Annotated in this window: 53 protein-coding genes and 1 riboswitch (2 of these 54 running past the window's edge); of the genes, 2 read left to right on the forward strand and 51 right to left on the reverse strand. The window is 42.1% G+C overall.

The window, feature by feature from the left end:
• The 18 genes from BMX79_RS02265 to BMX79_RS02350 all read right to left on the reverse strand — a co-directional run.
• Positions 1 to 946, reverse strand: partial view of a helix-turn-helix domain-containing protein gene (locus BMX79_RS02265; protein ID WP_143059407.1) — the 5' portion only. 104 nt of this gene lie to the left of the window's left edge; the window shows 946 of its 1,050 coding nt (coding positions 1-946); its start codon is at positions 944 to 946; the stop codon falls past the left edge of the window.
• Between the two features lie 229 nt (positions 947 to 1,175).
• Positions 1,176 to 1,784 carry an ECF transporter S component gene (locus BMX79_RS02270; protein ID WP_091478765.1) on the reverse strand — a complete coding sequence of 203 codons (609 nt, stop codon included), beginning with the start codon at positions 1,782 to 1,784 and terminating at the stop codon, positions 1,176 to 1,178.
• Between the two features lie 168 nt (positions 1,785 to 1,952).
• Positions 1,953 to 2,071, reverse strand: a riboswitch (FMN riboswitch).
• Between the two features lie 96 nt (positions 2,072 to 2,167).
• Positions 2,168 to 3,976, reverse strand: coding sequence for a HAMP domain-containing sensor histidine kinase (locus BMX79_RS02275; RefSeq protein WP_091478767.1), 1,809 nt, complete (start codon positions 3,974 to 3,976; stop codon positions 2,168 to 2,170).
• 5 nt (positions 3,977 to 3,981) lie between these two features.
• Positions 3,982 to 4,731 carry a response regulator transcription factor gene (locus BMX79_RS02280; RefSeq protein WP_256212638.1) on the reverse strand — a complete coding sequence of 250 codons (750 nt, stop codon included), beginning with the start codon at positions 4,729 to 4,731 and terminating at the stop codon, positions 3,982 to 3,984.
• A gap of 122 nt (positions 4,732 to 4,853) precedes the next feature.
• On the reverse strand, positions 4,854 to 5,576 hold the full coding sequence (locus BMX79_RS02285; protein ID WP_091478769.1) for a pseudouridine synthase: 723 nt from the start codon (positions 5,574 to 5,576) through the stop codon (positions 4,854 to 4,856).
• A gap of 36 nt (positions 5,577 to 5,612) precedes the next feature.
• The gene (scpB, locus tag BMX79_RS02290; protein ID WP_091478770.1) at positions 5,613 to 6,167 is read right to left on the reverse strand and encodes an SMC-Scp complex subunit ScpB; all 555 of its coding nucleotides are present in this window, start codon (positions 6,165 to 6,167) and stop codon (positions 5,613 to 5,615) included.
• A 16-nt stretch (positions 6,168 to 6,183) separates the two neighbouring features.
• Positions 6,184 to 6,930 carry a segregation/condensation protein A gene (locus tag BMX79_RS02295; RefSeq protein WP_091478772.1) on the reverse strand — a complete coding sequence of 249 codons (747 nt, stop codon included), beginning with the start codon at positions 6,928 to 6,930 and terminating at the stop codon, positions 6,184 to 6,186.
• A 14-nt stretch (positions 6,931 to 6,944) separates the two neighbouring features.
• Positions 6,945 to 7,313, reverse strand: a complete 369-nt coding sequence (locus tag BMX79_RS02300) for a GNAT family N-acetyltransferase (RefSeq protein WP_091478774.1) — start codon at positions 7,311 to 7,313, stop codon at positions 6,945 to 6,947.
• Between the two features lie 11 nt (positions 7,314 to 7,324).
• On the reverse strand, positions 7,325 to 8,662 hold the full coding sequence (gene lysA, locus BMX79_RS02305; RefSeq protein WP_218025341.1) for a diaminopimelate decarboxylase: 1,338 nt from the start codon (positions 8,660 to 8,662) through the stop codon (positions 7,325 to 7,327).
• Positions 8,663 to 8,916: 254 nt separating this feature from the next.
• On the reverse strand, positions 8,917 to 9,738 hold the full coding sequence (locus BMX79_RS02310) for a purine-nucleoside phosphorylase (protein WP_091478775.1): 822 nt from the start codon (positions 9,736 to 9,738) through the stop codon (positions 8,917 to 8,919).
• 36 nt (positions 9,739 to 9,774) lie between these two features.
• Positions 9,775 to 10,944, reverse strand: a complete 1,170-nt coding sequence (deoB, locus tag BMX79_RS02315) for a phosphopentomutase (protein WP_091478777.1) — start codon at positions 10,942 to 10,944, stop codon at positions 9,775 to 9,777.
• A gap of 116 nt (positions 10,945 to 11,060) precedes the next feature.
• Positions 11,061 to 11,957 (reverse strand): site-specific tyrosine recombinase XerD, encoded by an 897-nt coding sequence (gene xerD / locus BMX79_RS02320; protein WP_371862048.1) that lies wholly within the window; start codon positions 11,955 to 11,957, stop codon positions 11,061 to 11,063.
• The gene (gene fur, locus BMX79_RS02325; RefSeq protein WP_091478779.1) at positions 11,950 to 12,429 is read right to left on the reverse strand and encodes a ferric iron uptake transcriptional regulator; all 480 of its coding nucleotides are present in this window, start codon (positions 12,427 to 12,429) and stop codon (positions 11,950 to 11,952) included. Before fur ends, xerD begins: the two co-directional genes overlap by 8 nt.
• 102 nt (positions 12,430 to 12,531) lie before the next feature.
• Positions 12,532 to 13,398, reverse strand: coding sequence for a S1-like domain-containing RNA-binding protein (locus BMX79_RS02330; RefSeq protein ID WP_091478780.1), 867 nt, complete (start codon positions 13,396 to 13,398; stop codon positions 12,532 to 12,534).
• Between the two features lie 152 nt (positions 13,399 to 13,550).
• A complete protein-coding gene (gene pyk, locus BMX79_RS02335; protein WP_091478782.1) occupies positions 13,551 to 15,308 on the reverse strand; it encodes a pyruvate kinase in 1,758 nt (585 codons plus the stop codon).
• A gap of 82 nt (positions 15,309 to 15,390) precedes the next feature.
• Positions 15,391 to 16,353, reverse strand: a complete 963-nt coding sequence (pfkA, locus tag BMX79_RS02340) for a 6-phosphofructokinase (protein ID WP_091478784.1) — start codon at positions 16,351 to 16,353, stop codon at positions 15,391 to 15,393.
• Positions 16,354 to 16,557: 204 nt separating this feature from the next.
• Complete coding sequence (gene dnaE / locus BMX79_RS02345; RefSeq protein ID WP_177165384.1) at positions 16,558 to 19,854, reverse strand: DNA polymerase III subunit alpha; 3,297 nt, start codon at positions 19,852 to 19,854, stop codon at positions 16,558 to 16,560.
• 104 nt (positions 19,855 to 19,958) lie between these two features.
• On the reverse strand, positions 19,959 to 20,300 hold the full coding sequence (locus BMX79_RS02350) for a metal-sulfur cluster assembly factor (RefSeq protein WP_091478788.1): 342 nt from the start codon (positions 20,298 to 20,300) through the stop codon (positions 19,959 to 19,961).
• Positions 20,301 to 20,476: 176 nt separating this feature from the next.
• On the opposite strand from BMX79_RS02350, the gene BMX79_RS02355 reads away from it, so the two are divergent.
• Positions 20,477 to 21,289 carry a Cof-type HAD-IIB family hydrolase gene (locus tag BMX79_RS02355; protein ID WP_091478789.1) on the forward strand — a complete coding sequence of 271 codons (813 nt, stop codon included), beginning with the start codon at positions 20,477 to 20,479 and terminating at the stop codon, positions 21,287 to 21,289.
• Between the two features lie 60 nt (positions 21,290 to 21,349).
• Here BMX79_RS02355 and BMX79_RS02360 read toward each other — a convergent pair whose 3' ends face one another.
• From BMX79_RS02360 to BMX79_RS02420, 13 genes are all read right to left on the reverse strand, one after another.
• On the reverse strand, positions 21,350 to 22,840 hold the full coding sequence (locus BMX79_RS02360) for a phytoene desaturase family protein (protein WP_091478791.1): 1,491 nt from the start codon (positions 22,838 to 22,840) through the stop codon (positions 21,350 to 21,352).
• A gap of 20 nt (positions 22,841 to 22,860) precedes the next feature.
• Entirely contained in the window at positions 22,861 to 23,529 is a 669-nt protein-coding gene (locus BMX79_RS02365) for an ABC transporter ATP-binding protein (RefSeq protein WP_091478792.1), read from the reverse strand.
• 9 nt (positions 23,530 to 23,538) lie between these two features.
• Entirely contained in the window at positions 23,539 to 24,636 is a 1,098-nt protein-coding gene (locus tag BMX79_RS02370; RefSeq protein ID WP_091478794.1) for an ABC transporter permease, read from the reverse strand.
• 200 nt (positions 24,637 to 24,836) lie between these two features.
• The gene (locus BMX79_RS02375; RefSeq protein ID WP_091478795.1) at positions 24,837 to 26,729 is read right to left on the reverse strand and encodes an oligopeptide ABC transporter substrate-binding protein; all 1,893 of its coding nucleotides are present in this window, start codon (positions 26,727 to 26,729) and stop codon (positions 24,837 to 24,839) included.
• 18 nt (positions 26,730 to 26,747) lie between these two features.
• On the reverse strand, positions 26,748 to 27,695 hold the full coding sequence (locus BMX79_RS02380) for an ABC transporter permease (RefSeq protein WP_246117619.1): 948 nt from the start codon (positions 27,693 to 27,695) through the stop codon (positions 26,748 to 26,750).
• 33 nt (positions 27,696 to 27,728) lie between these two features.
• Entirely contained in the window at positions 27,729 to 28,688 is a 960-nt protein-coding gene (locus tag BMX79_RS02385) for an ABC transporter permease (RefSeq protein ID WP_091478797.1), read from the reverse strand.
• Between the two features lie 2 nt (positions 28,689 to 28,690).
• The gene (locus BMX79_RS02390; RefSeq protein WP_091478799.1) at positions 28,691 to 29,689 is read right to left on the reverse strand and encodes an ATP-binding cassette domain-containing protein; all 999 of its coding nucleotides are present in this window, start codon (positions 29,687 to 29,689) and stop codon (positions 28,691 to 28,693) included.
• On the reverse strand, positions 29,686 to 30,690 hold the full coding sequence (locus BMX79_RS02395) for an ABC transporter ATP-binding protein (protein WP_091478800.1): 1,005 nt from the start codon (positions 30,688 to 30,690) through the stop codon (positions 29,686 to 29,688). Before BMX79_RS02395 ends, BMX79_RS02390 begins: the two co-directional genes overlap by 4 nt.
• Before the next feature lie 221 nt (positions 30,691 to 30,911).
• Positions 30,912 to 31,151, reverse strand: coding sequence for an acyl carrier protein (acpP, locus tag BMX79_RS02400; RefSeq protein WP_091478802.1), 240 nt, complete (start codon positions 31,149 to 31,151; stop codon positions 30,912 to 30,914).
• 168 nt (positions 31,152 to 31,319) lie between these two features.
• Positions 31,320 to 32,318 carry a phosphate acyltransferase PlsX gene (gene plsX / locus BMX79_RS02405; RefSeq protein WP_091478804.1) on the reverse strand — a complete coding sequence of 333 codons (999 nt, stop codon included), beginning with the start codon at positions 32,316 to 32,318 and terminating at the stop codon, positions 31,320 to 31,322.
• Positions 32,319 to 32,346: 28 nt separating this feature from the next.
• Positions 32,347 to 34,389 (reverse strand): ATP-dependent DNA helicase RecG, encoded by a 2,043-nt coding sequence (gene recG / locus BMX79_RS02410; RefSeq protein ID WP_091478805.1) that lies wholly within the window; start codon positions 34,387 to 34,389, stop codon positions 32,347 to 32,349.
• A 78-nt stretch (positions 34,390 to 34,467) separates the two neighbouring features.
• Positions 34,468 to 36,126: a DAK2 domain-containing protein gene (fakA, locus tag BMX79_RS02415; protein WP_091478807.1), complete on the reverse strand. Its 1,659-nt coding sequence runs from the start codon at positions 36,124 to 36,126 to the stop codon at positions 34,468 to 34,470.
• Positions 36,127 to 36,171: 45 nt separating this feature from the next.
• The gene (locus BMX79_RS02420) at positions 36,172 to 36,537 is read right to left on the reverse strand and encodes an Asp23/Gls24 family envelope stress response protein (protein ID WP_091478809.1); all 366 of its coding nucleotides are present in this window, start codon (positions 36,535 to 36,537) and stop codon (positions 36,172 to 36,174) included.
• A gap of 362 nt (positions 36,538 to 36,899) precedes the next feature.
• Between BMX79_RS02420 and rpmB the strand changes: the two genes are divergently transcribed.
• Positions 36,900 to 37,088 carry a 50S ribosomal protein L28 gene (gene rpmB / locus BMX79_RS02425; protein ID WP_034299399.1) on the forward strand — a complete coding sequence of 63 codons (189 nt, stop codon included), beginning with the start codon at positions 36,900 to 36,902 and terminating at the stop codon, positions 37,086 to 37,088.
• A 197-nt stretch (positions 37,089 to 37,285) separates the two neighbouring features.
• On the opposite strand, the gene BMX79_RS02430 is transcribed toward rpmB, so the two are convergent.
• The 20 genes from BMX79_RS02430 to BMX79_RS02525 form a co-directional block, all read right to left on the reverse strand.
• A complete protein-coding gene (locus BMX79_RS02430) occupies positions 37,286 to 37,660 on the reverse strand; it encodes a PilZ domain-containing protein (protein WP_170230944.1) in 375 nt (124 codons plus the stop codon).
• A gap of 327 nt (positions 37,661 to 37,987) precedes the next feature.
• On the reverse strand, positions 37,988 to 38,632 hold the full coding sequence (locus tag BMX79_RS02435) for a thiamine diphosphokinase (RefSeq protein WP_091478812.1): 645 nt from the start codon (positions 38,630 to 38,632) through the stop codon (positions 37,988 to 37,990).
• The gene (rpe, locus tag BMX79_RS02440; protein WP_091478813.1) at positions 38,633 to 39,286 is read right to left on the reverse strand and encodes a ribulose-phosphate 3-epimerase; all 654 of its coding nucleotides are present in this window, start codon (positions 39,284 to 39,286) and stop codon (positions 38,633 to 38,635) included.
• A complete protein-coding gene (rsgA, locus tag BMX79_RS02445) occupies positions 39,286 to 40,200 on the reverse strand; it encodes a ribosome small subunit-dependent GTPase A (protein WP_091478815.1) in 915 nt (304 codons plus the stop codon). Before rsgA ends, rpe begins: the two co-directional genes overlap by 1 nt.
• A 14-nt stretch (positions 40,201 to 40,214) precedes the next feature.
• Positions 40,215 to 42,227: a Stk1 family PASTA domain-containing Ser/Thr kinase gene (gene pknB / locus BMX79_RS02450; protein WP_091478816.1), complete on the reverse strand. Its 2,013-nt coding sequence runs from the start codon at positions 42,225 to 42,227 to the stop codon at positions 40,215 to 40,217.
• Positions 42,228 to 42,956, reverse strand: coding sequence for a Stp1/IreP family PP2C-type Ser/Thr phosphatase (locus BMX79_RS02455; RefSeq protein WP_091478818.1), 729 nt, complete (start codon positions 42,954 to 42,956; stop codon positions 42,228 to 42,230).
• A 93-nt stretch (positions 42,957 to 43,049) separates the two neighbouring features.
• A complete protein-coding gene (gene rsmB / locus BMX79_RS02460) occupies positions 43,050 to 44,411 on the reverse strand; it encodes a 16S rRNA (cytosine(967)-C(5))-methyltransferase RsmB (protein WP_091478820.1) in 1,362 nt (453 codons plus the stop codon).
• The gene (gene fmt, locus BMX79_RS02465; protein WP_091478821.1) at positions 44,404 to 45,348 is read right to left on the reverse strand and encodes a methionyl-tRNA formyltransferase; all 945 of its coding nucleotides are present in this window, start codon (positions 45,346 to 45,348) and stop codon (positions 44,404 to 44,406) included. The genes rsmB and fmt overlap by 8 nt, the downstream gene beginning before the upstream one ends.
• Before the next feature lie 19 nt (positions 45,349 to 45,367).
• On the reverse strand, positions 45,368 to 47,782 hold the full coding sequence (gene priA / locus BMX79_RS02470) for a primosomal protein N' (RefSeq protein WP_091478823.1): 2,415 nt from the start codon (positions 47,780 to 47,782) through the stop codon (positions 45,368 to 45,370).
• Between the two features lie 13 nt (positions 47,783 to 47,795).
• Entirely contained in the window at positions 47,796 to 48,995 is a 1,200-nt protein-coding gene (gene coaBC, locus BMX79_RS02475) for a bifunctional phosphopantothenoylcysteine decarboxylase/phosphopantothenate--cysteine ligase CoaBC (protein ID WP_091478825.1), read from the reverse strand.
• Positions 48,996 to 49,146: 151 nt separating this feature from the next.
• Positions 49,147 to 49,359 carry a DNA-directed RNA polymerase subunit omega gene (rpoZ, locus tag BMX79_RS02480; RefSeq protein ID WP_091478826.1) on the reverse strand — a complete coding sequence of 71 codons (213 nt, stop codon included), beginning with the start codon at positions 49,357 to 49,359 and terminating at the stop codon, positions 49,147 to 49,149.
• Positions 49,359 to 49,976, reverse strand: coding sequence for a guanylate kinase (gmk, locus tag BMX79_RS02485; protein ID WP_091478828.1), 618 nt, complete (start codon positions 49,974 to 49,976; stop codon positions 49,359 to 49,361). Before gmk ends, rpoZ begins: the two co-directional genes overlap by 1 nt.
• 83 nt (positions 49,977 to 50,059) lie before the next feature.
• The gene (locus tag BMX79_RS02490) at positions 50,060 to 51,439 is read right to left on the reverse strand and encodes a patatin-like phospholipase family protein (protein ID WP_091478829.1); all 1,380 of its coding nucleotides are present in this window, start codon (positions 51,437 to 51,439) and stop codon (positions 50,060 to 50,062) included.
• Between the two features lie 133 nt (positions 51,440 to 51,572).
• Entirely contained in the window at positions 51,573 to 52,205 is a 633-nt protein-coding gene (locus BMX79_RS02495; protein ID WP_091478831.1) for a V-type ATP synthase subunit D, read from the reverse strand.
• A 5-nt stretch (positions 52,206 to 52,210) separates the two neighbouring features.
• Positions 52,211 to 53,587 (reverse strand): V-type ATP synthase subunit B, encoded by a 1,377-nt coding sequence (locus BMX79_RS02500; protein ID WP_091478833.1) that lies wholly within the window; start codon positions 53,585 to 53,587, stop codon positions 52,211 to 52,213.
• Entirely contained in the window at positions 53,580 to 55,364 is a 1,785-nt protein-coding gene (locus BMX79_RS02505) for a V-type ATP synthase subunit A (RefSeq protein ID WP_091478834.1), read from the reverse strand. Before BMX79_RS02505 ends, BMX79_RS02500 begins: the two co-directional genes overlap by 8 nt.
• A gap of 12 nt (positions 55,365 to 55,376) precedes the next feature.
• Positions 55,377 to 55,688, reverse strand: a complete 312-nt coding sequence (locus BMX79_RS02510; RefSeq protein WP_091478836.1) for a V-type ATP synthase subunit F — start codon at positions 55,686 to 55,688, stop codon at positions 55,377 to 55,379.
• Positions 55,678 to 56,682, reverse strand: a complete 1,005-nt coding sequence (locus BMX79_RS02515; RefSeq protein WP_091478838.1) for a V-type ATPase subunit — start codon at positions 56,680 to 56,682, stop codon at positions 55,678 to 55,680. Before BMX79_RS02515 ends, BMX79_RS02510 begins: the two co-directional genes overlap by 11 nt.
• Before the next feature lie 14 nt (positions 56,683 to 56,696).
• Positions 56,697 to 57,275, reverse strand: a complete 579-nt coding sequence (locus BMX79_RS02520) for a V-type ATP synthase subunit E (protein WP_091478840.1) — start codon at positions 57,273 to 57,275, stop codon at positions 56,697 to 56,699.
• Between the two features lie 109 nt (positions 57,276 to 57,384).
• Positions 57,385 to 57,671, reverse strand: the 3' portion of a protein-coding gene (locus BMX79_RS02525; RefSeq protein ID WP_091264998.1) for a V-type ATP synthase subunit K. 190 nt of this gene lie beyond the right edge of the window; only the last 287 of its 477 coding nucleotides appear in the window; its start codon lies off the right edge, out of view; it ends in the stop codon at positions 57,385 to 57,387.

The following is a 57,671-nucleotide window of genomic DNA, read 5'->3' on the forward strand; positions in this document are numbered from 1 at the left end:
TCAGGAAAAGTTCCCGCAGTTGATTGTAGATGTGCTCTGGGATAAATGATTTATACCCGTCATACTTACTGATCAGTACCGCTTCAAGAACATGTTCTTTAACAGTATTCTCTTTTAACTTACGTACGGAAGCCGTTTTATGAATCGAGTTTCCCTTTGCTAATAAAGTCATACTTCTATAGGCACTATCACTGAGGCCATAATGACAATTTTTGTGTGTACTGTCCCACAAAGATTTTAACAGGACTGATTTCTCAAACGACTGGGATAGTCTGACCATGAGATTCTCCGTAGTAATCAGCACTTCTAAAGGCGTCATCTTGTACTTCTCAGCTGTCTGTCTTTTGGTCATCCCTTCATAGCCATGCCCAATCAGCTGATCTACTATGAACGTACAGTGCGCATCTGGCAATGTCTCTAGGAATGCCCTAATCTCCCTTGCCCACGTCAGAGATAATGATTTATGTGGAAAGCCTTGTTCAGCTAACCATTGCTTTATTCTATTCTGACTGATCCTGTCACTGATGTAAGGCATGTATTCCTTGTTACCATAACTGAACTCAGATAGAATCTGTGTGACAAACATGAACCAGTGCCAGAATTCTTTACGTGTCAGGGCAGCGGACATATCCAGACTGCAATCCATCACAGGATAGTCTGATATAAATGTTTTCTTAGCTTGCTGGCCTTGCATAGTGGTCTGATATCGTCCCTCATTTTCTGTGAGCCAGCCTAAATCGGTCAGTTTCTTCAGCCTGTCATTCCATTCTGAGGTAGTCAGTGACAATGATGAAAGAAAGAGAGTCTGGAGCTGATTCTTTTCCGCAGTAAACAAAGTGGAAGGTGTCCGCTTTCCTTCTGCGATCAGTTCCATCTGTCTGATCGTTACGGCCGTTTCCTGTGAAAACAAGGAATTGATATAGTTCAGCTCAAACATTTGTGTCATACGTCACCCACTGTGTTTTAATTTATTTCTACACCTATACAATACACTATACAGGTGAATAGTTTAAGTTCTTTATTGGGACTGAAGCTTTTTTCAAATCAAATATAACCTGTGAAGGAGACATATAAAAAGCCTGCAGAGACTTGAACAGAGGCAAAACAGGTGTGATCCTGTTATGATCTATACAAATTTCTGCAGACTTCGGTAGGTTTTTTTATCAAGTCTGTTCTTACGGTTGAGACACAGTAACCCGGGTCTGCTTCTTGCGATTGATTTTCTTTCTAGTCTTATCAAGCCATGGTTTAAGTTTAGAAAAGGCAATAAAGAATATAATGGCTACTATAGGCCCTTTAATCAGGTTGAAAGGCACAATAGCCAGTAAAAGATAAGTTCTCATCGGCCCGACGCTGAATCCCATTACTGCCATATAAGCGGGAGCTATAAACAACCAGTTTGCTAAAGCCATCGCTACAGTAAGAGATAAACTGGCCGTCCCTGTTGCGAGCAGTTTAAATTTCAATGCTGTCCCTTTTTTAGCGATAATCAGGTAAAGTGGCAATGTGTAAGATAACGTCGCAATGAACGCTGCTGTATCACCAATTGGGAATCCCATTTCTCCACCTTTTTGAGCGTACGAAAGCAGAGAGCGGATGAATGCAATAGCTACTCCTGCCAGCGGTCCGTAGACATACATTCCGAAGAGAACTGCAAGATCACTGAAATCTATTTTTAAGAAAGGTGATCCGGGCAGTATAGGAAATGAAAACATGGAGATGACCCATGCAAGTGAAGCAAGCATGGCTATGCCTACCAGTCGTTTTGTTTTGTTGTTTGTCATAATAAATCCTCCTGAAAGGATTCATCCTGCTTAGGGTGAACTTTATGATGAGAAGGTTCTGGTCTCAGCTTGTTACATACTTGAAGCAAGGAAAACAAAAACTCTGCCAGTTCCCCACTTCAGGTCACTAACAGAGCAAAAAGACAGAATTTATTTTCAGTCAGAAAGCTCCATCTTCTTTATCCAGACTATACTGTCGGTACTGGAATTACACCAGTTCAGCAATCACTGATCGCTCGTGGACTTTACCACCGGTCGGGATTTACACCCTGCCCCTGAAGATGAATCGATATATTTAATTCTGATATTATTATACTGAGTATCATCGGTTAAGTCAAGCTCTCTTGCTCAATATTACACAGTCATAGAATTGAGCGGGTATTTTACCCTTCTCCCGTTTCAATTGGAAGGTGAATGAGGAAAGAAGCTCCTTTACCTAATGTTGATTCAACTTCGATGTACCCTTCGTGTGCTTCTACTATATTCTGAACAAGTGACAACCCGATGCCCGTACCGTTCGCATTGAACGAATAATTGTTACGCGATTTATCTGCTTTGAAGAATCGGTCGAAGATATACGGGACGTCCTCTTCCGGTATTCCAGTCCCGGTATCTTTCACTACCATCACTACTTCGTTCAAGTCCTGTTCATTGTACAGCTGTAGCGTAACGACTTTTTCGGATTTATCAGTCATACTCGTGTGTCTGATGGCATTATTGATAAGATTGACAAATACCTGATCCATTTTATCCTTATCCATTACCAGGTGAACATCTTCTTTAGGCATATCAAGCTGAAGTGAGACTTCGGATTCGTTCGCCATTTTGTCAAAACGGAACAGAAGAGTTCTCAGATAGCTGTTAAGATCTACTTCCGTTTTCTGAAGTTCAATATATCCTGCTTCCATACGTGACAAATCCAGCATTTCGTTTACCATACGGTTCATTCGCTGCGATTCGTCACGAATGATTGTCGCCATCTCTTTTTTCTCTTCAGTGCTTTCAGCCACATCATCAAGTATGGCCTCACTGTAGCCTTGAACCATAACTAGAGGTGTTCTCAATTCATGAGAGATGTTATTGATGAAGTCCACTCTCATCTTGTCCAGACGATGTTCTTTCGTCTGGTCATTAGTTGAAATAAGTATCCCTCTTAAATCCTCAGTAAAATCATCCACCAGTGGGAGAATCGTCACGTCGTGATAAGATTCCTCCATTTCAATCGAGAATTCTCTGATTTTCTTCTGTGCGATTACTTCTCGAAGCTGATCACCTAAGTCAACAAACTCTTCATCATTTGAGAATGCTGCTTTTTCTATCTGATATTGAGTGAGGAACAAGTCGCCTACCGGATTCGACAGCAGGAGTGTCAGTTCAGAATCATAATATAGAATACCGGTTTCGATATTATCCATGATGTGAGCAAGCAGCTCTTTTTCCTGTTTGACTACTGTCCTGTTCGTTTCAAGAGAATGTCCCATTTTATTCATCGCCATGGCTAGCTCAGAGAGGTCATCTCGACCCGAAATAGGCAGCTGATGACTAAAATCGTCTCTCGCAAAGTCAAAAGCGATATTCGTCATCGCATTGATCGGTTCTGAAACATTTTTCTTGAGGTACATGTAATAATAAGCTGCAATGAGCAGGTGAAGGACAGTCAGACCAGTAATGACCCAAGTCATCTGCCTTTCAATGGATATCAGAAAGGACAAATCTGCATAGGAGAACAGTATGAGATCCTCTTCTTCTGTAGAAGTAGGCTGGATATGAAATACGAAAGGAATATTATATCTCTCTTCATTATCCTGATCTGACCGGATATGAATATGATCATCCTGAGGGTGAAGATTCTGAATAACATCCGGTTTGTTTTCCATGATATCGAGTACGTCAGCTGGAAAAGAATAGAACCATTCCTCATCTGTAACGGAATCAAAGTCGTCTGTAGCTAGAGCAAAATGTATACTCGAATGAAGATTATTTATTGACTCAATATTCTCTATTAAAAAATGTGGATCCGCAAGAGCTAAGCGTTCCACATTTATAATAATTTCCTCAAAATCATTCATAAAGTTCTCTTTGATCTGCTGGGAGTAAAATACACCATAAAAAACTGTAGTAGCAATGAAAGAAAATAGAGTGATCCCAAAGGTGATGAGCCAGATTCTAATTGCGACCACATTGATTTTCATTAATCCTACTCCTCTTCTTCATGAGGATAAGAATTTAACTTGTAACCTAATCCCCAGACTGTCTCGATCATTTTTGCAGCAACATCCGATTCTTTTTTTAGCTTTTCTCTCAAACGCTTAACATGCGTGTCAACTGTTCTCAAGTCACCAAAGAATTCATACTTCCACACTTCTCTCAGCAGCTGCTCTCTTCCAAAAATCTGATCCGGAGCAGACATGAGATAGTGGAGAAGGTCGTATTCTTTCGGTGTAAGATTGACAGATTTCCCATCTGCAGTTACACGTCTTGAATCATTGTCGATTTCAAGATGTGGCAGTTTGAGGGTATCTGAAACATCCCCAGCTGCATCTGTTCCACCTGCACTTGATCTGGTCCGCTTGATGATGGCTGCTACACGCAATACAATTTCTCTTGGACTGAAAGGTTTGACAATATAATCATCTGCTCCTACTTCAAATCCTTGTATGCGGTTAAGCTCCTCACCCTTTGCAGTCAGCATCATGATTGGTGTCTCTTTTTCTTTTCGAATTTCTTCAGCTACCTGAATCCCGTCCATTTCAGGCATCATAACGTCGAGAAGAATCAGATCATATTCATTTTCCAATGCAAGGTCCAGAGCAATCCTGCCATTTTCAGCTTCGTCGATATCATAGTCAGCCTTTTCCAGATACATTTTCAATAAACGTCTAATTCTATCTTCATCATCTACAACTAATAATTTTTTTGCATTCCCTTGGCTAGTCTCTTCGGTCACTTTAAGACACTCCTCTAAATAATAGTGGGTTCAAATACTTATCGATCGCTGTTGATCTCTTGTCTATCATTATAAATGAAGAACTATGATACTTCCAATCATTTCGCCTGTGATCAGCTGAATCAGGCCTCTTCTACAAGCTGTTTCAGTTTATTGACCTCAAACTGTTTCAGTTCTCTCCACTCACCCGACTGTAGACCTTCAGCAGTCAGGAACCCATATTTGTCACGATTTAGTTTTTCGACAGGAAAACCTACAGATTTAAGCATCTTTTTAACCTGATGATTCTTTCCTTCGTGTATGACAAGCTCAACTAAGCTAGTATTCTTCTTTGCATCGACATCCATGATTCTAGCCTTTGCCGGTCGTGTTTTATACCCATCTATGACGACACCTTTTTCCAGACGGCTGACAGCTTTTTTGTCGATCAGTCCAGTGACTTTAGCAATGTATGTTTTTTCTACGCCATACTTGGGGTGTGTCAGCTGATTAGTCAGTTCGCCATCATTAGTTAGAATGATCACGCCTGTCGTATCATAATCCAGACGGCCGACAGGATAGATCCGTTGTTCGACCCCCGACAGTAGATCGACAACTGTCTTTCTGCCTTTAGGATCATCTGCACTTGAGATTACACCTCTAGGTTTGTTCAGAAGAAAATAGTACTTCTGTTCCTGAACAATAGGTATGCTGTCTACTTCGATCAGGTCAGTCTTTTTTACATTGATACCCATTTCTTTAACAACTGAGCCATTTACCTTGACTCTTCCTTCTTTTATCAGCTTTTCTGATGCTCTTCTAGAAGCAACACCTGCATGTGCCATAACTTTTTGTAAACGTTCCATAAACGTTTCTCCTCCATCTCCTGTTTCAGACCACAATTAAAAATCAGCTGACTCTTCAAATAAACTCTGATTGGTCAGTTCTTGTTCCAGTTCAAGCTCGGGTAATTCTGTTAAATCATTCAGACCGAAATAGTCGAGAAAATAGTCGGTCGTACCATACAGCACAGGTTTTCCGGGCGCATCAAGTCGCCCTATTTCCTTGATGAGCTCACGAAGCTTCAGTTTCTGCAGACTGGACGACAGCTGAACTCCTCTGATTTCCTCAATTTCCATTCGTGTGATCGGTTGCTTATAAGCAATTACAGCTAATGTTTCAACAGATGCCTTACTTAATTTCTTGCTTAATGGTGACTGAGCATACAGTTGTATAGCTGGTGAATAGACTTTTTTTGTAGCAAGCTTGAAGCTGTCTGCCGTTTCGAGAAGGGTCAATCCACTTGTCTCATCTTGATCGTATTTTTGTTTCAGTTTAGTCAGACAGACCGTCGTATGATCTGTCGTCGATTTAGTGAGCTGAGCCAGTTCATTCAGTGTGATCCCTTCCTCACCTGCTACAAACAGCAACGCCTCTAAAGCCCCTATTTCATTCATCGCCAGTCGCTTCCTTTCATTGACTCAGGGCTGCACTAAGATATATTTCTCCAAAACATTCTTTCTGTTCAATAAACAGCCTGTTTTCTTTTATCATTTGCAGAACAGCTAAGAAAGTGACAACAAATTCTTTCTTTGTCGGCATAGTAAACAGCTGTCTGAATGATATCTTCTGTCTGTTCTTCGCGAATTTATTCTCAAGCCATTCTATCTTATCACTAATCGTTATTTCCTCAAGATCAATAGTTGCAGGCCCTGGCTCCATCCACTGTTTTTTTCTGATCATGTCGCCAAATGCCCCTACAAGATCTCCCAGTGACAATTCATTGGGACTTAAAGGAATAGACTGCTGATAATGAGTAAGGTCTGAATGATCTTTTGAATAATACTGTTCCCTGTCATCCCGTCGTTCAACCAGTTTTGACGAGGCGTACTTAATTCTGCGATATTCAAGAAGGCGCTCTTGCAGTTTTTCAATAGAGTCTTCTTCAACATCGAACAGTTCGCCCTCTTCTTCCCATTCTTCAGTACGAGGAAGAAGAAGCTGACTCTTCATCGACATCAGTGTGGCAGCCATCACTAAATAATCTCCTGCAATGTCAAGTTGAAGCATCTGCATTGCGTGGAGATAATTTAAATACTGGTCCGTAATATCTTTTATGGGAATATCATAAATATCGATTTCATACTTATTAATAAGGTGCAGCAGTAAATCCAGAGGGCCTTCAAAGACATCCAGATTCACTTTCCATTGTTCACTCATTTGTCTTCCCTGCTTTACTCATCTTTATCTGCTTCTTTTTTCCACTTGGTCACTAAAGGAGCAGTTTCCAATGTGCCGACAATCTTTTTAGGTGAGCATGTCTTCGACAGAGCTGTCAGCATTCGGAAAGCCATGCCTTCTTCTCTGTAAGATGGATTGATCGCAATATGTCTGAGAAGAATGATTTCCTCTTCATCTTCAATTCCGATCACACCAGCAAGATCACCTGTTTCCTGACTTTTCCACAAATAAAGCTGTCTGTTTTCTTCCTGCTCGTACCACTGCATTTCGTTTGTCAGTCGAGCAGTATCTTTCAGATCAGGTACATAGGAAAGCAGTCCCATCGTTATTTTCTGGTAGTCTGATTTATATTTAATGAGCATGTTTCGCCCTCCTATCCCTCAAACTGTTGTCTGCTGACTTCCAGGTTAAGAAAATCAGTATACGTTTCACGTTTAACTGCCAGCGCGTGTCTGCCTTCTTCCACGAAGACGACTGCTGGTCTCGGTAACCGGTTGTAGTTGCTGGCCATTGAATAGCCGTATGCTCCTGTGCTGAATACAGCCAGTATATCATCTTGAGCGGGTTCTGTAAGGGTAAGATCCCAGATCAGCATATCACCACTCTCACAGGCTTTGCCTGCAACAGATACTTCTTCTGTTTTTTCGCCATTCACTTTATTGGCCAGAACGCCAGTATACTTTGCCTGGTATAAAGCAGGTCGAATATTATCAGCCATTCCTCCGTCTACAGAGATATACTTCCTAACTCCAGGAATCGATTTCTCAGTACCAATCGTGTATAAAGATGTCCCGGCTTCTCCGACAATACTTCTTCCCGGTTCGATCCAGATTTCCGGCAGGTCCATTTCCAGCTTGTGTGACTGGTCTCTGACAGCTGCCATGATTGCATCAGCATAAGTGGAAAGTGGCAGCGGTGCATCCTCCTGAGTGTAACGGATACCGAATCCACCTCCAGCATTTAATACCGAAAGCGAAAAGCCGTATTTATTTTCCCATTCTTTTGCCTTGGTCATCAGTTTTGCGATAACTGCCTGATACCCATCTACTTCAAATATCTGTGAGCCGATATGAGCATGCAGACCGATGACAGTCAGATAAGGTGCATCCTGAAGCTCTCTGATTGCCTGCTCAGCCTGATTCGAAGACAAATCAAATCCGAATTTAGAGTCTTCCTGCCCGGTGGTGATGTATTCATGCGTGTGAGCAGCAACTCCTGGTGTGACCCGGATGAGCACGTCCATCTGCTTTTTCTTGCTTTGAGTCAGTTCTTTAAGCATAGATAGCTCTACAAAATTATCTACAACAATGCAGCCGATATTGTGATCAATGGCCTCGTCAAGCTCCTGCCATGACTTGTTATTGCCATGGAAGTGGATTCTTTCTGCAGGAAAATCTGCTTTGATTGCCAGAAACAGTTCTCCTCCAGAGACCACATCCAGTGACACGTCTTCTTCTGCCAGCATCTCATACAATGCAAGGGATGAGAATGCTTTACTGGCATAAGCCACTTGAGTTTTGTTTTCATATGCTCTGAATGCATCTTTAAAAGCTTTGATTTTCTTTTTAACCAGGCTGATGTCATAAACATACAGAGGTGTCCCATATGTTTCTGCCAGTTCCACTGAATCAACACCACTGATTTCAAGGTGGTTCTCAGGAGTAACTGCCATATGTTCCATCAGTCTGCTTTCATTTGAAATATTAGTCATTCTATCCCACATTTCTATTTAGTCTGAAGCCTAGTCGCTCAGTTTTCTGTTCAAAAAAACATCCAAGAATATCATACCTACATATGACCGAAAAATCAAACCTACATTAAAAAAAGTACAGAATGATACCTTTATAGCAAAGGCCGTAAGGTATAATACAGGACTGGCGACTCATTTATTAAAATATGAAGAAAGGAGTCCTTAGTTATTTCTAAGAACTCCTTCCCTCTTCTTCTTAATAAATTCAGATCTGTTTACAGTTCAGTAATCACACGTTTGACCAAAGTCTTAAATGAATCTTTAACACGCGTTGTCACTTCTACAACCTCGTCGTGATTCAATGATTCCTGCATACCCGCTGCATAGTTTGTAATACATGAGATACCGGCAACTTTTAATCCAGCATGTCTTGCAACGATAACTTCTGGAACAGTCGACATACCCACTGCATCTCCACCAAGAATACGGACCATTCTGACTTCAGCCGGTGTTTCATATGTTGGCCCTGTCAGACCAAGATAGACACCTTTCTGAATCGATATATCGTTTTCCTTAGCCACTTTTTCAATCGTTTCCTGATAGCCTCTATCGTAAGCCTGGCTCATATCGGTGAAGCGTGGACCGAACGTTGCGTCATTTGGTCCGAGAAGGGGATTGTCACCAGTCATATTAATGTGATCAGTAATAATCATCAGATCACCAGGTGTAAATGATTCATTGACTCCCCCTGCAGCGTTTGTCACCATTAAGGAACTGACACCCAATGCTTTCATCACTCTGACAGGGAAAGTGACCTCGTTAAAGGTATACCCTTCGTAAAAGTGAAAACGTCCCTGCATAGCAATGACTTTGCGATCTCCCAGAGTTCCATAAACAAGTTTACCGGCATGTCCTTCGACAGTCGATACCGGAAAGCCTGGAATATCTTCATAAGGGACTTCTACGGCATCTTCTGCTTCGTCAGCAAGTTCGCCAAGGCCAGATCCTAAAATCAGCCCGATTTCAGGATGGTCCATTCCCTTTCCTTTCAGAAATTCTGCAGCTTGTTCAATTGCTTTAATATATGTTTCGTTCATTAGTAAGTCTCCTTCAACGCGATCTATTTAACCAGTTTAGTTTAATTTATCCAAAAAGCTTTTTCCGAATCCAGTTCCTTCAACACCAAAGTTTTCAGCAACCGTTGCACTGATGTCAGCAAAGTATCCTTTAGGAAGAGCCTGAGGGGCTTTAAGTTTAGGACTTAAAACAAGCAGTGGGACATACTCGCGAGTATGATCGGTCCCATGATGGGTCGGATCGTTCCCGTGATCAGCTGTAATGATAAGCAGATCATCGTCGTCTAGTGACTTGATCAGTTCTGGTAATCGGGCATCAAAAGCTTCGAGAGCTTCTTTATACCCTTTCACATTGCGTCTGTGGCCATATAAGGCATCGAAATCGACAAGATTAGTGAAACTTAATCCAGTAAATTCTTTTTTCATGACATCCAGCAGTTTATCCACGCCATCCATATTGGAAGCTGTACGAACGGAATCAGTAATGCCTTGTCCATTGAATATATCGTTGATTTTACCTACAGCCACTACGTCTTTTCCAGCTGCTTTCAGTCTGTCCAGCACAGTTTCTCCAAACGGATCCAGTGCGTAGTCATGACGGTTGCTGGTGCGTGTGAAGTCGCCTGGTTCTCCGATATATGGACGAGCAATGATTCGTCCGATCATATAAGGTTCACCCTTAGTAAGTTCTCTGACATATTCACAAATGTCATACAGCTCTTCAAGAGGAATGATCTCTTCATGTGCCGCGATCTGAAGAACAGGGTCTGCAGAAGTATAAACAATCAGATCACCCGTGTCCATCTGATGCTTACCGTATTCATCTATTATCTCAGTCCCGGATGCCGGTTTATTGCCGACGATTTTCCGACCGGTATGCTTTTCGATCTCTTCGATCAGCTCATCCGGGAAACCGTCAGGAAATACACGGAAAGGTTTATCAATATGGAGACCCATGATTTCCCAGTGACCAGTCATTGTATCTTTGCCGACTGACACCTCTTCTAATTTAGTATAGTATGCAGATGTATCATCTACTGGATCGATCCCTTTAAGCGGTGCGATGTTCCCCAGTCCCATTGCCTGCATATTCGGCAGGTCAAGACCAGCTTCTTCAGCTATGTGGCCTAACGTGTGAGCGCCTTCATCATTGAACTCTTTTGCATCAGGTGCTTCACCGATACCAACAGAATCCAGTACCACTAAATGTATTCGTTTAAATGACATACTTTGTCCTCCTAGATTGTCTTTCTTTCAGAATAAATCAGGTCGACTGAAAAAGCAAGAACACACGATTTCCAGAGCATTTATATGATAGATTTTTTAGTATTTACTCATCTTATTCAGGCTCTCGGATGATATTTACCATAAATGTCTTTTAAGCGGTGTTTGGTTATATGCGTATAAATCTGTGTTGTTGATACATTGGCATGCCCCAGAAGCTCCTGTACTACTCTTAAATCTGCGCCGTTTTCAAGAAGATGAGTGGCGAAGGAATGCCTTAACGTATGAGGAGTGATCGATGCCCTGATCCCCGCTTCCTGTTTCAGCTGTCTTATTTTTTTCCATACGCCTTGTCTTGACAAGGGCGCTCCTCTGGAATTGAGGAAGATAACGGAAGTTTCTTTTTTTGCCTTCTTTAATAAAAATGGACGCGCGCTTTCCATATAATAATCCAGCCACTTGCATCCCATTTCACCGATGGGTATCAGCCTTTCTTTATTCCCTTTACCGACGATTTGAATCAGTTTCATTGACAGATGTATATCTTCAGTCGTCAGTTCAATCAGTTCAGTAATCCTCAACCCCGTTGCATAAAGTACCTCCAGCATTGCACGATCTCTTATGCCTAAGGGTTTCGCAGTGTCTGGCGTCTCCAGCAAACGGTCTATTTCATTCATAGAAATAATTTTAGGCAGGGTTTCTGCTTTTTTCGGTGTTTTCACGTACAGCATAGGATCTTCTGGTGTGACCCCTTCCTGTTTTAAAAACTGATGAAATTTTCTGAGACTGGAAAATTGTCTGATGATGGTATTATCGGATTTGTCAGATTGTCTTTCTTCACTAAAGAAAGAGAGGAGAACGTAACGATCGATCTCCTCCCAGCTCTTTATTCCCTGTTCACTCAAATAGTCAACATAGTGTCTGATATCTCTCTGATAGCTCTCTACAGTATTAGGAGCCAGCCCTTTTTCCACCTTGAGGTAGATGAGATAGTCCTCCATCGGTCGGCTATCCATTATTATCGCCCTCTTGTTCCGTGTACTGCTCCGCACAGTTTCTGCAGATTCCGTGAAAAGTCAATCGATGGTCTTTAACGATAAAGTGATAATCTCTTTCAATTTCCTTTTCGATTTCAAATAGCATATCCTGCTTCACCTCTTCAATGCTTCCGCATTTAAGGCAGAGCAGATGATGGTGCTGATGCTTGTCACTTCCCATGTTCAGGTCGTAACGTGCAATCCCGTCCTGAAAAGTCAGCTTATTGATAATCTGAAGCTCTGTCAATATTTCAAGCGTTCGGTAAACAGTAGCTAGACCGATACCGGTATTCTTGGCTTTGACTAGCAGATAAATTTCCTCAGCACTCAAATGATCCTTTTCTTTTTCAAGCAGAACTTCTACTGTCAGTTCTCTTTGTGGAGTCAGTTTGAATCCAGCTTTATGGAGTTTTTCTTTAATTAATTTAAATGAAGAGTCTAGTTTTTTCATGATGAACTCCCTTAGTTGATAATGATTACAAAGTATTCCGATTATTCGTCTTATTCATTAGAATAAGTATAAAATAATCAGAACTAAGTCTCAACTACTATTCTAGTCCTCTTCAGGTAATCTAATTAGATTAGTTCCATTATCATCCTGATTGACGAGACCTTTTTTCATCAGTCTACCGACGGCACGTTTGAACTGTCCTTTGCTGATGCCGAACTGCTGCTTAATCACTTCCGGATCTGTTTTATTGTGGAAAGGAATGGAGTGATCTTCTGAACGCTTAAGCACTTCCAGGAGCATCAGTGCATCTTCTTCCATGACTTCATGTGCTCTTGGTTTTAGGGAGGCGTATAGTACCCCATCTTCTCTCAGTCCAATAACTCTTCCTGAAATAGTTTCACCCAGCTTCGGTTCCTGCTCCCGTTCACTTGGATGTACAAACAGAATATACTTCTCTTCAGTGATCGCATACGTTCCGCTCTTCTTCAAGTGAAAGACAATGCCGCTCACATTGTTATTGTGCATGTCTTTCGAACCCTCTACGTAGTCTTCAAAGAATGCCTCTTCATCTGCTGGCTTCCCCCAGATTCGGTCTTTAGAGTCTGTAGTGACGGTCAGATAAAGCTTGTTTCCTTCTTTAGGCCACAGTCTTCCTTCAGCAGGCAGGTCATCCATTGAAACGACCACATCCTTTTCTTCCCACCCGATATTTACAAACACACCGAGTTTACGGTTAACTTTAACGACCTCTCCCCATCCGTATACACCTGGTCGGATAGTTGGGATATGAGTGGTAAAAACCAGCTGATCATTTTTGTCTGAATAGACAAACCCTTTCAGTACATCTCCGATATCAGCACTGTCATCGGACAACACTTTATATGTGATTCCGTCTTTTTGTACAAAAAGCTGATCATTGTGCTTATCTGTGACTATAGCAGTCACTTCGTTAGCCAAATTTTTATTCATGATTATCTCCTTTATTTCAGTTTAAAAAAGAAGAGACAATGACCAGGAAGAATCATTAAGGACAGCTGACTCAGCAAACAGAGTATGTCCGATTCCTATCAATCATTATCTCATCTTTTTTTTGGTGTTCAGATCATCTTTTGGTTATATCATTAGATAGCAGTTGTCGCTCCACGGTAGATGATTCCACGTCTTGCGTCTACAGTGATCAGCTCATCCTGTTCAATAAGTTCCGTAGCATTTTCTGCTGAAACGATCACAGGTATACCCATTGCGATACCGATAACAGCGGCATGAGAAGTCAGTCCGCCTTGTTCCACAACGATAGCTGCAGATTTTTCAATAGCCGGCAGGTAATCTTTGTCTGTGTTTTTGACAACTAGTACGCCGCCTTCAATTGCTTTTTCCATAGCTTCTTCAGCAGAACCGGCAACGATTGCTTTTCCGATGACTGATTCAGATCCGACACCTTGACCGCTTGTAAGTTTTGATCCAATAAGCTGAATCTTCATAACGTTAGTTGTTCCACGCTCACCTACTGGTACACCTGCAGTGATAATAATCAGGTCGCCCTCTTTAGCGTACCCTTTCTCTACAGTCGTTTGAGTAGCCAAGTTGAACATGTCGTCAGTTGATGTTGGTTTTTCTGATACAGTAGGCTGTACTCCCCACTGCAGAGCTAGTCCTCGAGCAGTTTCTTCACTAAATGTAACTGCAAGAATATCAGCTTTAGGTCTGAACTTAGAAATCATACGTGCAGTATGTCCTGATTCAGTCGCTGCAACGATTGTTGAGATGTTCAAGTTTTTAGCAGTGTGACCGACAGCCTGACCGATTGCTTCAGTCATATCATTCTGGTCGTATGCTTTAAGTGCAAATGCATCCTGGTTAACTAAAGCAGTTTCAGTACGCATGGCGATGTTGTACATTGTCTGTACAGATTCTACAGGGTAATCTCCTGCTGCAGTTTCACCAGAAAGCATGATTGCATCGGACCCGTCAAATATAGCATTCGCTACGTCTGAAGCTTCAGCTCTAGTTGGACGAGGATTTGCCTGCATTGAATCCAGCATCTGAGTAGCTGTAATAACTGGTTTACCAGCATCATTACATAGACGAATCATTCGTTTTTGAACAATTGGCACGTCCTCAGTCGGGATTTCAACTCCAAGGTCACCACGAGCAACCATCAGGCCGTCAGAAATCTTAAGGATTTCTTCAAGGTTGTCTACACCTTCCTGGTTTTCGATCTTAGGAATGATCTGAACATGCATTTTATCTTCTTTTTCCAGGATTTCAGTAATTTCAAGTACATCAGAAGGACGTCTGACAAATGAAGCCGCGATATAGTCAATGTTGTTATCAAGTCCAAACATGATGTCAGAACGGTCTTTGTCAGTCAGACCAGGCAGATTTACAGAAACGCCAGGGACGTTTACACCTTTTTTGTTTTTAAGATCGCCTGTGTTCTGAGCAGTAGTTACGATATCTTCGTTTTCACGATCGATATCCGTTACTAGTAGATTGATAAGACCATCGTCAAGAAGAATGTTCGATCCAGGAGTCACGTCATTGATCAAATCAGCATAAGTGACTGAAAAACGTTCGTTTGTTCCTTCTACTTCATTCATAGATACACGAACTGTGTCCCCTTTAGTAATGGTCACTTTTCCGTCTTTCATGTTGTTCGTTCTGATTTCAGGACCTTTAGTATCCAGCATGATACCGACCATTTTACCAGTCTGTTCAGATGCTTTTCGGATATTCTTGATACGGTTCAGGTGCTCTTCGTGATCGCCGTGTGAGAAGTTAAGTCTTGCAACGTTCATTCCTGCTTCGATCAGTTTAACTAATGTATCAAGTGATTCACTTGCCGGTCCAATGGTACAAACAATTTTCGTCTTCTTCATTATCTGACTCTCCTAAAAAATAGTATTTGGTGTTGCATTTATATAAATGATGACTTAAAGCAATCCAACCTTAGAGGTATAGTTAGTTGGAAATTTCCTCATTCAGCTTAAACAAGTCCATGTTAGGTGTGTGGGTCATGTTGTCGAGTGTTTCAACGATATCTCTGACTATAATTTTCTCGTTGTTTATTCCCAGACAAACCCCGCCTTGTCCTTCTTTAAGGACGTCGACTGCTTTAGCTCCAAATTGAGAAGCAAGGACTCTGTCTCTAGCTGTAGGTGAGCCCCCACGCTGAACGTGTCCCAGGACTGTCACTCTGACATGGAAATTATCAATGGCATCCAGCTTTTCAGCAAACTCATTGCCGCCCATCACTCCTTCGGCCAGGATAATGATGCTGTGCTTTTTGCCTTTCTCTTTTCCTTCTCGGATGTTATCTGCTACTTCTGTAATGTCGAAGCCTTTCTCGGGAACGATGATCTGTTCTGCGCCACTGGCTACCCCAGTCCACAAAGCGATATCTCCCGCATCACGACCCATCACCTCGATTACGAACGTGCGGACGTGGGAGGTAGCAGTATCTCTAATTCTATCCAGCGCGTCAAGAACAGTATTGATCGTCGTATCGAATCCAATCGTGTAATCTGTTCCTGGAATATCATTATCGATCGTTCCGGGAACACCGACACATGGGAACCCATGCTTAGTCAAGGCGTAGGCGCCACGGTAAGACCCGTCTCCACCAATAACGACCAGTCCCTCGATACCGAAACGCTTAAGCTGTTCGATTCCTTTAAGCTGTCCTTCTTCAGTTGCGAATTGAGGATACCTCGCAGAATATAAGAAAGTTCCTCCTCGCTGAATCATGTCGCCGACATCTCTACGTGTCAGTTTTCTGATGTCACCAGCCACAAGTCCGGCATATCCGTAATTGACACCATATACTTCCATACCTTCATGTAATGCCTTTCTTACTACGGCACGTATGGCAGCATTCATTCCGGGAGCGTCTCCTCCACTTGTTAGAACGCCAATTCTTTTCATCTCATTTCCACCTTCAATGCAAATTTTCTTCACTCCCTGCCAAAAACTGACAGAGATATGTAAAATACCTCGGGCCATCATCCTACATGTTTCACCCTATAATATTTTACCTTAAACCATCATTTATTTACATACATTTATTATTTTATCATTTTTAACCGGTCTTGTCTTTTAAAATACAGAGATAAACGGATTAATTGCTGATTATTTCAGAAAAACATTCTCTTTTCCTAGTACTTCTATCAATTCATTCAACAGCTCCTCGTCCGGCTGAACATTGAATCTGCTTTTCAGCTTTTCTTTTCTCTCCGTGACCGGATCATAAATGATAACGGGTACTGCCCCATTTCTTTTTGAGACTATTGCCAGAATCTTCTGGAGTTTATTTCTGTCGTGATCCATATCCCTGATTCTTAAAAAAAGCCCTTTATGCGCTTCTTTTTTCTCCGTCAGCATTTCAACTGTGTTAGCTATGACATTGAGCTGGTCTCCTTTCCATTCTGCTTTTCCTTTCACTCGGAGAAGTGCTCCTTCTTTACATAAACGGGAGACTTTTCTATAAATATCAGGAAACAGTATGATCGTGCCTTCTCCAGAAGAGTCTGACACATCCATGAAAGCCATCGGTTCTCCACGTTTTGTCTGGATTTTTTTGATGGCTTCAACTTGCACAGCATAAGAAGAATAGCGTCCCGTTTCAGATACGGTGAGAAAATCGACATTACTCTGGGCAAATTGTTCTGCAGGATGCCCAGACAAGTAAAAGCCAGTCGCTTCAAATTCCTGCTGCAGCTTTTCCTTGAAAGAAAGCTCGGGCAGCTGCTCAATTCTTGGCGCCAGTGATTCGAAAAGTTCTGTGTTTCCATTACTCATTTTGATACTGTCTATGACAGATCCCAGCGAATGTATAAGAGTGTTTCTATTTGTTCCCAGCTCATCAAAACACCCCGCCTTAACTAGTGGCAGGATCATCTGTTCTTTACGCCATTTATCGCCCATCCTACTTACAAATGACATCAGGTCTTTATATGGTCCATTAGCTTTTCTCTCATTCATTATATGACTAATGAACTCTCTTCTCAAACCTTTCACCGTATCCAGACCGAAAATGATTGATCCATTGCTGACCGTGAACGAATACCAGCTGGAATTGATAGAGGGTTTCATGAGCGCTAGTCCCCGCTGTTTAGCTTCCATTAAATACTTCCTGACCTTATCCCTATTATTAGAGGTGGAGCGCATAAGCGCAACATAAAAGGCTGCCGGGTGATGTGCCTTGAAATAGGCTAACTGGAAAGCCAGTTTAGAGTAAGATACTGCATGAGATCTGTTAAAGCCATAATTGGCGAAACGTTCTATATGGGCATATATGGCTTCAGCATCTTCTTTCAAGTAACCTTTTCGCTTGGCTCCTGCAACAAACTGGTTGCGCCCTGCATCTATCTCAGCTTTTATCTTCTTCGATATAGCTCTTCTTAAAATATCAGCCTCCGACAAGGTGTATCCTGCAATCTTTGACGCAACTTTCATTACTTGTTCCTGATAGACAATTACCCCATACGTGACTGATAAAATATCTTTCAAGTCATCATGAATGTATTCAACTGATTCATTCCCCTTTTTTCGGGCAATGAAATGATCGATCTGTTCCATTGGTCCTGGTCTGTACAAAGCATTGACAGCGACGATATCTTCAAATTCGGTTGGCCCAAGTTTCTTGAGCACTCGTTGTATGCCGGCAGATTCAAACTGAAAAATACCATTTGTGTCCGCTGACTTAAACAGTTCCAAAGTTTCTGGATCATCTAAAGAAATATCTGAAAGACTGTCTTCAATCGATCGTCTATTCATTCCTGAAAGAGAAAGGCAATCGGCAAGTATGGTCAGATTCTTCAGTCCAAGAAAATCCATCTTCAAAAGACCTACAGTCTCGACATCACCCATCGTAAATTGTGTCAATGGCATGACCCCACTACCTTCCTGCAGCGGTGTTGACAGAATAAGAGGATCCTTGGAGATGACAACTCCAGCAGCATGTGTGGATACATGTCTTGGAAGGCCTTCGAGTTTCACAGCTGTCTTGAAAAGCATCAAATTAAACTCTGATTCTTTTACTAATTTTTTTAATTTATCTGATTCTTTATAGGCATCTTTTAACGTGATTCCCGGGCGCGACGGAATGGTATTGGACCATTTCTTTAGCTCTTCTGTTGTCAATCCAAAAACTCTTCCGCTATCTCTGATCGCCATCTTTGCAGCAAATGTACCGAATGTAGCTATTTGAGCTACATGGTCGCTTCCATATTTGTCGAATACATACGACAAAATCATTTCTCGCTTATTGTCAGGGAAATCAAGATCGATATCCGGTAAAGTAAAGCGTTGCTCGTTCAAAAATCTGTCAAAGAGCAAATCATATTTTATAGGGTCAACATCTGTAATCTTAAGGACATAAGAAACTAAAGAGCCTGCAGCAGATCCCCTACCTGACCCTGTGGCGATACGATTGTCATGAGCATACTTCATTAGATCCCATACAATTAGAAAATAATCCGCAAAGCCCATTTTACTGATGACGGTCAATTCTTTCTTCAGTCGCGTCTTGTACTTGTCATCATGATCAGGTACTCGTTTTGACAGCCATTCAAAAGATATCTTCTCAAGATACTGTTCTGAGCTGAGATTTTCAGGTGTATTAAATTCCGGGAGTCTCGTTTCCCACTCAAATGAGAGCTGGCTTTTCTCTATCAGGTTCTGAGTGTTGTTCAGCGCTTCGGTCAGTCCTTTTGACGCGTAATAGTTTAATTGCTCGCTTTTGTCCTTTAGAAAACCTGACCCCTCACTGAGCTGAAAATTATCTTCTTCAACAGTTAAGCCGTTGTCAATCGCGTGAAGAACTTTTATTGCAGACTGATCACTGTCATCCATCAGATAGACAGATTCACTGATGACTGATGGAATGTCTAGAGCATCGGCTATCTCCTGAATACCTCTAATTTCAGCCTGATAGGCATCGTCCCAGCGGATCCCTATATTTAATGCTGAACACTGTTCCGAAAGAGAATGTATAAAGATTCGAACTCGTTCAGTATCTTGCTTCATACCTTCCAAAACCTTACTGGTAACAGGAAAAATGATGCTTACATCGTTACTTATTGACGATAATCTGTTGACATCCACTGCTTGATGATGAAGCATAATATCGGTCGAGAATGCCATCAGTTCCTGATAGCCGATATTGTTATTTGCGATCAGAACTATTTCAGATTCTTCGGGCCATTCGTCGTTGGCAGACAAATCAACAGTCAATCCAATCAGAGGTTTTAAATTCTGTCTGACTGCTTCTTTATAAAATTCTACTGCCCCGTACATGACATGCTTATCTGTAAGCGCAATGGACGTATAGCCAAGCTGTTTAGCCTGGCTGATTACAGAAGGAACTGACAGTGTACTTTTTAATAATGTATATGAACTGAACACTTGAAGAGGAGTAAATTCCATTCCATCACCTTCCACATTAGACATTTCCATAATTTTGAACAGAATAAAGCCCTCAATGCAGCTTAATAGGCACATGCCCGTAATAGCATCATTGAGAGCTGACTTTATCTGATTCCTAACGCAATTCTTGCGTACCTGCTCATACGCGATGTATCCCATGCAGGATACCAGACAAGTTTGACATCAGTTTCTGTAATTTCTGGTACAGTTTTCATTGCATTTAAGATATCTTCAGTTATAACATCTGCCAATGGACAGCCCATTGTGGTCAGTGTTATTTTCATTTCGCAATATCCACCATTGAATACATTGACTTCATACACAAGGCCCAAGTTGACGATATCAATACCCAGTTCAGGGTCGATCACTTGCTCCATTGCCTGCATGATCCGGTTTTTCACATCCTGAATCTGTTCATCAGTCCATACTTCAGTCTCTTTAGTCATACGCTCTCCTCCTTGTTTCTCTCTTATATTCTAACATATTGCGAAGCCTGTGTTTACCTGAAAACAAAACTTTATTTGACGATGTGTCTTATCCTTCCTGAATTCAAATATACTTTTCATATAGGCTTTGATATACTGGATAAAGATGATTAAACGGTCAATGAGGAGAGATAGTGATGAAAAGAAAACTGATTGCACTCGATCTGGACGGAACGACATTAAATGACGCGTCTATGCTGAGTGTACGGACTAAGGATGTGCTGAACCGACTGCGCAAAGATGGACATATCGTTTCCATTGTAACCGGTCGGCCTTATCGTAACAGCTATTATTATTATAAAGAACTCGAAATGACAACACCCATTGTAAACTTCAATGGCGCATGGTGCCATAACCCCTCTGAGCAAAACTGGTCTCACAGCTATCATAAGACGTTGAGTAAAGACCTGGCTATCTCTATGCTCTCATTGAGAGAAAATCCAGAAGTCCAGCTGATTGCTGCAGAGTCACAACAATCTATTTATATAGAAGGCGAATACATCCCTTACCCTGATTTTTTTCCTGAAGGCATTGAAGTCAGTAAACAGCTGACCGCTGAGACGCTCCTTGAAGATCCTACTTCTGTCGGTGTTTTCACGTCTACACGTCAATACCAGCCGTATATCGAAGGAAAGATTATCGAACAGTATAAAGATGCTGTAGAAGTAAGAATGTGGGGCGGTGATACGCCATGTCTTGAAGTCGTCGCTGCTGGTGTACAGAAAGCACTTGGCCTCGAACGGATTGCGGCTTACTATAATATCGACCGCACAGATATACTTGCATTTGGTGATCAGGAAAATGACTACGAAATGATTCAATACGCCGGACTGGGCGTGGTGATGTCTAATGGCATCGACCGACTGAAAGCCATAGCAGGAGATGTTACTTCCTTTACCAATGATGACGATGGGGTTGCTCGTTATCTGGAATCTTATTTTGCTCTATAGATAAAAAATATGAGACCCACTGAATTGATTAACATCAGATTCAGCGGGTCTTTATATCATCTATCTATCATCTAAAATGAGTTCTTCCGTTGCTATTTTTGCAGATGTCAGAACGATCGGGACTCCTGCGCCTGGGTGTGTGCTGCTTCCAGTGAAATAAAGGTTCTCGACAGTTTTTGACTTAGCTTGAGGTCTGAAATGATTACTTTGAGTTAAAGTAGGTCTCAAACCAAAAGTTGCTCCGTTGTAAGCATTAAACTGGGATTCAAAATCCTTTGGTGTCGTATAGCTTTCAGAAATAATATCCTCTTCGATTGTTTCAAAACCTTTGATGGTCTTAAGTTTCGAGATAACCTGGTTTCTGTAATAAGCAATGGTTTCATCTGTCCATTCATACTTTGCTGTTGAGAGATCAGAAACAGGGACTAAAACATACAGCCCTTCTTTTCCTTCAGGTGCCAGATTGTGATCCAGCTTGGATGCAATGTAGACATAAAAAGAAGCCTGATCAAGCAGTTTTCCTTCAAAAATATCTTCCAGGTTTTCATCCAGATCTTTTGAAAAGACAAAGTTGTGGATGTTTTCCACCTCATCATATTTCTTGTCCATACCCAAGTACATAACGAAACATGAGCAGGAATACTTCATACTGTCGATTTTCTTGTCTGTGTATTTTCCTTTAGCTTTCGTATCTTTTACAAGGTTCTTCATGGCGTATGGGAAATCGGCATTACACATAACGTAATCAGAAAGGATTTTTTCTCCATTCAGCTTTATTCCTGTCGCCTGCTTATTTTCAATAACTATTTCGTCAACCTCTGCCTCGTATTTGACCTGGCCACCAAGTTCCAGAAACAGTCTTTCCATTGAACTGGCCATAGTATACATTCCACCTTTAATGAACCAGATGCCGTATAAGTACTCGATCATAGGAATAATGGTATAAAGGGATGGTCCGTTCATAGGAGAAATACCGATATAAAGAGTCTGAAAACTTAAGATCTGCTGTAGACGTTTATCTTTGACAAATTTACCAATTGAATGATTGGCACTGTCAAATGTCTTAAGTTTCATTGCCTGCTTCAGCATAAAAGGATTATAGAAATCAGACGCATTTCTGAAGGGTCTTTCAATAAAATACTCTTTGGCAATCGTAAAGCGTTCGTAAATATCTTTCAAGTAAGCAAGAAAACCTATAACGTCTTCTTCGCCGATCCCCTCAAGATGTTCAACAAGTTTGACAAGATCAGATGAAACATCTATCTTCTCGTCTTCAAAAAAGGCCGAATACATTGGATCGAGTCTCTGCATAGGAATATAATCATCCGGGTTCCTTCCAGCCAGCTCGAATACCTCTCTGTAGAGTTCGGGCATCATTACAATACTTGGACCTACATCAAACGTGAAGCCATCTTTTTTTAACTGATGCATCTTCCCGCCGGCCATTTTAGATTTTTCATATATCGTTACATCGTAACCCGCATGCTGCAGACGAATCGCACTCGCTAAACCGGCCACTCCTGCACCAATAACACTTACTGTTTTTGACATGCCTATCCAACTTTCCTGAATTATTTTTTGTTCAGTACGCCATCTTTCATTACATAAACCGTATCACAGTAATCAGTCAGCCGTTCATCATGGGTGACCATGATCGTCGCTTTTTTCTTCTTCTTTGTTTCTCTTCCTAAAATTTCAACCACTTCAAATGCACGATTCGTATCCAGACTGGCTGTCGGTTCATCAGCAAGAATGACCGACGGATCATGATACAATGCGCGCGCTATGGCTGCACGCTGTCTTTCTCCACCAGACAGATCGCTAGGGTATTTGTCGCTCAAGTCGTTGATCTTTAGTTCATCCAGTAAAGACTGCGCATCGTTTTTATCGAAGCTAGAGCGATTGATTTTATTGACCAGCCGAAGTTGATCTTTTACTGTGAGAAACGGAATTAAATTGGATGCCTGTAGAATGAACCCAATTTCATCAAATCGTTTTTTAGCCCGTTTTTTTTCATTAAGCTCACTGAACTTTTCATCGTTAATAAAAACCTTGCCTTCAGTAGGTGTCTGAAGCCCACCAATAATTGTAAGGAACGTGCTTTTCCCCGATCCACTGGGACCAATAACAGCGACAAATTCGCCTTCTTCTACAGCAAAATTTGTTTCCTTTAAGGCTTCGATTTTTTTACGTCCATCATCGAATGTTTTAGTTACATTTTTCAATTCAATAAGTTTCATTATTTTCTCCTAACTGATGGCTTCGAGAGGGTCAATTTTAACTACTGTTCTTACTGAGAAGAATGCCCCCATTAAAGCAACGATTATTAGCAATGTCGTAATACTCACAAAAAATAGAATATTATTCATATATGGTACCTCATTTGGTAGAACAATCCCTGTGACCAGAGTGAGACCAAGTCCAGTCAACACACCGAAGAGTGTCAGAAGCAATGTCTGTCCCACTACAGATTTACCAATGTATTTAGACGAAATACCTTGTGCTTTCATTACACCTAAAATCGAGGTTTTCTGAAGCGTCAAGACATAAATAAAGATACCGACTATCATAGCTGCTATAAGCACGAGAAAGCCGATCATCAGTCCAAAGGTAAGCACCTGAGCATTATATCCGGGCAGGTTGCTGATAAACTCGTCAATCTCATATATTTCCAGATCATCTGTACCTAGAGCTACTTCACTTAGTTCACCATTATCTGTCTGAACAACGATTGCACTGATAATCTCATCCTCTCTTTCGCCGAAGCCACTAGCTCTGATATGCTGATAGGTTGGCTGATCTGTATATAATACAGGCGCGACATTAAATTTAGCGTTATCAGTGAATCCGACGATAGTTACTGTTGTATCGATTCCTGCCAGAGATAATTCATCATTCAGTTCATATCCTTCTTCTTCTTTCAAGCTGATATCGGCAATCACTTCATTTTCATTCTGAATCGATTCCCCTTCCAGAATATCAGGGAAAATAAACTCATCTTCGTTAACACCGAAGAAAGTCACGTTCACTTTTGAATCATCGTCATCTTCCGATTCTTCGACCAATTGTACAACACTGGATGTTACGCCTAAAGACGCAGTTTCGGAGGCTTCCACATCATCGACAAGCTCTTTCGGAAACATCGACATATTGATATTTAGATTGGATTCATCCGCAAGAACGATTCCAGTTGCCTCCCATTTGTCGATACTGGTTCTGTTTTCCTGAGCAAGACCATAGGCCAGACCTGTTAGGAAGAAAACTAAATAGGAAACAAGAACGACTACACCAATGATAAGGGCGAACCTGGTTTTTGAATATTTTATTTCTTTCCACGCTAGAAACATATGCATTACTCCTAAAAATAATAATTTGAATTCGAAGTAAATTGTGAATAAACTTACACCGATTAACTACTATCATACATCATTTTTAAGATAACTACAATTATTTAAACTAAAAAAATCACCTGAAAAGAACAATGTCTTTTCAGGTGATTGAGCGATTTTTGAGCGATACTAGATAGATAGTCTATCAGTGTTTTTAATTATTCTGTTGCACGATCTTCGTCGATCAGGTACCAAGTGTGTATTCCAGCACCTGGTGTGTTTGGATCTTCTCCGACAGTAATGTCGTAAGCACCAACACGGTTGTTAACTGGGAAGACTTCATTACGGAATAGAGTTGGGATAATTGGCAACTCTTCCATGAAGTACTCCTGCCATTCTCTGAATACTTCTGCACGCCATTCAACATCGAAGCCCTGCTCGCTGAGCATATCTTCCATGAAGGCATCATTTTCTTCAGTAGCCCAACGTGTGTAGTTGAATGGTGCATAACGGCCGTAAAGTCCGTCTGGAGTAGGATCTGATCCAGTTCCCCAAGCAGCTTGATAGATATCGATGTTCGGATCATCAGCTTCAACACGGTCGTAGAATGAGTTGAACTCATGTAGACGTCCGTCAAGAAGTTGAACGTTCAGTCCGATATTTCTCCATGACTGCATGTAGTACTCGGAAATTGGCTCTGCCACATCTCCACCAGACATTGATGCAAAGTTGATGACCAGTTCTTCTCCATCTGGAGTTTCACGGAATCCATCACCATTTGTATCTTCATATCCAGCTTCATCAAGCAGTTCGTTTGCACGATCTGGATTGTATGGATATCCCTCGATATCATCATTGTAGTAATCAGCAAAGTTAGGAATGATTGGGGATGTAGCACGGCTACGTAGACCCTGGTAGAAACGGGCACCAACTGCATCGTTGTCGATTGCATAAGCCATAGCTTGTCTCAAGTTGACATCAGCCATTTTAGCATCTGGATCCGGAACGTTTTGAGCAGGCTCTGTTACGTTACCTTCATCATCTTCCTGTGCTCCCTGCCATTCACCTAGTTTAAATCCGATATAAGTGTAGGCATTTTCCTGACGACCTAGTACAGTATAGCCAGGAATATCTTCAAAGTTCTCATACTGGTCTGTAGGCATGCTCAGGAACAAGTCAAACTGGTGGTTTTCCATAGCTGCTACAGCAGTTGAAGAAGGAACAGTTTCAAGTTCGATTCTTTCAAGATTTGGTGTGCCTAAATAGTAATCATCGAAACGAGTATAAGATACAGATTCACCTGGAACGATGTTATCGACCATGAATGGACCGAATCCGATTGGGTTTTCACGAATTTCTGGTGCAGATTCAAGTTCAGCTACTGGAATGTCTTCCAGGTAGTGGCGAGGTGCTGCGTATGTCCAGATTCCTCCACCTGCTTGAAGCATCTGTACACCGACAGATTCATATTGAATTTCAAGAGTCAGGTCATCTACGACAGTGATCCCTTCAATGCTGTCAGCTTCGCCGTTCTTGTATGCTTCCATACCGACGATGCTCTGCATGTCAGAACTGTAACGTACACCTGTGTAGTCAGGGTGACCAATGATTTCATGTGTAAAGGCAATGTCGCCGGCAGTTACTTGTTCGCCATCGTGCCAGTAAACATCGTCACGTAAAGTAATTGTTACTAAGTTAGTATCCTGGTCAACATCAACAGTCGCTGCTCCAGAATCATCATACTGGTAGTTCTCGTCTGTTCCGACAAGTGTTCCCATTGCATACTGCATGACGATTGCATCCGGGTTACCAGTGTAAAGCTCATAGCTGAAAATACCAGTAAATGGTGAATCAGTTACGTATCCGATGCTTAATGTTCCGCCTTCGATTGCTTCCCCTTCATTCTCGACTCTCGTCTCAAATTCAATCGGTGCAGGACCTTCATCGGCAGTTTCACCGTTGGCATCGTCTTCTACTTCTTCCTCAGTAGCGCCATTCTCGTCTACGCCGTTATCATCAGTATCGGCAGTATCGCCGTTACCGCAGGCAGCCAAGATGAATGCTACAGCAGCAGTACTTGCAAGCATGCTATATCTTTTCTTGTTTGACATATTTTTTCTCCCCTTCTCTTATCCTAATCTTTGTTTAGCGTCTGCAGCACGTTGGAGCGCACGACCGACGTAGTTTATACACAGCACCAACACTAGGATGAGTGTTGAAGCCGGTAACCAAACCCAAGCTCTATTCTCCAGAATATCTGGATTGGTGGCATAGGCAACTAAAGTTCCTAAACTTGGTGTTCCAGGCGGAAGCCCGAAACCTAAGTAGGATAACCCTGTTTCTAAGCCGATACTTCCTGCAAAGTTCAGTGTCAGGTTGACGATGATCAATGAACTGATGTTAGGCATCATTTCACGAAGCATGATCACGAGTGACGGTGTTCCCATTGTCTTGGATGCACTGATGAAATCCAGTCGTCCGACTGTCAGTGCACGTCCCCTGATGAACCTTGCCTGGCCATGCCAGTTGAAAACTATAAGAATCAATGCAAATGTTAATACATTATAAGTCGGTACAATCGTAATAAAGATAATAATAATCATCAGCTGAGGCAAAATCATGATGAAGTCGATGATCCGCATGATGATGTTATCGATAAGTCCAGCATAGTATGCAGCAAGAATTCCGATAACAATACCGATAATACTAGTGACAACAGTCACTGACCATCCGAGAAGCAGTGAGTTTCTTGCTCCTATTATAAGGAGTCCAAAAATATCTCTTCCCGCTGAATCTGTTCCGAGTATAAATCGCATGCCTTCTCTAGCCGGATCTTCACTGAAAGCCATAGGTCTCAAGTACGAATCCCACAAGCTGACGTTGGTAACCTGATCCTGATCAATAAGAAAAGACCAGATGAAGATGGTGACCAGAAGTCCAACCAGCAATATTAGAGAAGCCAGGGCCAGCTTGTCTCTCACAAATTCACGAACAATAACTTTCATACCCATTGGTGGGGAAGAAGCGGCCATATCATCCGACAGGACTGCTGCTTCCGCGTCTTGATTCGTTGCCATAAGATTTATTCATTCCTTTCCAGTAAAAATAGTCTAATCAATTCGAATACGTGGATCTACAGCCATCAAGATCAAATCTGAAAGTAATGTCCCTATCAATCCTAAGAATCCGTAGAACAACACAAGGACAAAGATGACACTGTAATCTCGCGTGTTGATTGACTGGAGGAATAAATATCCCATGCCGCGGTAATTAAAGATCTGTTCGATAAAGATTGATCCGGTAAATAGACTTACAATTGTAAATCCAAATCCTGATGCGATCGGTAGTGACGCATTTCTGAAGATATGTTTAGTATAGACCTTAGATATCGGCACACCTTTAGAACGTGCCGTCTTCACATAGTCTGATACTTTGGCATCGATAATTTCACTTCTTAAGTACTGAATGATCGATGTGGTCCCCAGTATTGCAGTTGTAATCGATGGCAGTATCAGGTGATACAGCTGACTAGTCCATCTTTCCCAGGTCGTATTTGCATTAATGCTTATCGACCCTCTGGACGGGAACCAGTTGAGGTTGTACCCGAATATCCACACCATAAGCAAGGCTAATACGAAAATAGGAACGGCGAAACTGACAAAGTTATAGACCAGTACAGTTTTATCCAGTACAGACTCATTATATCTTCCAGCCAGTATTCCTAAAGGCAGACCAATAAGGTAAGTCAGAATAACTGAAAGTAAGGACAACCTTACCGTGTTTCCTAGCCTTCCACCTATAACAGCCACCACTGGCTGCTGATAGTTGAAGCTTCGTCCGAAATCACCTTGAAGAGCATCTCCAACCCATCTGACATATCTGACAGGCAGGGGATCGTTCAATCCAAACGCTTCACGCTGAGCCTCAAGCTGAGCCGGGTCCAAGTTAGGATCGACCAGTCCTCGGAATGGGTCTCCAGGCATGAAATCAGCAATAATAAAAATCAGGATACTTAAAATAATAATTTGAGGAATCATTAAAAGTATTCGTCTAAAAATCGTCTTCCACATGTCTAACGTTCCCCTCCTGTTTTCACTTTCTCATTTTGCAGAGAAGCATTAGGTGCTTCCGGCTGAAGAGCAACAAGGTGATCTTTTTTGAATTCCTGCAGATCATATACTCGCCCGTCAGGATCATAGTACTCGGTTTCCTGTGCATCATACTCGGCTTCTACGCGCTGTCTTTCAACTTTATGAGCAGCTCTAGTAGTCGGATCCATATCTGGAATTGCTGACAGGAGACGTTTAGTGTAAATATGCTGCGGGTTGCTGTAGATTTCCTTTTTTGATCCTTGTTCAACGAAACGTCCTCTGTGCATGATCGCAATGTCATCTGACATGTGCTGAACCACACCAAGGTCATGTGAAATGAAAAGGTAACTCAAGTTATACTCTTTCTGGATACGTCTCATAAAGTTAAGAACCTGAGCCTGGACGGAAAGGTCTAAAGCAGATGTCGGTTCATCAGCAATAATCAGTTTCGGATCACTGGCAACGGCACGTGCAACACCGATCCTCTGTCTCTGTCCACCGGAGAATTCGTGAGGGTACTTATACATAGCCTCTGCATTCATCCCAACGATTTCAAGTAAATCGACAACTCTACGCTTGATTTCGTCCGGAGTATAATCAAAGTAATTACGCATAGGTTCCGCAATAACGTCCAGGATACGTTTCTTTGGATTCATAGATGATGTTGCATCCTGGAAAATCATCTGAACGTCTTTGTTATACGCTGCATATTTTTCTTTGCGGCTTCTAGCTTTATTAGTTACATTCTGTCCTTCATACATAATCTGTCCTGAAGTCGCTTTCTCAAGACCAATGATCGTTTTACCGATCGTCGTCTTTCCTGATCCTGATTCTCCAACTAGACCGTATGTCTTCCCGCCTTCAATCGTCAGGTTGACTCCATCAACAGCCTTTACATAGCTCTGAATCGTGTTCAGCACGCCGCCTCGGATCGGATAATGTACTTTTAAATCTTTAACTTCAATAAATCCCTTTATTATTTTTCCTCCCCTTCAAAGTGGAAATGCTTCCAGCATGTACATCTCACTTTGTGGTTTGGACTCACTTCATGCAAAACTGGATTTTCTTCATGTGCACTTTCAGGAATCCATGGAATACGCGGAGCAAAACGGCACCCTTTTCTTGGCAGTTTCTGAAGAGAAGGCACAGTTCCATGTATAACATGAAGCTCATCATCATCACTTTCCAGTTCATGAGGAATGGAGTTAAGTAAAGAACGTGTGTATGGGTGCTTAGGATTGGCAAACAGTTCTTCAACCGGTGCTTCTTCCACAATCTGTCCTGCATACATGACAGCCACTCTATCCGCTGTTTCTGCTACAACACCCAGATCATGAGTGATTAGAATAATTCCTGAACCTGTTTCATCTTGAATATCGTTCATCAGGTCAAGTATCTGAGCCTGAATGGTAACATCCAATGCGGTAGTCGGTTCATCTGCGATGATGATCGGCGGTTTGTTAGCCAGCGCGATCGCAATGACGACCCTCTGTCTCATCCCACCTGACAACTCATGCGGATAAGCTTTCATGATCTGTTCAGGTCGAGGGATCCCAACCTGATTCAGCAGTTCAAGCACTCGGTCTTTACGCTGCTGCTCATTTAAATCAGAATGGTATTCAAGCGATTCTGATATTTGATTAAAAATAGTCATCAGTGGGTTCAGAGATCCTAGTGGATCCTGAAAAATCATACCTATATCATTACCTCTAATTCGGTTATACAACTTTTCATTCAAGTCGAGAAGGTTTAAATCTTTATATAATACTTCTCCTTTGATTTGGGTGTTCTTATGATCATGAAGTCCCATGATAGATGTAGCCAATGTAGATTTCCCACAGCCGGACTCACCGACTATTGCAAGTATCTCATTTTTCTTCAGCGTCAACGATACGCCATCTACAGCATTATGGTAAACATCTCCAAATCTGAATCCTGTTTCTAAGTTGTTAACCTCTAACAAACTTCGTTCGACGGCCACTACTTAACCTCCTATACTCTACTTCTCTGCAAGCCAGAGAAGATTATTAAACTTTCATTTGATTTTCATTAAAAGCTTAATAATATAAATCGAATTATACACCTGATTTATTATAATATCAATACTCTTTTTTAATTTTATAACAATCAGTTAAATTTTCAAGCTTTTTTTCTAACTTTATTCTAATTTAACCTAAGGAGTCAAATTTTGTTCAAAATAAACTATGCATTATCCTTGATGTAATCAACAGCTTTTCCGACAGTCGTGATCTGTTCAGCATCTTCATCTGATATTTCTTTACCAAATGTATCTTCCATCTCCATGACCAGTTCCACTATATCTAGAGAGTCTGCCCCCAGATCATCTTTAAATGTCGTGTCGCGTGAGATTTTCTCTTCATCTACACCTAAACGCTCAACAATAATATTTTTAACTTTATCAAATACTTCCTGTTCATTCATTCTACTCTACTCCTTTACTGATAATTGATCAGATTCTTTTAGTTATATTAATCTATTATTAAAATATCATTTGATTCACAAGGATAATTGTATAACATCCTCATTGTAATTTCCATATATTTTAAAAGAATTACAAAAAAACGTCATATATTACAAATATGGTCGAGCTCACTGATTTTCAAAATGACTAATTAGATCTTCAAGCAAGCTCGATTCAAGCATTTCTCTAATCTGTCTGATGGTATGATAGACTGGTTCTTCAGTTGCTGATCCATGGGTCTTAATTACTGGCGCTTTAAGACCAAACAGTACTGCTCCTCCATACTTGGAATAATCAAGCAGATCTTTCACTTCTTTGAGACTGTCTTTCAGCATCAGTCCACCAAGTTTGGCTTTGATTCCATTATCCATAATTGCACTCTTTATGACGCTCATTAGAGAGATGGCGGTTCCTTCAATAGTCTTAAGCACCGCATTCCCTGTGAAACCATCCGTAACAACGACGTCAGCAACCCCATCGAGAAGGTCTCTTGCTTCTACATTACCGATAAAATCGATCGAATCGTTTTCTTTCAATAAGGCATACGATGATTTAGACAGGTCATTTCCTTTATTTTCTTCTGTCCCGTTGTTCAGCAGTCCAACAGTCGGCTTATCTATTCCGTGGACATGTTTTGAGTAATAGGTTCCTAAAGTGGCGTACTGGTTGATATTGAGAGGTTTCGAATCTGCATTCGCCCCTACATCAATCATATTGAAGACAGCTCGTTTATCTGATAATGCAGGAAAGGTCGCCAGAAGTCCCGGGCGGTCGATTCCTTTCATACGTCCAATAATTAACGTTCCTGCAGCGAGCAATGCACCCGTGTTCCCTGCCGAGAACAAGGCGTGGTTTTCACCATTTTTTACTGAGTAAGCGGCTTTGACCATTGATGATTCTTTTTTTCTTCTAATTGACCTGACCGGATCGTCATCACTTTTGACCACTTCTTCGGAATGAACGATCTCGATGTTAGGAAGGTCTTCACTCAATTCATTTCTGATTGCTTCTTCCTTCCCATATAAAACAAGTGTCACATCTGAAAATTCTCTGGCTGCTCTTAAACAGCCTTTTACTATTTCCTTAGGGGCATTATCTCCGCCCATAGCATCTACAGCAATTCTCACTTTTATTTCCTCCTGTTACTTTATAATGTTAGTCAAGGATCGGCTGCTGATCGAGGATGATTCCTATCTCGTTTCTGAGCCCAGCATATGCTTCTTCCTGATAAAACTCTTCTGAATTCAGCAGCAGTATAGCCTGCTTACGTGCGTCTTCTAAAATTACTGCATCTTCATTGATGTCAGCAAGTTTGAATTCAGGCATCCCCGACTGCTTCAGCCCGAACATATCTCCGGACCCACGCATTTCCAGATCTTTCTCACTGAGGACAAAGCCGTCACTCGTTTCGGTGACGATTTTCATCCTCTCTGCTCCTTTTTCTCCTTTAGGATCAGCGATCAGAACACAGTAAGATTCATCTGCTCCACGCCCTACTCTGCCTCTCAGCTGATGCAGCTGAGCCAGGCCGAACCGGTCTGCGTCGTGAATGACCATTAATGTAGCGTTGGGGACATTTACGCCTACTTCGATGACTGTTGTCGAGACGAGCACATTCAGTTCGTTTGCCTGAAATGCTGCCATAACTTCTTCTTTTTCTGAAGGTGTCATTTTTCCATGAAGCAGCCCGACTGCTGCCTGACTGCCGAGAGCTCCTTGGTAGGTAGTCTGTAGTGCAGTTACATTTTCGAGATCCATAGTTTCCGACTCTTCAATCAGCGGACTGATGACATATACCTGATGGCCTTTACGCAGCTCTTTCTGTACAAAGCCAATGAGTCTGTCAAAATGAGCCGGACGGATCCAGTAAGTTGACACCGGTTTTCGTCCCTTAGGCATCTCATCGATGATCGATACATCCATCTCCCCATAAGCCGTAATCGATAACGTTCTTGGGATAGGAGTGGCCGTCATGAAGAGCACGTCAGGGTGATAGCCCTTTTCTCTCAAAGCCTTTCTCTGGTTCACTCCGAACCGGTGCTGCTCATCTGTGATTACGAGGGCGAGAGACTTGTAATTGACCCCTTCCTGTATCAGGGCATGAGTTCCAACGACACAATCTATCGACCCATTTTCCAGACCTTCAAGAATCTTATCTCTCTCTTTCCTGCGAGTGGATCCTGTCAGCAGAGCAACTGTTATATCTATATCCAGGAACATCTCATCTAAAGACTCTTTATGCTGAGCGGCAAGAATTTCTGTGGGAGCCATGAATGCCGTCTGCCTGCCATCTGTCTGGGCAGCTAATATCGCTGCAGCGGCTACCACTGTCTTTCCGCTCCCGACATCCCCCTGCACCAGTCTGAACATCTGGCGGGAAGACAGAAGATCTTTACAGACTTCATTGACTACTCTTTTCTGAGCCTCCGTCAGTTCGTATGGCAGACTCCTGAAAAATGACTTCAGTCTATCAACATCATATTCGATCCGATTACCAAACTGGCTGTTCTTCAGCTGTTTCTTTCGCCAGATCAGTTTCATCTGATAGTAAAAAAACTCTCTGAATACAACTGAGTACCGGGCCTTTTCAAGCTGCTCATCACTTTCCGGAAAATGCATATTGAATATCGTCTCTTTCATGCTCGACAGCTGAAACTCTTCCAGTAGAGTCAGTGGCATATTATCCTCTATAAAAGGATGATAGATGTCCCATGCCTGTCTAATCAGCTTGAGCAAAGTCGACTGTCTGATTTTTTTCGTCGTATGATAAATGGCTTCGGTATTCTGATCTTCATTTCCTGTAGAAAGGATTTTTATGCCGTTAAGCTGTTTTCTATTGATATCCCAGCGCCCGTATATCTTTAAAAGGTTACCGGCCTGTACCTGCTTCTGAAGAAAAGGCTGATTAAAAAAAGTCACATTGACTATCACATGATCACAGTTGATACGAAAAGTCAGACGATTCTTTCTTCTTCCAAAGTGACTCAGCACACCATCTGACAGCGCAATACCTTCAAGTACTACTTTCTCGTTATCTTCAATCTCATCGATAGCTCTGACAGTCAAGTCTTCATAGCGAAATGGATAATGGGTCAGAAGATCGTAAATGGTGTAAATACCCAAATCGTTCAGAGCATCAATTCTTTTTTCTCCAACGCCTGAGAGCACTGATACCGGGTCTTGAATAGACTGATTCACACACTCTCTCCTTTCTAAAAAAACAGGAATAGAGGAAACAACAGAATCACAAGTCGTTTCTCCTATTCCTCTTAATAATTATTCTACAGAAATCAGATACGGATAAACGGGCTGATCTCCAGTATGGATTTCGACTTCCAAATCAGGGAAGTTATCGTTAATATACTCAGAGATTTTTTCAGCTTCTTCTTCAGTTCCATCTTCACCGATAAGCAGTGTAACGATCTCGCTGTCTTCATCAACCATCAGCTCGATTGTCTTGACCGCTACATCAAACATGTCAGGCTCTGTCACTTTGATTTCTCCATCGATCAGACCCATAAAGTCGTCCTTTCGGATCGTCAGGCCGTTGATCTCGGTGTCTCTAACTGCAAATGTGACTTGACCGGATTTTACGAGATCCAGTTCTTCAGTCATTGTCTCTTTATTTGTTTCCAGATCATGTGCCGGATTGTATCCCAGCATAGCTGTCAGTCCTTGCTGGATCGTACGTGTCTCCACGACAGCAGCACTTGCTTCAATGACTTGTGCAGCCTGCTCAGCAGCCATGAAGATATTCTTATTGTTAGGCAGAATAATGTAGTTGTCTGCTGGTACGCTTTCCATGGCTTTGACGATATCTTCAGTACTTGGATTCATCGTCTGTCCACCCTGAAGCACACAATCAACACCCAGGCTTTCAAACAGGACTTTAAGCCCTTCGCCAGGAGCTATCGCTACAACAGAGAAGTCTTTTTTCTTAGTATTTTGTGGGGCTGATTCATTAGTATGAGACAGCTCTGAGTGCTGCTCACGCATATTATCAACTTTGATTTTCATCAGTGAACCGAATTTTTGGCCGTAGTTCATGACTTCGCCCGGTTTTTCAGTATGCACATGTACTTTAATGACCTCTTCATCTGCTACGACTAAAAGAGAATCCCCTAGTTTATCTAAGTAATTTCTGAACTCTTCGTAGTCAAATTCCTGCTCAACCGTTTCCCCTTCGCCGATACGGACCATGATTTCAGTACAGTATCCAAACGTGATGTCCTCAGTTGATACATGCTCATGCACGCCACCTCTGTGGTGTTCTGCACGAACCAGTTCATCCAGTTCATGTTCTTCTTCAACAAGCTCTTCTCCAGTCAGTGAAGAAAGGAACCCTTCATAAATATAGACCAGACCTTGTCCGCCACTGTCGACAACACCTACTTCTTTAAGAACAGGTAAAAGATCCGGAGTCTTTTTAAGCGATTTTTTAGCCGCATTAAGAACGGTTTCCATTATCTGGATAATATCATCAGTTTCCTCAGCCTTTTTCGATCCGGCTTTTGCTGACTGTCTGGCAACTGTCAGGATTGTTCCTTCAACAGGTTTCATTACTGCATTATAGGCTGTGTCCACTCCACCTTGAAAAGCTGCAGCTAAATCCTGTGCATTGATTTCCTCTTTGCCTTCGATCGCTTTGGAAAAGCCTCTGAAAAGCTGGGAAAGAATAACACCTGAATTTCCTCGAGCACCCATAAGCAGACCTTTGGCCAATGCCTGAGCTGTATCTCCCATATTTTCACTGGTTGAATCTTTAACAGCATTGGCTCCGCTGGTAAATGATAAATTCATATTTGTCCCTGTGTCACCATCCGGTACCGGGAATACATTCAATGAGTTAACATATTCAGTCTGTTCGTCCAGACGTTTCCTGCCCAGGGCCACCATTTCTTTAAACTTCTTTGATTTTAAACTCTTAACATCCACTTTTGCAATTTCCTCCTTTGTCACATTCAGAACAGTGACTATGGCTTACATGTCATTTTGAACTCTTACGCCCTGAACATATACATTCACTGAACTGGCGACAATACCCAGGTCATGTTCCAGCTGGTATCTCACTCGCTCCTGAACATTTTTAGATACTTCTGTTATTTTTGTGCCGTAACTGACTACGATGTAGACATCTACTGCGATATCCTGATCTTCCTGTCTGACCTCTACACCTCTTGAGTAGTTGTCTCTATTCAGGATTTCATTGATTCCATCTCTCACATGTTTACGGCTGGCCATACCTACGATTCCGAAAATCTCCGTAGCTGCTCCACCCACTACAGTCGATATGACATCATTTGACATTTCGATCGTTCCAAATTCATTGTTCAACTGAACACTCATCCTTTTTCCCCTTTCTCCTACTATATATACAGAGTTTTTTAAAGGTTTCTTTTGATATTCAAACATATTTTAGCATATCGCATCCCCTAAAAAAAGACAAGATAATCCGGACCTTGCCTCTGGGGATGAGATGAATAAACCGTTTATGTTATATCCTCCAGTATACACTGTTCCAGCCTACTTTTGTAGATAAAACTTAGTATTCATAATGACTTTCAGAAAAAAATAAATATCAAGGGCTGTAAAGTAATAATCCTTGAACGATTGCAAAAAAAGACTTGCTTCATTCACTGATATGTGATACTTTATATAAGTATGAGTTAGCTTTGTTTGTTAAAGCTATGCACGAAGGAGGAGAAAAAATGGCTAAAGAATGTTTTGTAACTGGACGTAAAGCTAGAAGCGGAAACAACCGCTCACACGCTAACAACAAATCAAAACGTCGCTTCGCTGCGAATTTACAAAAAGTTCGTATCATGGTTGATGGAAAACCTAAAAAAGTATGGGTTTCTGCCCGCGCTTTAAAATCAGGAAAAGTTGAACGCGTATAATAATAAAATCATAGAGCCTGCAGATGTTAATCAATTTAGCATGTGCAGGTTTTTTTTGATATTCTTTTATTTCTCAAAAAGGGCTGTCTAAGACAATCAGCAAAACAACCCGACAGCCCAGGACAAACTAGTCATGGACTGTCGGGTTGTTTTAATGAAATAGTACTTAAAGGATCTCAGCCAACACTATATTAAGTTCAGTCTTCTGAAAAAAGATCAGATTTATTCTGTTTGATCTGATACTTATTTATCACTCCAATTAGTCTTGACTCTTCTTTTACTGATAAAGGAGCTAGTTTTACGCCGTACTTAATGTACCGGTTCTCCTCTCCGCTCTTGCGGACAATGCACCCCTCCAGTTCAAACCATTCTTCTTCCAGTTCAAATTTAAACGTATATGTCAGAAACTCGGTGACCTTGAATGATTCTCTGCTCACAAAGGACAATCCATTACCACTAATATTGCTGAGTGTTACTTTATAAATTCTATCTTCCTTTGCCGGTAGGATCATCGTCGCTTCTTTGAACCCACTGATCCGGCAGCGGAAGAACTTCCTTCTATTACTAATCATCTGCATACCTCTATTCGCTATGTAAAAGCTTAATTTGTTATGGTATCAATTATTATATTCCTATATTAACATATCTTAGAGCGGTCTATACTATAAATTTTAACTATAGGCATATCATCTGCTGTCTTCAGTATGGTGTTCAGACAACTAATTTTAAGATGGGATAGGATTTTCACTATTATCCTTTCGCTCACCTGATTCTTTTGACTAAAAAAGCAATGAGTGCTCTCACCACTTTTGGAGAGGTCTCATTGCTTTTCGTTCAGTCAAAGTTTAGCCATCTGGATTTATTAGCATTCCTGAAATCATAATCTGATATAAATATATTCAATCTCTACTTTGAACAAAAGCTATTATACCCGACTTAAAGGACAGGTTTGCAGTTGCTGCCACGAACTCATTACTAATCAGAGCTGCTGGGTAGTCATAATCTGCTCCATCGAGCTGATACTTGAACCCCTGACCAAGAGACAGGAGCTTGACCTGAGTCATCCCGATAACCGAGCAGTAGGTTTTATTCTGCTCTTTAACCACTTTGTGTACACCGGGCCGATAATACTTTATGCTGTTAGTCTGATTGACAAACTCTATTTTTTCTAGGATGTTGTGGAATCTAGGCTGCAATGGAATCATAAGAATGCTCATCAGATGATCCAGACGCCCACCTGACCAGCCATAGACAATCACTTTTTCTGAGTCAAAATGCTTCATGACATAGATCAGACTAAGCTCTGCATCCGTATCTTCTTTATCAGGATCCACTTCAATATATGATCCAACACGTTCTTTTATCTTCTGCTTTTCCATCTCTGAAATCGAATCGAAATCGCCCAGAACCAGATCTGGTCTGTACCCATTTTCAGTTAGATAAAATGCTCCTCTGTCCACTCCGATGTAGCGATCCTGTGGGTTCTTTGGTGGCCAGACTCTTTGATCATCCGGGCTGCCCAGCATAATATGGACCGTACTCATCTAATTCACCGACTGTTTCAGATTGGTGATCTGCTGCCCAGCATCACTCGCCCCATAGACATAAGAGCCGGCTACTAATACAGTAGCGCCTGCTTCTATACAGACTTTTGCAGTCTCGTCGTTTATTCCGCCGTCAACTTCTATTTCATAGGAGTAGCCATGTTTTTCTTTCAGAGCAGCCAGCTGTTCGATTTTACTGACTGTTTCTTTAATAAATGACTGTCCTCCAAATCCAGGATTAACTGTCATGACAAGGACGAGATCTGTCATGTGCAGACTGTCAGCTATCATGGAGACGGGTGTGGCTGGATTGATCACGAGGCCGGCTTTAACATCAGCCGTTCGGATCATCTGAAGTGCTCGGTGAAGATGGACCGTGCTTTCAGCATGGATCGAGATAATATCTGCTCCAGCCTCTGCAAAATCATTGATATAATTCTCGGGGTTTTCCACCATCAGATGGCAGTCAAGAGGCAACTGGGTGTGTGGTCGAACAGATTTGACTATCGGTACACCAAAGGACAGGTTTGGTACAAAATGCCCGTCCATTGTATCGATATGAATCCAGTCTGCTCCCCCATTTTCGACTTTCTGAATCTCATTCTTCAGATTCGCAAAATCTGCACTAAGAATCGATGGCGCTATTTTTACCATTATTTTCCCCTCTTCTTTCCATAACGTGGTTTTCTGTTCTGTATTTCTTCAATAAGAGACAGATAATTATCGTATCGAAATGCTGCTATCGCTTGTTCTTCAACAGCCTTCTTGACGGCACAATTTGGTTCATTCTGGTGTATACATCCACTGAACCGACAGTCTTTTCCTTTTTCCCATATTTCAGGAAAACAGGCTGACAGATCCTTCGCATCCAGCTCATCAAACTGAATTGCACTGAATCCAGGTGTATCTGCGATCAGACCTCCGAGCAAAGGCACCAGCTCAACATGTCTTGTCGTATGCTTTCCTCTTCCAAGTGATTTGGATGTCTCACCGATCTTTAGTTTAAGCTCCGGGTCAAGACTGTTCAGCAGAGTAGATTTACCTGCTCCGGACTGACCCATGAACACAGCCAGCTTATCTTTGACCAGATCTCCAAATCGCTCCTGCAGTGTGGCTGGACTTACTTGTTCATGTTGATCCGGCAAAATTACTTTATATCCGATCGCAGTATAAATCTCAGCAAGATTCTCCGCAGAGTCATATTCTTCCTCTGTGGTCAGGTCTGTCTTTGTAATGTATATGACCGGTCTTATATGATGCTGCTCAAGAGATACAAGATAACGGTCAAGAAGAGATGTGGAAAAATCCGGATCCTTGACCGACATGATGACAAAACCAAGGTCCACATTGGCAACGGACGGACGCGACAGTTCATTTTCTCTCGGCATGATTTCTTCAAGTGTTCCTTCTTTATCTGTCTCAAATGTAAACTTCACTTTATCACCAACGAGAGGTGTTTCATTTCTCTTCCTGAAAATTCCTCTAGGGCGAGTCTGATAGACATCTTTTTCAGGTGTCTGGATATAATAGAAACCGCTGAGTGCTTTTATGATTCGTCCTTCGCGCAAGTAGTTTCCTCCTTTTAATCGTTCGGGCTTATCCCTGTTTCTTCTCTAATGACTTCTCCGTCTCTGACAATTCTGAAACTGGCTGTCTGTCCTTCTTCCACTACAAATGTAATGATTTCTGGTGTGTCTTCATAAATATCAAACGCTCGGTAGACATCGTCAAAAGAATTTTCAGCATCTTCGACATAGATCTCGATCGCATTAGGGGTCAACCCTTCCTCTGATTCTCCGTTTTCATTATCTTCTTCATTTTCTTCATCCCCATCATTTTCTGCCTCTTCTCCTGACTCACTGAGGTACTCAATGATGATGCCTCTGTCAAACGTAACATATTCAGGTTCTTCAGGTCCGGTTGAAAAGACAACTGAGATTCTAGATCCCGGATATACCGTTGTTCCCGGCTCAGGAGACTGTCGTGCGACCTGCCCTTCAGGAATCGTATCGTGCGGTTCATTGGTAATAGTTACTGAAAGGTTCAGATCATTGGCATAATCTTCTACACCCACAGAAGAATAACCAATCAAGCGTCTAAGAGTAAAGCCTTCCGGACCGCTGCTTACTTCTAGGATGATCGTCGATTCACTTGGCACTACTTCTTCGCCGGCAGGTATACTTTGGGAGACGACATTCCCTTCAGATATATCATTACTGAATACGTCTTCTCTTTCTACCGTGAAGCCCATATCTGTCAGTTCAGCTCTCGCATCCTCATATGAGACATTTTCATAATCTTCAAGGGTGATCATCTCTTCCCCCAGGCTGACATACAGGTTAACTGAAGCAGATTCTCGGAGTACTGCATCAGGTGACGGATTTGTACGGATTATTCTACCTGCTTCCACATCACTGCTGTTCTGCTCAACGATATCTCCCACCTGCAGATTCAGTTCTTCCAGTTCTTCTTCGGCCTCTTCAAGCGTTAGGCCAGCCAGATCCGGTACACTCACCTCTCTTGGACGTGTCATACTGAAGACCAGAAGAGAGCCGATCAGCATCAAAAGAAGAATAATGATGAACAGCAAGCCTTTCCTTCTCCGTTTTCTCTTCTTGTCTTTATTAGGTTCGGGTGCAGCTTTATCCGGCTCTTCAGCTGGTTTCTGCTCAGCTGAAGGTGCTTCCGTTTTATCCGGCCTGATTTTAACCGGTTCGATCATCCGTGTTTCATCGTCATGTCCAGATACGGGCGCAAATTTCTGTTCATCTGCCCGTGTTTCTGACAAGGATGTTTCTAGATCCTTCTTCATCTCTGCCACAGACCGGTATCGGTCACCCGGTTCCTTAGCTGTGGCTTTCAGAACCACATTTTCGAGAGCCTGCGGAAGTGAAGAGTCATTTTCTTTTAATGATGGCATATCATTCTGGAAATGCTTCAAGGCAATCGATACAGGAGATTCCCCATCGAATGGCACACGGCCAGAGAGCAGTTCATAAAGAAGGATTCCCAGTGAATAGATATCCGACTGTTTCGTTGCCATACTTCCTCTCGCCTGCTCTGGGGAGATATAGTGAACGGATCCCAGCAGCGAGTTAGTTTGAGTGATGGAATTTTCTGACAATGCCACTGCGATTCCAAAATCTGTTATTTTAACCTTTTCATTGTGATCAATAAGAATATTCTGCGGTTTAAGGTCTCTATGGATGATATTATGATTATGCGCATATTCCACAGCATTCAAAATCTGAGACATGATCTCAATTGTTTTCTTATAAGGAATTGGATGGTTCTGGCGAATAAATTCCTTCAAATCGTATCCTTCCACATATTCCATGACGATATAGGGTGTATCGTCTTCCCCTACATCGACCACATTGACAATATTCGGGTGGGTCAGTTCAGTTGTAGAAAGGGCTTCTCTCTTGAAGCGTCTGATACTGGCTTCGTCATTATGAAAATTATAGGCCATCAGTTTAACGGCCACATGTCTTTCAAGAATAAGATCTTCTGCCAGGTATACTTGAGCCATACCTCCGGATCCTATTTCTCTTATTATCTTATATCTGTTGCTTATTCTTTCTCCGGGAATCACTTACGCTCCCCTCCTAACATTCAGCGACTGTTCAGTCAGATCGATCAGGCAGACGGTTATATTATCTGTCGATCCATTTTTAAGTGAAGCAGCAATCAAAGCTTCGGCTTTACTGCTTAAACTCAGTTCATTTTGCACGATGTTGTTCATCTCTTTCCTGTCGACCCCATTGGACAGCCCATCTGAGCAGAGCAGGATCAACTGTGTCTCTTCTATTTTCAGTTCAAAAAAATCAATCATTACTTTATCAAATACTCCAAGCGAGCGTGTCAGGGTATGTCTCTGATGATGAGTCCTTGCTTCTTCCTCCGTAATCTCACCGCTCATACGGAGTTCGTTGGCAAATGAATGATCGACTGTGATCTGACACATATCACCATTAGCATTCAACTGGTAAGCTCTACTGTCGCCGATATTCCCTATTACAATCGTTTCATCTATAAACGCTGCAGTAACAAGGGTGGTACCCATCCCCTGAAGATCATTGTAAGTTCTGGCTACCCTGTAGATCCGCTTATTCTCTATATTTATCTGCCTGTCAAGCCATTCCTTTACATCAGAAGACCTTGAAAAAGACGTTTCTTTCCATCGGTGTCCCAGCTGCATGACAGCCATCTCGCTGGCGATATCTCCCGCCTTGTGTCCACCCATGCCGTCACATAAAATAGCCAGCAGCTGATCGGCCTGGTTGTAAAAGAGTTCGACAAAATCCTGATTAGTCGTTCTCATTCCAATATGTGTTTTCTTATAAGTATTCAGATTGTATCACTCCATATTTTCCTATGTAAATCACCGACCATAACCCTATGATCAGTGAGCAAATTATACTGATTGTGTCTTTCTTAAAGAGGCGATGAAAAAACCGTCAGTATGATACCGATGTGGATACAGATGAAGAAAGCCATCATCAGATAGTTTGATGTCGGTGTTCTTTCTGTAAACCGGTTCGATTTCAAATGATGGCTGTTCCGAGAGAAAAGCTTTTACTACATCATCATTTTCTTTTCTAGTAATTGTGCAAGTACTGTAAACTAGTCGTCCACCTTTTTTCAGAAGCGGAGCGACAGAAGTAAGAATTTCCAGCTGGACTTTCTGCAGAGCGTGTATATCTGACAGTTTTTTCTGGTAGCGGATATCCGGTTTCCTTCTCATAAGACCTAGACCTGAACATGGGGCATCGATTAGTATCTTGTCGAATGACTCGTGTTCAAATGTTTCAGCGGCTTTTCTCGCATCCATGGCATTCGTTATTATTATATCAGCAAATCCCAGGCGATCCGCATTTTCTCTTATTTTTCTTATTTTTTTCTCATGGAGATCAAGAGCGGTCACCTGTCCGCCTTTGTTCTTATCCAGATAAGTGGCAATGTGGGTGGTTTTCCCCCCTGGTGCTGCACAGGCGTCCAGAACAGCATCCCCAGCTTCAACTTGCAGTGCTTCAGCAACGAGCATGGAACTTTCGTCCTGTATCGTGATGATTCCATCCTTAAATAAGGACGAGTGCACAGGCAGACCGCGCAGGCAGATCAGTCCGTTGTCAGACACTTTGCTCTTTTCAGTTTCAAATCCTTCCAGTTCCAGCTGCTTCTGGACAGCCTCCACAGACTTGAGTGTCGTGTTGACCCTTAAACTCAAGCGGGCCTTGTCAGATAAGGAATCGAGGATCTTTTCTGTCTCTTCCATTCCAACTTCTTCTGATAGAAGCGTAACGATCCACTCAGGGTAACTGTACTTAATGGACAATTTGTTTATCGGATCACTGATGTCGTCGACTGAACGTACCCCTTTGCGCTCAATAGCACGGAGCACGCCGTTGACAAACCCTGAGATCCCCCTATTTCCTATGATCTTAGCAATATTAACAGCTTCATTCACTATCGCATGTATAGGTACTTTATCGAGAAGTGTGATCTGGTATAAGGATACACGCAGCAGCTGCATGACCCATCCATCTATTTTCTTCTGCTTTCTGATAAATGGATCCAGTTGATAGTCCAGTTTCAGCTTATTCTGAATGACACCATATACCAGCTCAGTCAGAAAACGCGTGTCTTCTGGGGACAGCTGGTTCTGTCTGAGTACATCGTTCAGCACAATATTGCTGAAAGCCTGACTGGCTTCAACCTTGTCTAAAATCTCGACAGCCAGATACCGGCTGCTTTGCTTTATCTTCTTATTACTCAAATCGTTCCCCTTCTTCTAAGTGGTTGACTGCTCCCGGCAGATAGTCTTCTATCGTCATTTTAGGCTTACCGAATGGCTGAACTTCTTTAAGAGACAAGACCGTCTGCTCTCCGCACTGTACCTGCATCTCATCTTTCGTCAGCCTGACTATCGTCCCAGGAGCTTTATCCGATGATCTGTCGACTGCTTCTGCCAGCCAGATCTTAAATCGCTGACCATTCAGCAAAGCATACGCTCCTGGAAAAGGATTCATTCCACGAACTTTATAAGCGATCGTTTCAGCTCGCTTTTCCCAGTCGATTTTTTCTTCTTCTCTTGAAATCATGGGTGAAAAGGTTACTTCAGCCAGGTCCTGTTTTTCAGGCGTATGTGTACCTGAAAAAATATCCGGCAAAGTGTCGAGAAGAAGATCTCTGCCGACTAGACTCAATTTATCAAAAAGCGTTCCAACAGTATCTTCCGGTTCGATTGTCAGTGATCTTTGGGAAATGATGTCCCCTGCATCCATTTCCTTTTCCATGTACATGATTGTTACACCTGTTTCATTATCCCCATTGATCAGGGCATAATGAATAGGCGCCGCACCTCTGTACTTAGGCAGGAGAGACGCATGGACATTGATTGCCTTATATTTTGGGGCTTTCAGCATTTTTGTCGGCACATACTGTCCATAGGCGGCTGTAACGATGATATCGGGATCAAGTGCAAGAATCTGATCCAATTCCTCAGATCCGGATAACTTCTCCGGCTGGAATACAGCAATGTCATGTTCACGTGCTTTCTTTTTAACAGGTGGCGGGGTCATCACTTTTTTACGCCCGACTTTACGGTCAGGCTGAGTGACGACTCCAATTACCTCGTAATCTTCTTCCTGAATAAGTGCTTCCAGTATCGGCACTGAAAATTCTGGTGTACCCATAAATACGATTTTATACATAGGGTAAGCCCCTTTCTTTTTAAATAAAGTCGAGCGGATGATAATCCAGAGAAATAAATAGACCTTTTGCCTGTTCCTTCTGAGTACTTAACAGCAGCTCATGACACTTCTCTTTCAGTTTCTCTTCTTTTTTATACTTGATGATGGTCTGGAAATGATAGCGGTTATGTGTTCTGGCAATTGACTTTGGAGTCGGCCCCAATATAATAGCCTGCTTACTTAAGGACGGCTTCAGAAATTGAATGAATTCATGAATTTTCTTAGCTGCAGTCATCTCATTCTCATGACTGACTGACAGTTTAAGCAGATAGTAATACGGACTATATTCGCTGAGCCGTCTCAGATTCATCTCTTTTTTGAAAAAAGAATCATAATCGTGGTGCTTTGCTTTTTGAATGGCATAATGATCCGGGTTATAGGACTGAACGATGACTTCTCCAGTCTTCTGCCCACGTCCGGAACGTCCACTCACCTGGGTAAGCAGCTGAAAGGTTTTTTCTGCAGACCGGAAATCAGGCAGTCCAAGAGATGTATCTGCATTAATGACCCCAACTAAAGTGACATCCGGGAAATCAAGCCCCTTGGCTATCATTTGGGTACCAAGTAAGATGTCAGCCTGTTTCTGTTCGAAACGCTTGAACAGTTTCTGATGGGCCCCTTTTTTTCTAGTCGTATCGACATCCATCCGAATGATTCGGGCTTGTGGGAGACACTCCTGAAGTTCCTCTTCTACTTTCTGAGTCCCAGTTCCGTAATAACGGATCGCTGGGCTTGTGCATTTAGGACAGTTTCTTGGAATCCCTTCTTCATGACCGCAGTAATGGCACTTCATTGTCTTAGTATCCATATGAAGGGTTTGAGAAATGTCACAGTTGGGACATTCAAGTACATATCCGCAGTCTCGGCAGAGAACAAAAGATGAATACCCTCTTCTATTTAATAGAAGAACAGACTGCTCGTTTCTCTGGATCCGTTTGTCCAGTTCAGACAGAAGTGCATCTGAAAAAGTGGACCGGTTTCCGTTTTTAGCTTCCTCACGCATATCTATGACCTTGACTTGCGGCATGGCAGCCCGGTTAGCCCGCTCATTCAATTCAAGTAGGGTATAAACCCCCTTCATCGCACGCGCCCTTGATTCAAGCGAAGGCGTTGCACTTCCCAGAAGGACAGGACAGTTGTGATACTGTCCCCGCCAGACAGCGATATCGCGGGCATGATATTTAGGAAACTCTTCCTGCTTGTAAGTGGTCTCATGTTCTTCATCAATGATGATTAGTCCGATACGTTTGAGTGGAGCAAAAATACTGGAACGGGCGCCCACCACTACTTGTGCCTGTCCTCTCTCGATTTTTCTCCATTCATCATACTTTTCGCCATCAGATAAACCGCTGTGCAGGACAGCTACATTGTCACCGAATCGGCCTTTGAAGCGCTCGACCATCTGTGGGGTCAATGCGATTTCAGGCACAAGCATGAGCGCCCCTTTATCTTTTTTAAGAACTTCAGAGATCGTCTGAAGATAGACTTCCGTCTTGCCGCTTCCTGTCACACCCTGCAGCAGGAAGACATCATGCTGTTCAGTTTTTACAGCCTTGTCGATTGCGTCGAAAGCCACTTTCTGATCGGCTGTAAGCGAAAGAGGATGGCTCTGGTCAAAAGTGATATCTGAAAAAGGATCCCTCAAGACTTCCTTATCAACGACCTCACACCACCCTTTTCCTTCACCTGTACGAATATGTGACAAGGCAAGGCCATGTTCTTTAAATGCAGTGACTGGCTGTTCTTCTTCCTTTTTCATCTGCTGAAGCAGGTTTAAAAGCATCAGCTGTTTATGTGCATTTGATGGGATACCCATCTTCATTTCTTCCAGCTGCTCATATGACAATAACGGTCTGACATATTTTTCTGTTTTGACTGTACTCTTGTCCGTGACGACATAATCAATGTGCACTTTCTTTTCTTTTTCAAGTTTAAGGACAATATCCAGACTGTCTGCTTTTTCTGCTTCTTCCCAGCTTATTCGGTCTCTCCCTTTAAACAGATCGAACAGCAGATCTTCATCTATTTCATCAATAACACGAATTACCCTTACATACCGCGCTTTTAGAACAGCAGGAAGCATCGTCTGATAGCATTTGATCTGAAAGCTGAAAGTCTGATAAGCCAGATCTCTTCCAAGAGCAATCATTTCTTCGCTCAATACCGGCGTATTATCCATTAGGGACTGGATCTCTTTTATATCACCGGAGAAAGCTGTCTGATCACTGAATCCGACAACAAAGCCTTGTACCGTTCGGCTTCCCTTCCCAAAAGGAACGATTACTCTCATGCCTTTTTGAATAAACGCTTCGAAACGTTCAGGGATTTTATAGGAATAAGGCTGATTCGTCTGTAACGTAGGCACGTCCACTATAACATCAGCAAATAATGCCATCTGATTCTTCCTTTCAGTTCATATTCTTGACCAGCCAGTCGATGACTTCGACTGAAATTTCTGATTTGCTTCTTAAGCTTATCGTAACGGGTTCTGATTGTCTCGACAGCAGGGTCACTTCATTTTCATCCACATTAAAGCCTCTGTCTTTTTTACCGACATCATTTGCAATGATCAAGTCTGCATTTTTATCATTCAGTTTCTTTTCAGCGTACTGAATCAGATCTTCCGTTTCAGCTGCAAAACCGATGAGCACCTGATTTGTTTTTTTCATTTCTCCCAGGCTTCTAAGTATGTCCGGGTTTTTCTTGAACGATAAGGTTAAGGTGTCCTTTTTCTTCATCTTCTGTTTTTCAACGGTAGCAGGCGCGTAATCGGATACCGCAGCAGCCATGATTACTGCATCCGCATCGTCAAACTCATCGAACACAGTTTTCTGCATCTCTTCAGCAGACTCAACAGGGATACGGGTAATATAATCTGGTGTATCCAGCTGACTTGCACTGATTAAGACCACATCGGCTCCTCGCTTCCAGGCCTCCACTGCCAATGCATGACCCATTTTTCCTGACGAATCATTCGAGATATATCTTACCGGATCGATCCGTTCTTTTGTTCCGCCGGCAGTCACAAGGATTTTTCTGCCTTTTAAAGGAAGACTTTCAGATTTCTCTCTCATGAAAGCTTCCAGCTCATGTATGATCCTTGATTTTTCAGGAAACCGTCCTTCTCCACTGTATCCTTCAGCCAGAAAGCCAGTATCAGGGGTCATGACATATATGCCTCTATTTGAAAGCTTTTCGATATTTTCCTGAGTCACTGTATTTCTGTACATATTTCCGTTCATAGCCGGAACTGTAAATATCGGGCGAGTCACTGCAAGAAGAGCAGATGTCACGAAATTATCAGCTATTCCATGTGCCATTTTTGCGAGGGTATTAGCAGTCAAGGGGGCCACTAAAGAAAAGTCCGCCCAGTCAGCCAAATTGATATGATTGACAATACTTGGATCATCTTCTGCGTAGGTATCAATATAAACGGTATGTTTGCTCAGGATCTGAAAGGTCAAGGGTGTGACGAATTCTGCTGCACCTTTTGTCATAGCTACACGTACTTCCGCCCCATATTTAATGAGCTCTCTTAATAAGTCTACTGTTTTATAGACAGCTATTCCTCCTGTTACATATAGAGCGATTTTTTTCCCGTTGATCATTAGGTCACCTCATTACTGTTTTTATTAGTTTACCAATTTTCTGACTCAGTGTCCTCATAATAATTTTTCAGTCCGAACACTAGAAAAAACCTCTGAACTTGTCCAGCAAAGAAAAATCTTTGGTGAACAGACGATCAGAGGTTTCATGCATTTAGTTAGAAAGACTATCCGGATCCATGACCAGATCACCGGATTTAATTTCCTCAAGAGCTTTCCCGACATTCTTATGACTTTCGTAAGTATCCAGCATAGCAGCTGACTGGTTATCGTGAAGGTGTTTGGCTCTCTTGGCAGCCAGTATCACCAATGAATATTTCGAATCGATTTTTTTAAGTAAATCATCCTGTGAAGGGTATAAAAGCATTATTCCATCTCCTCTATTATCTCTGCGTATTCTCTTAAGTTCCTTGTCACTTTAAGGTGTTCGCTTTCGATGATGTTTCGAATTTTTCTTGCTGCATTTTTCACTGTATCATTCTCTACCACATAATCGTAATATTGAATCAGCTTAAGTTCTTCAACTGCCTTATGCATTCGTCTCTCAATCATTTCATCACTGTCTGTTCCACGGTTGACGATTCGTGACTTAAGTTCATCCAGATCAGGTGGCGACAGAAAAATAAAGATTCCCTCAGGCATTTTTTCTCTGACCTTCAATGCCCCCTGAACCTCGATCTCCAGAAAAACATCACGGCCTTCATCAAGCGTCTGATTGACATAATCCAATGGAGTACCATAGTAGTTCCCAACATACTCCGCATATTCCAGCAGGCCGTCTTCTGCAATCAGCTGTTCAAATTCTTCTTTAGTTCTGAAAAAGTAGTCAATGCCTTCTTTTTCACCTTCACGTCTTTTACGTGTGGTCATTGAAATGGAATAATCGAATTCATTTGAATAATTATCGAAAATTGCTTTTCTTACTGTTCCTTTTCCTACCCCGGACGGGCCGGACAGAACGATTAGTAATCCTCTATCTTTCATTTACAAGTCCTTCCCAACACAAATTCTCCATGAAAACTTATCCTCAATTCTACCATATTAAACTATAGAAATGAAAGGTAATTTTACTTTTCCCCATACAAACCTAATTTTTTGTTCAAAAGATATTTACAGTATAAAGCAATAATGAACGGAAAAGGTCTTGTTCGGATCATAAGCTTATAGAAAGGCGTGTCCCACTTAAGCTGCTCATCTTCAAGTCTCTCAAGAATCTGAATAACAAGTGACCGGTTCGATATGAGCGGTAATCCTTCAAGAAATTCCTCGGTCCACTCTTTTCCACTTAAAAGAAACCGGGGTTCAAACTCATCGACAGGCTTTTTCCGTTCTGCCTCTCTCATTTTTATCAGACGGTGGATCAGCTCACTTTGGAACTCGTCTACACTGTATATTTTATCAGGGATCATGTTGAATAGTTTACCTGTCAATTCACATAAAACTAAAGAAACAGTGGTCTCATCGACTGTCCCACCCCATCGTTTTTCGAGCTCCTTCAAGAGGATCAGCTGATGGTTATCCTTTTTAATATAATCATAGACCCCTTTTGAGCGTTTCCCAGTCAGAAGGCCATTCAAGGCCACATAAAAGACAGATTCATCCTTGTCTAGTGTCTCGCTATCATAAGTATACCATAGACCTTTATAGAGGTCCGGTCTGGCTAACTTCATCGTCTCACAGTAGCCCAGTTCTATATTCACTTCTGTCCTGTTCGTGTCAAAAAGCAGCATATCTCCAAGCGGCCACTTTGTTCGGATCAGTAATGACTCACATTCTTCTATCCGATGGTCATAATGCAGAAGGCCTGGACCCTGAACATCGACAAGAATAATCTGATCAGGTGCTTTATTCAAGGCCATATTTATCGGTATATTATTGCGGTAACCCCCATCAATGTACGGTGTCCCATCGATTATTTTTTTCTGAATAGCCGGATAGAGCGAAGCACTGGCAAGAAGGTAGTCATTCAGCCTGCCTTCTTCAATATCGTCCAGAAAATAATACTCGATTTCTCTCGTCTTCAGGTTGGTTGTCGACAGACCGAAGACTGTTCCATCGTTTCTTATCTTATTTTCATCATCGATATACGAATCGATGAGTTCTTTTAAAGGAGCGGAACTCACTCCTTTTTCTCGAATGATTTTGATCAGAAAACCAGTTAGTGTCCGCCGGTACTCCTTAAAACTGTCTATTTTCAGTGGAGTATCCATATCCAGAACCTTACCTGTTTCGATTTCTTTCCACATGCTTTCTGCCTCAGACACATCACCCAGAATGTAAAGCGCCCCGTTCAGAGCGCCCACTGATGTTCCTGTAATGATATCGGGAACATAGTCCAACTCATCAAGTGCTCTCCAAACACCTATTTCAAATGAGCCGCGAGCACCGCCTCCGCCAAAAACAAGTGCTCTCTTTTTGTTCTTCTTTTCAAAAAAGGATGATGTCATGACTGTTGCCTCCTGGCCGATAGCCTATTTTCATTCTATAAAGTTCCCTAATTATCAATACTATGTAAAAACAGTGAAAACAGATATAAGATCTAAGCATCTTATCATCTATTTTCACTGTCTCCGCCAGTTACTACTGTCCCATGTCTTTTACTTTCATCAGACGTGTAATAGCTGAACGTTCACTTTCATCAAGCTTCATTCGAATGAAATAAATCGTTTCTTCGAGCTGCGGGATGGTCATATACTCCAGCGCATTAACTCGTCTTCTTGTTTTTTCAATTTCATCTGCCATCAGCTGACATGTTTTCTCGATTTCAGCGAGTTCAAGCATCTCTGGCATGACTTCAACCAGGTATTCAAAAGTTAAATCCAGTTCACCATTTGAATTCAAGTAGCCGTAACTTAGTTCACTCGCATCTTCTGTATGAGAATCATAATGAAAATTCATTTGAGGGACACGCACACTCATAATATTCTTGCGATCGATGTTCAGAGATACGCTCTGGCTCGGCACAGCCATCAGTTCCTCAATATAATTTTCATGTAGCAACGACTTGGCCATAGCAAACGACTGCATCGCTTTCTCGAGCTTTTCTTCTACCTGATTTCTGAGTTCATTATTCTTTCTGATGAGCTGAATGAACTGACGCATCAGTTCATCCTGCTTGTCTTTCAGAAGCTTGTGCCCTCTGCTGGCAAGGTTCAATCTTTTTTTCAGATTAGCCAGTTCCATACGAGTGGGGTTGACATTTAATTTAGCCATTTACCTCACTCTCCTTTTGGCAGGTATTTGTCAAGCATATCATCCTTGATACGTTTCAGTTCTGCACGAGGCAGGACTTTCAGAAGATCCCAGCCAAGATCCAGTGTTTCCTGGATCGTACGGTTAGTGTAGTTCCCCTGATTCACATACTCTTTTTCGAATTTATTCGTAAACTCGACATATTTTCTGTCTGTTTCTGACAGAGCAGCCTCACCTAAAACGGCAGACAATTCTTTTGCTTCTTTCCCCTGTGCATAGGCAGAGAAAATCTGGTTCATTGTCGGCGCATGGTCTACTCTCGTCTTCCCTTCACCTGTCCCTTTGTCTTTTAGTCGAGACAGAGAAGGAAGAACATTGATCGGTGGCTGGTAGCCCTGGTTATAAAGTTCACGGGACAATATGATCTGTCCTTCAGTGATATACCCTGTCAGATCGGGGATCGGATGGGTAATGTCATCCTCAGGCATAGTCAGAATCGGAATCTGTGTCACAGATCCTTTTGTTCCTTCCAGTCGACCTGCACGTTCATACAATGTCGCTAAGTTTGTGTACAGATACCCAGGATATCCTCGACGTCCAGGCACCTCACGACGAGCAGCTGATATTTCACGCAGGGCTTCGGCATAGTTAGTCATGTCGGTCATGATGACCAGAACATGCATGTCTTTTTCGAAAGCCAGGTATTCGGCAGCAGTCAACGCCATTCTTGGTGTTGCAATACGTTCGATTGCCGGATCATCTGCAAGGTTGATGAACAGAACAGACCGGTCAATCGCTCCAGTTTTCTTGAAGTCGTTCATAAAGTACTCGGCTTCTTCAAATGTGATCCCGATTGCAGCAAATACGACAGCAAATTTTTCATCTGCATTCGTTACGCTAGCCTGACGGGCGATTTGAGCAGCCAATTCTTTGTGCGGAAGGCCAGAACCGGAAAATACTGGAAGCTTCTGTCCACGAACAAGTGTATTCAGGTGATCGATCGTAGAAATACCTGTCTGAATGAATTCATCCGGATAATCTCTAGCAATCGGGTTAATTGCGATACCATTGATATCCAGACTTTTTTCAGGGATCAGGTTTGGTCCCCCATCACTGACTCGCCCCATCCCATCAAAGGTTCGTCCAATCATATCTTCTGACACATCTAAAGAGAGAGGTTTGGCCAGGAAGCGCACTTTAGTTTCTTCCAGGTTGATGCCTGTGGATCCTTCGAACAATTGAACCACTGCTTTGTCTCCGTTGATCTCAAGGACTTGTCCTCTTCTGCGCTCGCCGGTTTGAAGTTCGATATCGACCAGTTCGTCAAATTTCACGCCTTCGACACCTTCGACCGTCATCAGCGGGCCGACTACTTCGGAAACTGTCTTATACTCTTTAAGCATCTGATTCTACACCGCCTTTCTCTAGTACTGTCTGAATGTCATCTTTAGTTTGAGTACGGATTGTCTCAATCGTTTTGATTTCATCTTCACTTATATATTTCATTCGACCGATGCGTTCACGGACATCTTCAGTGCCTTTGATAATTTCATCATAATAGGCACCCAGATCCATCGCACGTACTGCCTGATCTTCATAATTTAAAATCGTGTAAAGCATTTCGTACTGTTTGTTTCTAGATGTGTAAGTATCCACATCATCGAATGCATTCTGCTGTAGGAAGTCCTCACGAATCATTCTCGCTACAACCAGTTTCAAGCGGTCTCGCTCTGACAGAGATTCTACTCCGACCAGACGAACGATTTCCTGTAGTTCGGATTCATCCTGCAGGAGGGCTTTCGCTCTAGTAACCATTCCATTCCAGTCTTCTCCCAACTGCTTACCAACATAGTCATTCATTTCATTACTATATAATGAATAGGAATTCAGCCAGTTGATTGACGGGAAGTGACGTCTTTGAGCAAGAGAACTATCTAGACCCCAGAATACTTTAGCTACACGCAGAGTGTTCTGTGTAACGGGTTCAGATGTATCCCCTCCAGGAGGAGATACGGCACCAATAGCTGTAATGCTTCCTGTACGGTCTCCAGATCCAAGAGTAACAACTTTACCTGCTCGTTCATAGTACTCCGCTAGACGAGACCCAAGGTAAGCGGGATATCCTTCATCACCAGGCATTTCTTCAAGACGACCTGACATCTCACGTAAAGCCTCTGCCCATCTGGACGTAGAGTCAGCCATGATCGCAACGGAGTAACCCATATCACGGAAATACTCTGCAATAGTGATTCCAGTGTAGATAGATGCTTCACGAGCCGCTACAGGCATGTTCGATGTATTGGCAATCAGTACGGTACGTTCCATGATTGATTCTCCGGTATTTGGATCGATCAGCTCAGGAAACTCATTAATAACATCCGTCATCTCATTCCCGCGTTCTCCGCAGCCTACGTAGACAACTAAATCAACATCTGCCCACTTTGCAATCTGGTGCTGAACTACTGTTTTTCCGGCTCCAAATGGTCCTGGAACAGCGGCAGCTCCACCTTTAGCAACTGGGAAGAATGTATCGATGACACGCTGACCGGTAATTAGTGGTTCTTCCGGGTTCAGCTTTGTTTTTATCGGACGGCCTCTTCTTACTGGCCATTTCTGCATCATAGTGAACTCTTTATCGCCGTCTTCTGTCTCCAGTACATAGATAGATTCACTAATTGTAAACGTTCCTGCAGAAATTGACTTTATTTTACCTTTGACTCCGTGAGGAACCATGATGCGGTGTTCGATCACGTTTGTTTCCTGAACGATACCGACGATGTCGCCCTCAGAGACCTCCGTTCCTTCTTCAAGGGATGGAGTGAATTCCCATTGCTTTTCACGATTCAGCGGCTCGATGGACATGCCGCGCTCAAGAAAGTTGCTGTTAGTTTTTTCCATAAATTCATCCAGTGGTCTCTGGATCCCATCAAACATCTGAGAAATCATACCCGGAGCAAGCTCTACGGATAACGCTTCACCAGTTGTTTCAACGACTTCACCCGGACCTACCATAGACGTTTCTTCGTATACCTGTATAGAGGCAACGTCGTTTCTCATTTCAATGATTTCACCGATAAGGCCTAGTTTACCTACACGGCAAATATCCTGTATATTAGCTGTTTCCATCCCTTTAGCTGTAACTAAGGGGCCAGAAACACTTACTATCGTTCCTTTACTCAAAATCGTACCCTCCTATAAAATATTTTGACCCACTGCTTTTTCGACATTTTCCTGCACACGTTTTTTACCAATACCACGTGAGCCTGCATGATTAGGGATCAAAATGATGGCAGGTTTCATTTTAGCGTCATAGCGTCTAATCGTTTCAGGGACTAATTCTGCCAATTGTTCTGTCAGGTAAATCACACCATAATCCTTGTCAGCCAGACTGTCGATGATCCGACGGGTCTCTTTTGCTTCTGATGCGAAATAAACAGAAAATCCAAGCATTTTGAATGCCAGAACAGAATCTTTATCTCCGACAACTCCAATTTTATTGGGCATAGTTTAATCGCATCCTTTCTCTTATGCCATCAGCCGGCACACCGTTTTCCTTACCGGAAAGTATCAGTCTGAGATTTTTGACTTCGATTTCCTTTGCATAGAGATAAGCGAGTACCGGCATCGGTCCAAAGGACTGAAGCCTGGCATTTCTCATCGTAGTCATGTATGCATCATCTGTCTGCTGGTCGATCTTTACTGTAGACAGTTCATTTGTTTCAGAGTCAACTGACGCTTCAATCAATTTGCGGTAATCGGTTGTTCTGAAATACTGTAGAGCGTACTGCTGTCCATTTTCGGCAATATCGAGCAAATCATCTTTAGGAATCGATCCTGAGCTCGATAGAACGGTCAGCAGAAAATTGCGTGTCCTATTCTGTTTCATTCCTCTGATCAAAGTAGATATATTTTTATAATCTATCATCGATTCTGTCAGTTCGGGTACGCCCTCTTCTCCTGTCTGATCAGCTAAAATACGAAGATGGGTAAAGTACCGTCTGTCGAGTATGATATCCACAGCCTGAACATTATGATATTGATCGAAATCTTCCTGAAGTTCATGGATACTGTCCATATACTCGACTGGAAGGACATCAGATTCACCTGTTCTTACCGCCTGTCTCAATTCTGATATAGGATAACGGCCGATCGGGATGAATAAATGATCCAGATCCTGATCTGTAAACTCTTCTTTAAAGAGAACTTTCAGGTTATGATAGGCATACCTCAACCCAGCGAGTTCTATCAATTCCTTGTTGGGAACAATCTCTAGCAGTTCATCAAATGTCTGATGAAGCTCATTCATGAACATTTCATCATAACTTTTATCTTCTTTGATTCTATCGACATCATTCCGGTAAGGCGTTTCTCTTAAAACATTGACAGCATCTTCAAATGAATCTGCAGTCAGCATGCGTTCGAAATGAGATCGAGTGAGGAGATCATTCTCGTAAATACGAATGAGAACATTACTTGAACCATAAGCGGTATCTTTCAACTGTATTCTCCTCCTTAAAATAATTCGTTAGAAATATCTGGTAAAATGTCAGTTTTGGCATCTTCCACTAAAGAATCGAATAAGAAGTTGTATTCTATGCCATTTTTTTCGATAAGAAACCCGGACTGTCCTTTTACAGTTTCATCCGATACCAAGACAGTCAGTTCAGCTGGTTTATTAGCTGTTACCCAGGCTCCATCAATGGAATGGGCAGACTTTTCACCCAATTTCAAGGTCACTTGTTCTTCGTTTGTAAACTGCTTCAATACATTTGCAGTAAACTGTCGAAAAGTTTCTTTATCCAGATTATCCAGTTTGTATTTAGCCTCTTTGAACGTGTTGTTCAATATAGACTGCTTAGCAGCCAACACTTCATTTCTTCTTCTGATATCCAGTGTATTTCTTCGAATCGTGTAATCATGCTCGGCATCTGCTTTGATTTGCTCCTTAGCTTGAAGACGTTTCTGTACCTCTTCTGCTTCGGCAGCCTGAATATCATCTTCAGCCTGTTTTTTAGCTTCTTCAATTTCAGTTCGTATAGCCGCTTTTTCTTTTTCAACGACTCGTTCAGTCAATAATTTTAAATCTGCCATGATTTCCCTCCGTTTCAGAGTAATAATAATGAAATGAAACAAGGAATTCAGTTATTAAGTGTCAAACGGCTGCCTGATCACTGAACTCTAAATTCCTTCCTTTCATTTATTACATGAAGATGATCATCATCAGGGAAATAACGAAACCTAAAATTGCATATGTTTCAACCATCGCTGAATAAATGATTCCTTTAGTTGTATGTTCAGGTTTCTGAGCAAGAATCTGCATAGCAGCTACTGAAACTCGTCCCTGCAATGTACCGGATGTCAGTCCAGTAAACCCTACAGGAAGTCCAACCATCAGGTAGTACCATCCAGTTGACACATCAAGGTTAGTAGACAAGTTGATAATGATCAGTAGTCCGATAACGAAACCGTAAAGCCCCTGTGTTGCTG

Origin of the sequence: Alkalibacterium pelagium (assembly GCF_900109325.1) — a bacterium.
Classification (GTDB): domain Bacteria; phylum Bacillota; class Bacilli; order Lactobacillales; family Carnobacteriaceae_A; genus Alkalibacterium; species Alkalibacterium pelagium.

Bases quoted from the DNA above. Each gene is read 5' to 3' on its own strand.
- BMX79_RS02270 (WP_091478765.1), bottom strand. From the start codon at position 1,784: ATGACAAACAACAAAACAAAACGACTGGTAGGCATAGCCATGCTTGCT.
- BMX79_RS02275 (WP_091478767.1), bottom strand. From the start codon at position 3,976: ATGAAAATCAATGTGGTCGCAATTAGAATCTGGCTCATCACCTTTGGG.
- BMX79_RS02285 (WP_091478769.1), bottom strand. From the start codon at position 5,576: ATGGAACGTTTACAAAAAGTTATGGCACATGCAGGTGTTGCTTCTAGA.
- scpB (WP_091478770.1), bottom strand. From the start codon at position 6,167: ATGAATGAAATAGGGGCTTTAGAGGCGTTGCTGTTTGTAGCAGGTGAG.
- BMX79_RS02295 (WP_091478772.1), bottom strand. From the start codon at position 6,930: ATGAGTGAACAATGGAAAGTGAATCTGGATGTCTTTGAAGGCCCTCTG.
- BMX79_RS02300 (WP_091478774.1), bottom strand. From the start codon at position 7,313: ATGCTCATTAAATATAAATCAGACTACCAGAAAATAACGATGGGACTG.
- lysA (WP_218025341.1), bottom strand. From the start codon at position 8,662: ATGACTAATATTTCAAATGAAAGCAGACTGATGGAACATATGGCAGTT.
- BMX79_RS02310 (WP_091478775.1), bottom strand. From the start codon at position 9,738: ATGAACGAAACATATATTAAAGCAATTGAACAAGCTGCAGAATTTCTG.
- deoB (WP_091478777.1), bottom strand. From the start codon at position 10,944: ATGTCATTTAAACGAATACATTTAGTGGTACTGGATTCTGTTGGTATC.
- xerD (WP_371862048.1), bottom strand. From the start codon at position 11,957: ATGGATAGCCGACCGATGGAGGACTATCTCATCTACCTCAAGGTGGAA.
- fur (WP_091478779.1), bottom strand. From the start codon at position 12,429: ATGAAAAAACTAGACTCTTCATTTAAATTAATTAAAGAAAAACTCCAT.
- BMX79_RS02330 (WP_091478780.1), bottom strand. From the start codon at position 13,398: ATGAATAAAAATTTGGCTAACGAAGTGACTGCTATAGTCACAGATAAG.
- pyk (WP_091478782.1), bottom strand. From the start codon at position 15,308: ATGAAGAAGACGAAAATTGTTTGTACCATTGGACCGGCAAGTGAATCA.
- pfkA (WP_091478784.1), bottom strand. From the start codon at position 16,353: ATGAAAAGAATTGGCGTTCTAACAAGTGGAGGAGACGCTCCCGGAATG.
- dnaE (WP_177165384.1), bottom strand. From the start codon at position 19,854: ATGGAATTTACTCCTCTTCAAGTGTTCAGTTCATATACATTATTAAAA.
- BMX79_RS02350 (WP_091478788.1), bottom strand. From the start codon at position 20,300: ATGACTAAAGAGACTGAAGTATGGACTGATGAACAGATTCAGGATGTG.
- BMX79_RS02355 (WP_091478789.1), top strand. From the start codon at position 20,477: ATGAAAAGAAAACTGATTGCACTCGATCTGGACGGAACGACATTAAAT.
- BMX79_RS02360 (WP_091478791.1), bottom strand. From the start codon at position 22,840: ATGTCAAAAACAGTAAGTGTTATTGGTGCAGGAGTGGCCGGTTTAGCG.
- BMX79_RS02365 (WP_091478792.1), bottom strand. From the start codon at position 23,529: ATGAAACTTATTGAATTGAAAAATGTAACTAAAACATTCGATGATGGA.
- BMX79_RS02370 (WP_091478794.1), bottom strand. From the start codon at position 24,636: ATGTTTCTAGCGTGGAAAGAAATAAAATATTCAAAAACCAGGTTCGCC.
- BMX79_RS02375 (WP_091478795.1), bottom strand. From the start codon at position 26,729: ATGTCAAACAAGAAAAGATATAGCATGCTTGCAAGTACTGCTGCTGTA.
- BMX79_RS02380 (WP_246117619.1), bottom strand. From the start codon at position 27,695: ATGGCAACGAATCAAGACGCGGAAGCAGCAGTCCTGTCGGATGATATG.
- BMX79_RS02385 (WP_091478797.1), bottom strand. From the start codon at position 28,688: ATGTGGAAGACGATTTTTAGACGAATACTTTTAATGATTCCTCAAATT.
- acpP (WP_091478802.1), bottom strand. From the start codon at position 31,151: ATGAATGAACAGGAAGTATTTGATAAAGTTAAAAATATTATTGTTGAG.
- BMX79_RS02420 (WP_091478809.1), bottom strand. From the start codon at position 36,537: ATGAGTGTTCAGTTGAACAATGAATTTGGAACGATCGAAATGTCAAAT.
- rpmB (WP_034299399.1), top strand. From the start codon at position 36,900: ATGGCTAAAGAATGTTTTGTAACTGGACGTAAAGCTAGAAGCGGAAAC.
- BMX79_RS02430 (WP_170230944.1), bottom strand. From the start codon at position 37,660: ATGATTAGTAATAGAAGGAAGTTCTTCCGCTGCCGGATCAGTGGGTTC.
- BMX79_RS02435 (WP_091478812.1), bottom strand. From the start codon at position 38,632: ATGAGTACGGTCCATATTATGCTGGGCAGCCCGGATGATCAAAGAGTC.
- rpe (WP_091478813.1), bottom strand. From the start codon at position 39,286: ATGGTAAAAATAGCGCCATCGATTCTTAGTGCAGATTTTGCGAATCTG.
- BMX79_RS02455 (WP_091478818.1), bottom strand. From the start codon at position 42,956: ATGAGAACGACTAATCAGGATTTTGTCGAACTCTTTTACAACCAGGCC.
- fmt (WP_091478821.1), bottom strand. From the start codon at position 45,348: ATGTATAAAATCGTATTTATGGGTACACCAGAATTTTCAGTGCCGATA.
- priA (WP_091478823.1), bottom strand. From the start codon at position 47,782: ATGGCATTATTTGCTGATGTTATAGTGGACGTGCCTACGTTACAGACG.
- coaBC (WP_091478825.1), bottom strand. From the start codon at position 48,995: ATGATCAACGGGAAAAAAATCGCTCTATATGTAACAGGAGGAATAGCT.
- rpoZ (WP_091478826.1), bottom strand. From the start codon at position 49,359: ATGCTTTTATACCCTTCACAGGATGATTTACTTAAAAAAATCGATTCG.
- gmk (WP_091478828.1), bottom strand. From the start codon at position 49,976: ATGAAAGATAGAGGATTACTAATCGTTCTGTCCGGCCCGTCCGGGGTA.
- BMX79_RS02490 (WP_091478829.1), bottom strand. From the start codon at position 51,439: ATGACATCATCCTTTTTTGAAAAGAAGAACAAAAAGAGAGCACTTGTT.
- BMX79_RS02495 (WP_091478831.1), bottom strand. From the start codon at position 52,205: ATGGCTAAATTAAATGTCAACCCCACTCGTATGGAACTGGCTAATCTG.
- BMX79_RS02500 (WP_091478833.1), bottom strand. From the start codon at position 53,587: ATGCTTAAAGAGTATAAGACAGTTTCCGAAGTAGTCGGCCCGCTGATG.
- BMX79_RS02510 (WP_091478836.1), bottom strand. From the start codon at position 55,688: ATGCCCAATAAAATTGGAGTTGTCGGAGATAAAGATTCTGTTCTGGCA.
- BMX79_RS02520 (WP_091478840.1), bottom strand. From the start codon at position 57,275: ATGGCAGATTTAAAATTATTGACTGAACGAGTCGTTGAAAAAGAAAAA.